At 74.9% G+C, this 57671-nt stretch carries 47 protein-coding genes and 1 pseudogene (1 of these 48 running past the window's edge); 15 read left to right on the top strand and 33 right to left on the bottom strand.

Annotation, left to right across the window (positions count from 1 at the left end; all coding sequences use genetic code 11):
- From ABD223_RS17540 to ABD223_RS17490, 11 genes are all read right to left on the bottom strand, one after another.
- On the bottom strand, positions 1 to 367 hold the start of the coding sequence (locus tag ABD223_RS17540; RefSeq protein ID WP_344037329.1) for a condensation domain-containing protein. Its footprint begins 923 nt before the window's first position; the window shows 367 of its 1290 coding nt (coding positions 1-367); it begins with the start codon at positions 365 to 367; its stop codon lies beyond the left edge, outside the window.
- The gene (locus tag ABD223_RS17535) at positions 364 to 2022 is read right to left on the bottom strand and encodes an acyl-CoA dehydrogenase family protein (RefSeq protein WP_344037328.1); all 1659 of its coding nucleotides are present in this window, start codon (positions 2020 to 2022) and stop codon (positions 364 to 366) included. The genes ABD223_RS17540 and ABD223_RS17535 overlap by 4 nt, the downstream gene beginning before the upstream one ends.
- Positions 2019 to 2705 (bottom strand): helix-turn-helix domain-containing protein, encoded by a 687-nt coding sequence (locus ABD223_RS17530; protein WP_344037327.1) that lies wholly within the window; start codon positions 2703 to 2705, stop codon positions 2019 to 2021. Before ABD223_RS17530 ends, ABD223_RS17535 begins: the two co-directional genes overlap by 4 nt.
- 20 nt (positions 2706 to 2725) lie before the next feature.
- Positions 2726 to 3391: an FMN-binding negative transcriptional regulator gene (locus ABD223_RS17525; protein ID WP_344037326.1), complete on the bottom strand. Its 666-nt coding sequence runs from the start codon at positions 3389 to 3391 to the stop codon at positions 2726 to 2728.
- Complete coding sequence (mce, locus tag ABD223_RS17520; RefSeq protein WP_344037325.1) at positions 3360 to 3827, bottom strand: methylmalonyl-CoA epimerase; 468 nt, start codon at positions 3825 to 3827, stop codon at positions 3360 to 3362. Before mce ends, ABD223_RS17525 begins: the two co-directional genes overlap by 32 nt.
- On the bottom strand, positions 3827 to 5578 hold the full coding sequence (locus ABD223_RS17515; RefSeq protein ID WP_344037324.1) for a fatty acyl-AMP ligase: 1752 nt from the start codon (positions 5576 to 5578) through the stop codon (positions 3827 to 3829). The genes mce and ABD223_RS17515 overlap by 1 nt, the downstream gene beginning before the upstream one ends.
- A gap of 2 nt (positions 5579 to 5580) precedes the next feature.
- The gene (locus ABD223_RS17510) at positions 5581 to 6933 is read right to left on the bottom strand and encodes a lysine N(6)-hydroxylase/L-ornithine N(5)-oxygenase family protein (RefSeq protein ID WP_344037323.1); all 1353 of its coding nucleotides are present in this window, start codon (positions 6931 to 6933) and stop codon (positions 5581 to 5583) included.
- A gap of 11 nt (positions 6934 to 6944) precedes the next feature.
- Positions 6945 to 8798, bottom strand: coding sequence for an asparagine synthase (glutamine-hydrolyzing) (asnB, locus tag ABD223_RS17505; protein WP_344037322.1), 1854 nt, complete (start codon positions 8796 to 8798; stop codon positions 6945 to 6947).
- Between the two features lie 55 nt (positions 8799 to 8853).
- Positions 8854 to 10320: a methylmalonyl-CoA mutase family protein gene (locus ABD223_RS17500; RefSeq protein ID WP_344037321.1), complete on the bottom strand. Its 1467-nt coding sequence runs from the start codon at positions 10318 to 10320 to the stop codon at positions 8854 to 8856.
- Positions 10313 to 11254, bottom strand: a complete 942-nt coding sequence (locus ABD223_RS17495; protein WP_344037320.1) for a diiron oxygenase — start codon at positions 11252 to 11254, stop codon at positions 10313 to 10315. The genes ABD223_RS17500 and ABD223_RS17495 overlap by 8 nt, the downstream gene beginning before the upstream one ends.
- Before the next feature lie 737 nt (positions 11255 to 11991).
- Positions 11992 to 13554, bottom strand: coding sequence for a protein kinase domain-containing protein (locus tag ABD223_RS17490; RefSeq protein WP_344037319.1), 1563 nt, complete (start codon positions 13552 to 13554; stop codon positions 11992 to 11994).
- A 167-nt stretch (positions 13555 to 13721) separates the two neighbouring features.
- On the opposite strand from ABD223_RS17490, the gene ABD223_RS17485 reads away from it, so the two are divergent.
- Both ABD223_RS17485 and ABD223_RS17480 read left to right on the top strand, forming a co-directional pair.
- Positions 13722 to 15356 (top strand): hypothetical protein, encoded by a 1635-nt coding sequence (locus tag ABD223_RS17485; protein ID WP_344037318.1) that lies wholly within the window; start codon positions 13722 to 13724, stop codon positions 15354 to 15356.
- Positions 15357 to 15712: 356 nt separating this feature from the next.
- A pseudogene (locus ABD223_RS17480) lies at positions 15713 to 16792 on the top strand (ABC transporter substrate-binding protein); the annotation flags it as partial.
- Positions 16793 to 17154: 362 nt separating this feature from the next.
- Here the strand turns inward: ABD223_RS17480 and ABD223_RS17475 are convergent.
- Both ABD223_RS17475 and ABD223_RS17470 read right to left on the bottom strand, forming a co-directional pair.
- Positions 17155 to 18717: a flavin-containing monooxygenase gene (locus ABD223_RS17475; RefSeq protein WP_344037317.1), complete on the bottom strand. Its 1563-nt coding sequence runs from the start codon at positions 18715 to 18717 to the stop codon at positions 17155 to 17157.
- 79 nt (positions 18718 to 18796) lie between these two features.
- The gene (locus ABD223_RS17470) at positions 18797 to 19552 is read right to left on the bottom strand and encodes a ZIP family metal transporter (RefSeq protein WP_344037316.1); all 756 of its coding nucleotides are present in this window, start codon (positions 19550 to 19552) and stop codon (positions 18797 to 18799) included.
- A 91-nt stretch (positions 19553 to 19643) separates the two neighbouring features.
- On the opposite strand from ABD223_RS17470, the gene ABD223_RS17465 reads away from it, so the two are divergent.
- Complete coding sequence (locus tag ABD223_RS17465) at positions 19644 to 23555, top strand: hypothetical protein (RefSeq protein ID WP_344037315.1); 3912 nt, start codon at positions 19644 to 19646, stop codon at positions 23553 to 23555.
- Positions 23556 to 23671: 116 nt separating this feature from the next.
- On the opposite strand, the gene argG is transcribed toward ABD223_RS17465, so the two are convergent.
- The 5 genes from argG to ABD223_RS17440 all read right to left on the bottom strand — a co-directional run bounded on the left by argG (position 23672) and on the right by ABD223_RS17440 (position 30343).
- Positions 23672 to 25114, bottom strand: coding sequence for an argininosuccinate synthase (gene argG / locus ABD223_RS17460; protein ID WP_344037314.1), 1443 nt, complete (start codon positions 25112 to 25114; stop codon positions 23672 to 23674).
- Between the two features lie 28 nt (positions 25115 to 25142).
- Positions 25143 to 26369 (bottom strand): MDR family MFS transporter, encoded by a 1227-nt coding sequence (locus ABD223_RS17455; RefSeq protein ID WP_344037313.1) that lies wholly within the window; start codon positions 26367 to 26369, stop codon positions 25143 to 25145.
- The gene (locus ABD223_RS17450; RefSeq protein ID WP_344037312.1) at positions 26366 to 28291 is read right to left on the bottom strand and encodes an ABC transporter permease subunit; all 1926 of its coding nucleotides are present in this window, start codon (positions 28289 to 28291) and stop codon (positions 26366 to 26368) included. The genes ABD223_RS17455 and ABD223_RS17450 overlap by 4 nt, the downstream gene beginning before the upstream one ends.
- Positions 28288 to 29769, bottom strand: a complete 1482-nt coding sequence (locus ABD223_RS17445) for an ABC transporter substrate-binding protein (RefSeq protein ID WP_344037311.1) — start codon at positions 29767 to 29769, stop codon at positions 28288 to 28290. Before ABD223_RS17445 ends, ABD223_RS17450 begins: the two co-directional genes overlap by 4 nt.
- A 175-nt stretch (positions 29770 to 29944) precedes the next feature.
- Positions 29945 to 30343 carry a helix-turn-helix domain-containing protein gene (locus ABD223_RS17440; protein WP_344037310.1) on the bottom strand — a complete coding sequence of 133 codons (399 nt, stop codon included), beginning with the start codon at positions 30341 to 30343 and terminating at the stop codon, positions 29945 to 29947.
- A 145-nt stretch (positions 30344 to 30488) separates the two neighbouring features.
- Between ABD223_RS17440 and ABD223_RS17435 the strand changes: the two genes are divergently transcribed.
- From ABD223_RS17435 to ABD223_RS17425, 3 genes are read left to right on the top strand one after another with little or no spacing between them, the layout of a single operon-like run.
- Positions 30489 to 31874, top strand: coding sequence for a hemolysin family protein (locus ABD223_RS17435; protein WP_344037309.1), 1386 nt, complete (start codon positions 30489 to 30491; stop codon positions 31872 to 31874).
- Entirely contained in the window at positions 31871 to 32917 is a 1047-nt protein-coding gene (locus tag ABD223_RS17430) for a hemolysin family protein (protein WP_344037308.1), read from the top strand. The genes ABD223_RS17435 and ABD223_RS17430 overlap by 4 nt, the downstream gene beginning before the upstream one ends.
- 30 nt (positions 32918 to 32947) lie before the next feature.
- Positions 32948 to 33967 (top strand): sporulation protein, encoded by a 1020-nt coding sequence (locus ABD223_RS17425; RefSeq protein WP_344037307.1) that lies wholly within the window; start codon positions 32948 to 32950, stop codon positions 33965 to 33967.
- Positions 33968 to 34225: 258 nt separating this feature from the next.
- On the opposite strand, the gene ABD223_RS17420 is transcribed toward ABD223_RS17425, so the two are convergent.
- Complete coding sequence (locus ABD223_RS17420; RefSeq protein ID WP_344037306.1) at positions 34226 to 34576, bottom strand: ArsR/SmtB family transcription factor; 351 nt, start codon at positions 34574 to 34576, stop codon at positions 34226 to 34228.
- A 66-nt stretch (positions 34577 to 34642) separates the two neighbouring features.
- Between ABD223_RS17420 and ABD223_RS17415 the strand changes: the two genes are divergently transcribed.
- The gene (locus ABD223_RS17415) at positions 34643 to 36673 is read left to right on the top strand and encodes a heavy metal translocating P-type ATPase (RefSeq protein WP_425563969.1); all 2031 of its coding nucleotides are present in this window, start codon (positions 34643 to 34645) and stop codon (positions 36671 to 36673) included.
- Between the two features lie 36 nt (positions 36674 to 36709).
- A complete protein-coding gene (locus ABD223_RS17410) occupies positions 36710 to 37744 on the top strand; it encodes a methyltransferase (RefSeq protein WP_344037305.1) in 1035 nt (344 codons plus the stop codon).
- Positions 37745 to 37797: 53 nt separating this feature from the next.
- Here ABD223_RS17410 and ABD223_RS17405 read toward each other — a convergent pair whose 3' ends face one another.
- The gene (locus ABD223_RS17405) at positions 37798 to 38193 is read right to left on the bottom strand and encodes an STAS domain-containing protein (protein WP_344037304.1); all 396 of its coding nucleotides are present in this window, start codon (positions 38191 to 38193) and stop codon (positions 37798 to 37800) included.
- Positions 38194 to 38501: 308 nt separating this feature from the next.
- Complete coding sequence (locus ABD223_RS17400; RefSeq protein WP_344037303.1) at positions 38502 to 39023, bottom strand: SAM-dependent methyltransferase; 522 nt, start codon at positions 39021 to 39023, stop codon at positions 38502 to 38504.
- Here ABD223_RS17400 and dacB point away from each other — a divergent pair.
- Positions 39022 to 40572 (top strand): D-alanyl-D-alanine carboxypeptidase/D-alanyl-D-alanine endopeptidase, encoded by a 1551-nt coding sequence (dacB, locus tag ABD223_RS17395; protein ID WP_344037302.1) that lies wholly within the window; start codon positions 39022 to 39024, stop codon positions 40570 to 40572. The two genes, ABD223_RS17400 and dacB, sit on opposite strands and share 2 nt — an antisense overlap.
- A gap of 62 nt (positions 40573 to 40634) precedes the next feature.
- Here the strand turns inward: dacB and ABD223_RS17390 are convergent, their stop codons facing one another.
- The 5 genes from ABD223_RS17390 to ABD223_RS17370 are packed head-to-tail and all read right to left on the bottom strand — an operon-like array spanning position 40635 to position 44795.
- A complete protein-coding gene (locus ABD223_RS17390) occupies positions 40635 to 41882 on the bottom strand; it encodes a styrene monooxygenase/indole monooxygenase family protein (protein ID WP_344037301.1) in 1248 nt (415 codons plus the stop codon).
- Positions 41883 to 41919: 37 nt separating this feature from the next.
- Entirely contained in the window at positions 41920 to 42510 is a 591-nt protein-coding gene (locus tag ABD223_RS17385) for a GTP-binding protein (RefSeq protein WP_344037300.1), read from the bottom strand.
- The gene (locus ABD223_RS17380; protein WP_344037549.1) at positions 42491 to 42826 is read right to left on the bottom strand and encodes a DUF742 domain-containing protein; all 336 of its coding nucleotides are present in this window, start codon (positions 42824 to 42826) and stop codon (positions 42491 to 42493) included. Before ABD223_RS17380 ends, ABD223_RS17385 begins: the two co-directional genes overlap by 20 nt.
- A 41-nt stretch (positions 42827 to 42867) precedes the next feature.
- Entirely contained in the window at positions 42868 to 43314 is a 447-nt protein-coding gene (locus ABD223_RS17375) for a roadblock/LC7 domain-containing protein (RefSeq protein ID WP_344037299.1), read from the bottom strand.
- A gap of 17 nt (positions 43315 to 43331) precedes the next feature.
- A complete protein-coding gene (locus ABD223_RS17370; protein ID WP_344037298.1) occupies positions 43332 to 44795 on the bottom strand; it encodes a sensor histidine kinase in 1464 nt (487 codons plus the stop codon).
- A 253-nt stretch (positions 44796 to 45048) separates the two neighbouring features.
- Between ABD223_RS17370 and ABD223_RS17365 the strand changes: the two genes are divergently transcribed.
- On the top strand, positions 45049 to 47199 hold the full coding sequence (locus ABD223_RS17365; RefSeq protein WP_344037297.1) for an ATP-binding protein: 2151 nt from the start codon (positions 45049 to 45051) through the stop codon (positions 47197 to 47199).
- Between the two features lie 58 nt (positions 47200 to 47257).
- Here ABD223_RS17365 and ABD223_RS17360 read toward each other — a convergent pair whose 3' ends face one another.
- Both ABD223_RS17360 and ABD223_RS17355 read right to left on the bottom strand, forming a co-directional pair.
- Positions 47258 to 47938, bottom strand: coding sequence for an SDR family NAD(P)-dependent oxidoreductase (locus tag ABD223_RS17360; protein ID WP_344037296.1), 681 nt, complete (start codon positions 47936 to 47938; stop codon positions 47258 to 47260).
- Entirely contained in the window at positions 47935 to 48351 is a 417-nt protein-coding gene (locus tag ABD223_RS17355) for a VOC family protein (protein WP_344037295.1), read from the bottom strand. The genes ABD223_RS17360 and ABD223_RS17355 overlap by 4 nt, the downstream gene beginning before the upstream one ends.
- A gap of 30 nt (positions 48352 to 48381) precedes the next feature.
- Between ABD223_RS17355 and ABD223_RS17350 the strand changes: the two genes are divergently transcribed.
- Positions 48382 to 49056 (top strand): GntR family transcriptional regulator, encoded by a 675-nt coding sequence (locus ABD223_RS17350; RefSeq protein ID WP_344037294.1) that lies wholly within the window; start codon positions 48382 to 48384, stop codon positions 49054 to 49056.
- A 724-nt stretch (positions 49057 to 49780) separates the two neighbouring features.
- On the top strand, positions 49781 to 51538 hold the full coding sequence (locus tag ABD223_RS17345; RefSeq protein WP_344037293.1) for an alpha/beta hydrolase: 1758 nt from the start codon (positions 49781 to 49783) through the stop codon (positions 51536 to 51538).
- 10 nt (positions 51539 to 51548) lie between these two features.
- Here ABD223_RS17345 and ABD223_RS17340 read toward each other — a convergent pair whose 3' ends face one another.
- From ABD223_RS17340 to ABD223_RS17325, 4 genes are all read right to left on the bottom strand, one after another.
- Positions 51549 to 51962, bottom strand: coding sequence for a PGPGW domain-containing protein (locus ABD223_RS17340; protein ID WP_344037292.1), 414 nt, complete (start codon positions 51960 to 51962; stop codon positions 51549 to 51551).
- A gap of 146 nt (positions 51963 to 52108) precedes the next feature.
- Positions 52109 to 53203, bottom strand: coding sequence for a GDSL-type esterase/lipase family protein (locus ABD223_RS17335; protein ID WP_344037291.1), 1095 nt, complete (start codon positions 53201 to 53203; stop codon positions 52109 to 52111).
- Between the two features lie 159 nt (positions 53204 to 53362).
- Complete coding sequence (locus ABD223_RS17330; protein WP_344037290.1) at positions 53363 to 54316, bottom strand: universal stress protein; 954 nt, start codon at positions 54314 to 54316, stop codon at positions 53363 to 53365.
- A complete protein-coding gene (locus ABD223_RS17325; RefSeq protein ID WP_344037289.1) occupies positions 54313 to 54513 on the bottom strand; it encodes a hypothetical protein in 201 nt (66 codons plus the stop codon). Before ABD223_RS17325 ends, ABD223_RS17330 begins: the two co-directional genes overlap by 4 nt.
- A 121-nt stretch (positions 54514 to 54634) precedes the next feature.
- Here ABD223_RS17325 and ABD223_RS17320 point away from each other — a divergent pair, with 121 nt between their 5' ends.
- Complete coding sequence (locus tag ABD223_RS17320; RefSeq protein WP_344037288.1) at positions 54635 to 55483, top strand: MerR family transcriptional regulator; 849 nt, start codon at positions 54635 to 54637, stop codon at positions 55481 to 55483.
- Positions 55484 to 55868: 385 nt separating this feature from the next.
- Entirely contained in the window at positions 55869 to 56078 is a 210-nt protein-coding gene (locus ABD223_RS17315) for a DUF5988 family protein (RefSeq protein ID WP_344037287.1), read from the top strand.
- Between the two features lie 54 nt (positions 56079 to 56132).
- Here the strand turns inward: ABD223_RS17315 and ABD223_RS17310 are convergent, their stop codons facing one another.
- Positions 56133 to 57191: a glucose 1-dehydrogenase gene (locus ABD223_RS17310; protein WP_344037286.1), complete on the bottom strand. Its 1059-nt coding sequence runs from the start codon at positions 57189 to 57191 to the stop codon at positions 56133 to 56135.
- Between the two features lie 243 nt (positions 57192 to 57434).
- On the opposite strand from ABD223_RS17310, the gene ABD223_RS17305 reads away from it, so the two are divergent.
- The coding region (locus ABD223_RS17305) for a response regulator transcription factor (RefSeq protein ID WP_344037285.1) at positions 57435 to 57671 on the top strand (237 nt) is incomplete at its 3' end.

Genomic DNA, 57671 nt, shown 5'->3' with positions numbered 1-57671 from the left:
CGTGGTCCTCCGGCCCCACCCGCAGCAGGGTGATCCGCACCGGCGGCTCGGACCGCAGGTCGAACGGCCGCGCGCGCAGCTCGGCCACGCGGGCGTCCACGTCGTCGGCGTCCTCCGCCGAGAGGACGTCGGGCGCCTCGTCGAGCACCACCTGCACCGGCTCGGGCCCGCGGTCGTCGACCACGGTGCGCAGCGCCTCGTGCCGCTCGACGAGGCGGGCTGCGCAGGCGCGCAGCACGTCCTCGCGGAGCGGGCCGGACACCCGGACCGCGGACTGCACCACGTACTCGCCGGGCGTGAGCCGCTCGGCCAGCCACAGGCGCGCCTGGCCGGGCGTCAGCGGCGCGGTGGTCGTCCCGGTGGTCACCACGACCGCTCCAGCAGCGACGCCACGACCGCGGAGTGGTCCGCGCCGGACGGGGACCGGAGCTGCCGGGTGGCCGCGGCGACGCGGTGCCAGGTGGCCTCGCAGAACACGTCGGCGAGGTCCTGCGACTCCGGCTCGCCGGCGGCGCGCGCGAGCACCAGCGCCGCGGTCACCAGCTCCTCGGCCAGCTCGCCGAGCAGGGACAGGGCGTGCCCGTCCGCGGTCGGCCCCGACCTGGGCCCGGCCGCGGCGGCCCGGCACGCCTCGGCGAACGCGCGCGCCTGGCCGGTCAGCTCCACCCAGTGGGCGCGGTTGCGCCCGGACAGGCCGGCGGGCGGCTCGGCCGCGGGCGCGTCGGACAGCGCGTCGGGCGCGCCGAGGTCCGGCGCGAAGTAGGTGAGCGCGAAGTTGGCGGCCAGGCGCATCCGCAGCAGCACCTCCGTGCCGCCCGCGATACGGGTGCCCCTGGCGTCCCGGAACAGCCGCTCGACCGGCGACGGCACGGCGCCGCGCCCGGCCTTCCCGGCGGCGGTCTCGAAGCCCTCGCCGGCCATCAGCGTCAGGGCGCGCTCGGCGACCCGCCAGGCGGCCATCGACGTGATGTCCTTGGCCGCGACCTGCTCGGGCGCGAGGTTGACCCGGCGGTCGGCCGCGTCGCCCAGCATCGCCCAGCGCGCCACGGTCTCCAGCGCGTAGGTGTCGGCCGCGCACTCGGCGAGCATCCCCCGCACCTGCGCGTAGTCGGTGAGCACGGCGCCGTCCACGCGCCGCCGCGACACGTACTCGGTCGCCCACCGCAGGCAGCCGCGGGCGACGGCCAGCGACGGCCCGGCGACCACGTGCACGCGGCCGCGGGCCAGCACGGAGGCCCGCTGCACGGACAGCCACGGGTCGTCGCCCTCGGGCAGCAGCCGCTCGGCGGGCACCGGCGCGGCGGCGAAGGCCAGCTCCCCGTTGGGGAAGCCCTTGAAGCCCATGAACTCCAGCCGGGACAGCACCTCGGTGCCCGCGTCGCGCGCGTCGACGAACAGGATCCGGTTGCGGCCCTCCAGGGTGGCCGTCACCGCGATCACCTCGGCGATCGGGCCGTTGCCGATGTAGAGCTTGTGGCCGTCCAGCACGTAGCCGCGGCCGTCGTAGGAGGGGCTGGCCCTGGTGGTCCGGCCCCGGTTGGACGCGCCGGCGGGCTCGGTGTCGGCCATCGCGGTGACCGCGCCCGCGGCCAGCCGCTCCACCAGGAAGTCGCGCAGCGGGCCCTCGGGCGCGATCCGCAGGTACGCGGGCGCGCCGATGCCGTTGTGGATGGCCAGCAGCAGGCCGGTGGGCACGGACGCCTCGGCCGCCGCGGTCACCAGCCGGAACACGTTGTACTGCGACAGGTCCCGGCCGCCCGCCGCCTGCGGCGCGCCGGGGTGCAGCAGGCCCGCGTCGGCCAGCGGCGCCACCAGGTCGTCGACCGGCTCGCCCTCGGCGGGCGTGCGGCCGTCGAGCACGGAGCGCAGGTCGCTGAGCGCCTTGTCGCCCAGCTCGGCGTCCACCGGGTCCTGCACCGGGAAGGGGCACAGCACGTCGGTGGCCACCCGGCCGTGGACCAGTTCCTCCAGGGCGCTCGGCACGCCGGGCACGGCGAGCGCGTTGCGGGGCCGCGCGGTCACCGGGCACCTCCCGACCACAGCACCAGCCGGCCGTCCAGCTCGCGGGCCGTGGTGGCCAGCTCGCGCAGCGGCGGCGCGCCGACCAGCAGCACCGGCCGCCGCGAGTCCTCCACGAGCCGGACGCAGAAGTCGGAGAACGCGCCGGGGCACGCGCCCCGGTACAGGCCGAACCACGCCGACCGGTTGGTCCACGTCACCGACAGCGCCACGCCGTCGTGGTGCGGCAGGTTGGCGTAGGAGGCGAGCGCGAAGCCCGACCGGGCGGCCTCGCGCAGCGCGCCGGCGTCCGCCGCCACCTGGTCGGCCGGCGGCAGCAGCCGCGCGCCGACCAGGAACCTGGTCGTGGACGCCTGCGACAGCTCGACGCCGAACCGGTCGCGGCACAGCTCGCGGACCATCGCCTTGGTCCACAGCTGCCTGCCGAAGCCCGCCTTGACCGGCTCCAGGCCCAGCAGCAGGTTCCGCACCTCGTGGCGCTGACCGGGTGACAGCAGCGGTCGGCGACCGGGCGCCTTGCGGTCGCACAGCGCGCCCTCGCCGCCCTGCCGGTAGGCGGCGGCCCAGCGGAACACCGCGGCCCGCGAGACCCCGTACCGCAGGGCCACGTCGTCGGGCCGCTCACCGCCCAACACCTGCCGCACGGCCTGGAGGCGCTGGGCCTGCGTCACCGCGCGCCTCGCCACGACTCGTCCACCACTGCCGATCACCGAACGCCCTCCCCCGACTCCGGCAGCCCGCGCATGAGGCGGGCCAGCTCGCGCCGCTGGGTCGTGGGGCCTTGCTCGAAGGCGTCCAGCACCCGTTCCCGCAGCGCGGGCGACTGCTCCTGGCTGAGCTTGAACATGCCGTCGACCGCCTCGACGACCAGCTCGAACGCGCCGACGCCCGGCAGGATCTTGGCGAAGTACTCCACCGAGCCCGCGTCCTGCCAGCCGTTGCCGAAGTGCCGCTCGCAGAAGTCGACCCCGCGGCGCACCACGTCCATCGTCGCGTCGCGGTCCTGGATCAGCCGCACCTCGCCGCGCACGTGCACCGAGACGAAGTCCCAGGTCGGCGCGGCCGGCGTGACGTCGTAGACGGTCGGCGACACGTAGCTGCTCGGCCCGGTGAACACCAGCAGCACCCGGCCGCCGTCGGACAGCGCCGACCAGTGCGGGTTGTCCCGGTTGAGGTGGCAGAGCACGGTGAGGCCCACCGGGGAGCCGTCCGCCGGGTCGTCCTCCCACGCCGGGATCGCCAGCAGGTGGGTGGCGAACGGCACCTCGCCCGCCACGCCCGCCTCGCTGACCAGCGTGGCCAGCGGGTTCGCGCGCATGGCGTCCAGGACCCAGCCGGGCTCAGGCGGTCGGTAGATCGTCGGCACGTACACCGCTGCTCCTGTCCTCGTCGGCCGAGGTCACGACCTCGGTCAGCACGCCGTGGCAGTCCTTGGGGTGCAGGAAGGTGGCCGTGGAGCCCATCGACGCGCGCTGCGGCGGGTCGAACAGGACCCTCGGGCCGTGCCCGCGGAGTCGCTCCACCGCCGCGTGGACGTCGGGTGAGCCGAAGGCGATGTGGTGCACGCCCTCGCCGTGGCGCTCGATCCACCGCGCCACGGTCGAGTCGGGCGAGATCGGCTCCAGCAGCTGGAGGTACGTGGCGCCGCCGTCGTCGGTGCCGTTGACGCGCAGCATCGCCTCGCGCACGCCCTGGCCCTCGTTGACCTCCTCGTGGCACACCTCGAAGCCGAACACCGACCGGTAGTGCTCGACGGTCCGGTCGAGGTCGCGGCACGCGATGCCGATGTGGTCGACCCTGGTGAACATCAGGACCCCGACCCCCGGGTCACCGCGGACAGGCCGCCCTCCAGGTACTGCCGCCGCATCTCGCTGCGCTGCACCTTGCCGCTGGTGGTCTTGGCGAGCGTGCCGCGCTGGATCGGCACGACCTCGTCGAGCACCACGGCCAGGTCGCGCTCGACCGCGGCGGTGACCAGCCCGGCCAGCGCGGCCGGGTCGACCGCGCGCAGCAGCCTGCCGTCCACCTCGACGGCCAGCACGAACAGCTCCCGCCCGTCGCGCTCGACGGCGAACGCGGCGCTGCTGCCGGCGCGCAGGAGCGGGTGCGCGCTCTCCGCGGCCAGTTCGAGGTCGTTCGGGTAGTAGTTGCGGCCGTTGCGGATCAGCACGTCCTTGTGCCTGCCGCACACGTACAGCTCGCCGTCGTGCAGGAAGCCGAGGTCGCCGGTGCGCAGGTGGGTCTCCGCGCCCTCGCCCGCGATCGTGGCGCGGAACGTCGCCGAGGTCTCCGCGGGCCGCTGCCAGTAGCCGCGGGCCACGCCCGGACCGCGCACCCAGATCTCGCCGATGCCCCGCCTGCCGACCGGCGTGCGCGTGACCGGGTCGACGATGCGGACCGTCGTGCCGGGCACGGGCGTGCCGCAGCTGACCACGCGCAGCGAGTTCTCGGTGCCGGCGGGCACGGGCACCGCGACGCCGTCGGCGGCCCGCGCCGCGTCGATGGAGATCGCGTGCTGCGGCATGTCCTGGCGGGTGCCGGTGACGTGCAGGGTGGCCTCGGCGAGCCCGTACGCGGGCGCCGGCGCGGACGCGGGGAACCCGGCCGCGGCGAACACCTCGACGAAGCGGCTCACCGTGCTCCACCGGACCGGCTCGGCGCCGTTGAGCGCCGCGATGCACGAGGACAGGTCGAGCCCGGCGGGCACGCCCCGGTCCGCCACCGCGTCCAGGCACATCTGGAAGGCGAAGTTCGGCGCCGCGACGTGCGTGACCCGGTGCTTGCTGATGACCTCCAGCCACCGCAGCGGCCGGCGCACGAACGCGCCGGGCGACATCAGGTGCACCGGCACGCCCGCGCGCACCGGCAGCACCGCGCCGAACAGCAGCCCCAGGTCGTGGAACAGCGGCAGCCAGGACGCGATGCGGCCGTGCTCGGGGATCGGCCACTGGGTGAGGATGTCGGCGGTGTTGTGCCAGAAGTTGCGGTGCGTCACCTCGACGCCCTTGGGGTGGCCGGTCGAGCCCGAGGTGTACTGGAGCAGCGCCAGGTCGTCCGGCCCCGCCTCGTCACCGGGCAGCCAGGTCGCCGTGCCGCGCAGCCCGGCGGAGTCCACCAGGGTCAGCTCGGCCAGCTCCGGCACGTCGGCGTAGGCGGACAGCCGCTCGACCACGCGGCTCGACGTCAGCAGCACCGTGGTGCCCGCGTCGACCGCGATGCGGTGCATGCGCACCACGCCGTGCCTGCGGTTGGGCACCTGGACCGGCACCGCGGCGACCCCGGCGAGGAAGCAGGCGAACAGGTCCCGGACGAAGTCCAGGCCGGTGTCGTGCGCCAGCACGGCGCGCCCGCCCGCCAGGCCGCGGTCCAGCAGCGCCGCCGCCCGCGCGCGGGCGTCCCGCTCCAGCTCGCCGTAGGTCAGCTGCTCGGTGTGCTCCTCGCCGTCCACGTGGTGCACGTAGGCCACGGTGTCGGGCGAGGTGAGGGCCCGCTCGGCCAGGATCCCGGTCAGGGTCCGCGCCGTGGTCGGGTCGAGGGTGGTGGTCTGCGTCTCCGTCACAACTAGCTCCCCAGGACTTGTCGCGGCTGCCCGGAACCTCGCGGCACGGACCCGGTCGCCATCGGCTCCGTGCGGCGGACCGCCTCGACCACCGACTCGGCGATCTCCCCCGCCCGGACGCACGACGTGGACAACAGGCTCGACGAGATGCCGTGCAGGTGCTCCGTGGCGCCCTGCACGTAGACCCCGGCCGACATGCGGCCGTCGGTGAGCACCCGGTAGTCCCGGCCCACGACCAGCTCGTCGTGCTCGGCGCGGCGCAGCCACGGCTCCAGGGCGTCGAGCAGCCGGTCCGGCCGCGAGGGCCGGTAGCCGGTGGCGAACACCACGTAGTCCACGTCCAGCGCCGTCGTCGTGCGGGTCGGCAGGTGCTCGATGTCGAGGCGCACCCCGTCCGCGGTGGGGGTCACCCGCCGCGGACGGGACACGTTGAGGAACCGCAACCTCCGGCGGCCCGTCACCCGCTCGTGGTACGAGCGGCGGTACAACTCGTTGATCAGATCTCGGTCCACCACCGCGTAGTTCGTGCCGGCGTGGTAGTCCAGCAGCATCTGCCGGACGTCGGTGTCGCTGGTGAAGAACTCGTCCACGGCGGCCGGGTCGAAGATCCGGTTGGCGAACGGGCTGTCGTCGGCGGCGCTGTAGCCGTACCGGCTGAAGACCGAGTACACCTCCGCGTCGGTGAACGTGCGGTGGAGGTACTCGGTCACCTCCGCCGCGCTCTGCCCGGCGCCGACCACCGCGAGCCGCTTGGGCCGCGCGTCGCCCAGCCCCGCGACCCGGCCGAGCAGCTCGCCGCTGTGCCAGATCCGGTCGCCGCGCTCCACGCCGTCGGGCAGGCACGCCGACAGGCCCGTGGCCAGCACGACGTTGCGCGCGCGCCGCACCGTGACGCCGTCCTCGCTGACCGCGTGCACGTCCAGCGCGGTCACCCGGTCGTCGGTCAGCACGGGGTGGATCGCGGTGACCTCGCTGCCGTACTCCACCTGGTCGGCGAACCGCGCCGCCGACCACTCCAGGTAGTCGTGGAACTCCACCCGCGACGGGTAGATGACCTGGTGGTTGATGAAGTCGATCAGGCGGCCCTTCTCGTGCAGGTAGGCCACGAAGGAGAAGGAGCTGGTCGGGTTGCGCAGCGTCACCAGGTCCTTGAGGTAGGAGATCTGCATGGTGCTGTCGTCGATCAGCATGTCCCGGTGCCACCCGAACCGGGGCTGCCGCTCGTGGAAGGCGGCGCGCAGCGGCGCCTCCCCGGACCCGTTGTGCTCGTGCACCGCGATGGCCAGCGCGAGGTTGGAGGGGCCGAAACCGATGCCGAGCAGGTCCACCAGCTCCCCCTTGGACTGTGTCGACACGCGGTACCCCATCAGATCGCGAGCCGGGCGTTGTAGGTGTCGAGCCACTCGTTGAGGTACAGGACCATTTCGAGCGAGAAGCGGTTCACCTTCCCCTTGACCGCGTCGGAGGTCGGGTCCGACAGGTAGGACTTCGCGGTGGACAGGTCGAGGAACGGCTGGATCGGCGCGGAGCCGTCGGCCAGCAGGTCGGTGACCATGGCGCGCAGCGAGCGGTCGTAGGCCGGGTCGTCGATCGGCGGGTAGCCGGCCTTCTTGCGGTACAGCACCGAGGGCGGCAGCAGGTCGCGGACGGCGGCGCGCAGCAGCGACTTCTCCCGGCCGTCGAAGGACTTCATCGCCCACGGCACGTTGTAGACGTACTCGACCAGCCGGTGGTCGAGGAACGGCACGCGGCCCTCCAGCGACACGGCCATGCCGATGCGGTCCTTGCGGTCCAGGATGATCCGCAGGTAGCCGGTCAGGTTCAGGTAGGTCACGATGCGGATCTTGCGGTCCACGTCGGACTCCCCGGGCAGCTTCTCGATCTTGGCGACCTCCGAGGCGTACAGGTCGCGCTCGGCCTCGTCGCTGCCCAGCGACTCGACCAGCTCCGGGTTGATCAGGCCGGTGTTGCGCAGGCCGTTCTTGCCGGCCATCTGGCGGCCGAACTCCAGCCACGGCAGCGCCTGCGCGTCGACGAAGCGGTCCTCCAGGAACCAGTGGTAGCCGCCGAACAGCTCGTCCGCGCCCTCACCGCCCAGGGCCACCGTGCAGTCCTGGCGGAACCGGCGCGCCAGCAGCAGGTACGAGGTGTCGAGGTCGCCCAGCGAGGTCGGGATGTCCCGGGCCAGCAGGACCTCCCGGCGCACCTCGGGGTCCATCAGCTCCTCGGGCGAGACCACGACCCGGGTGTGGTCGGTGCCCAGGTGCCGGACCATGCGTTCCACGAACGGGTAGTCCGGGGTGGAGCGGACCTCGTCGGGGGTGAAGACCTTGTCGTGGCCCGCGAAGTCGATCGAGTAGGTGCGCAGGGTCTCGCCGCCGTTGTGGCGGGCGGCGAGCGCCAGCAGGGCGCTGGAGTCCAGGCCGCCCGACAGGAACACGCCCAGCGGCACGTCGCTGTGCAGCTGCCTGCGGACCGCGTCCTCCAGCAGCTCGCGGACCGTGCCCACGGTGGTGTCGAGGTCGTCCTCGTGCGGCCGGGCGGGCGGGGCCCAGTAGGTGCTGACCGACAGCCCGTTGCGGCCGAAGCGGACGATCGTGCCGCCGCGGACCTCCTTGACGCCGGCGAAGATGCCGTTCTCCGGCGCCTTCACGAAGTCGACGATGGCGCGCAGGCCCTCGGTGTCGACGACCGGCTCGACGGCCGGGTGCTTGAGCAGGGCCATCAGCGCGGAGCCGAACACGAACCCGCCGGGCACCTCGGTGTAGTACATCGGGTAGATGCCGAAGCGGTCGCGGATCAGGTGCACCTCGTCGGTGCGGCCGTCCCACACCGCGAAGGCGAACATGCCGAGCAGGCGCTCCGCGCACGCCGCGCCCCACTGGAGGTAGGACGCCAGCACGACCTCGGTGTCGCTGCTGGTCTTGAAGGTGTGGCCGTGCGACCGCAGTTCGGCGCGCAGCTCGTCGCAGTTGAAGACCTCGCCGGTGTAGGCCAGGGTGACCGGGGGTTCACCCGGCTTCTGGGCGACCATCGGCTGCACACCGCCGGCGAGGTCCACCACCGACAACCGGCGCACGCCGAGCGCGACGTGGCGGTCCAGCCACGTGCGCTGGTCGTCCGGACCGCGGCGGTGCATCGTGGCGGTCATGGTGTCGATCAGCACCTCCCGCTCCTCCGAGGCAGGGGTGAAGTCGACGAAGCCGGTGATCCCGCACATGGGTGCTCCTGTGGGTTGAACGACGATCGCTGTGGGACGGGGGACCGCTGTGGTCTCAGGCGTGGGCCGGGGACGCCAGGCCGGCGGGGTGGCCGATGCCGCGGGCCACCGCCGTGCACATCTGCTGGATGCTCGCCCGTGCCCGTGCGGCCTCCACCAGGGCGGGCAGCACGTTCTGCCCGGCCTCGGCGGCCGCGGTCACGGCGGCGAGCTGGTCCGGGCACTCGGCCCGGGAGAAGGGCCTCCGCCTGCCGGCGGCGACACCGGACTTGCGCTGCTCGCGCAGGAGGGCGCGCTCGTGCTCCGACTCGTCCGCGTCCGCGACGCCGACGACGGGACCGCGGTCGCGGAACGCCATGTCGTCGATCTCGCCGGAGAGCCAGCCGCTGCGCAGCGCGGCGAGCAGGCCGCCCCGCTGCTCGATGCGGTCCAACCAGGACAGCGCCTCCGCCTCGACCTCGTCGACGAGCCCTTCCAGCACCGCGGAGCCGCCGAGCGGGTCGACGTGGCGCGCCAGGTCGGTCTCGTGCAGCAGGATCTGCTGGATGCGGAGCGCGACCCGCGCCGCCAGCTCGCCGGGCGTCTGCACCGCCTCGTCGAACGAGCACACGTGCAGCGACTGGACGCCGCCGAGCACCGCCGAGATGGCCTGCACGGTCGTGCGGGCGATGTTGTTCAGCGGCTCCTGCACGGCCAGGGCCGAGCCGAAGGTGTTGACCTGGGCGCGCAGCTTCATCGACTTCGCGTCGCGCGCGCCGTAGCGGTCGCGCATGCGGGTGGCGTAGATCCGCCGGGCGGCGCGGAACTTCGCCGCCTCGGCCAGGATCTCCAGGTGCGAGCCGAAGATGAAGCTGAACTGCGCGGCCACCTCGTCCACGGCGAACCCGCGGGCGATCATGCCGTCGAGGTACTGCTCCGCGTCGGCGATGGCGAGCGCCACCTCCAGGGGCCGCGTCGCGCCCGCCTCCCGCGCGTGGCCGCCGGAGATCGAGATCGGGTTGACCTTCGGCAGGTGCCGGACGCAGTGCTCGATGACGTCGAGGGAGAACCGGAAGCTGTGGTCGAGGTCGAACACGACCGCGTGCCGCGCCAGGTGCTCCTTGAGCATCTCGTTCTGGAGGGTGCCGCGCAGCGCGGCCGGGTCGACGCCGCTCTCCTCCGCGGCCACGATCCACATCGCGAGGATCATCGGCGCGGTCGCGTTGATGGTGAAGGACACGGAGATGCGGTCGAGCGGGATGCCGTCGAACACCGCGGCGAAGTCGTCGACCGTCGCGATCGACGCGCCCGCGCGGCCGACCTCGCCGACCGTCGCCGGGTCGTCGGGGTCGAGGCCCATCTGCGTCGGCAGGTCGAACGCCAGGGACAGTCCGGTCTCGCCGCGGTCGAGCAGGTAGCGGAACCGGGCGTTGGTGTCGGTGGCGTCGCCGAGGCCGGCGAGCTGCCGGATCGTCCAGTGCCTGGTGGTGTACCCGCCGGGGTGCAGGCCCGCGTCGTAGGGGAACTGGCCGGGCTCACCCATGGTGGCCACCCGCCTCGGGCAGGAGCAGGCCCGCCTTCGCGAAGTCCTCGCGGGCGCCGGGCACTTCCAGGACGTCGTGGTCGTAGAACATCTTCAGGGTGTGCCTCGCGGACGCGCGGAGGTCGGCCTGGACCGAGGCGGTGGTGTAGGTCTCGCCGATCACCTGGTCCACCTCGCCGGGCGTGAGGGAGGTGGCGAGCAGGGAGTTGCGGATGGCGGGGACGTCGGGTGAGAGGCAGGCGGTGATGATGCCGGGCAGGCAGCGCGCGGAGCGGGCCCGCGTGTCCTCGTCCATGACGCCCCAGAGGAAGTCGAAGAACCGGGTGTAGAAGGCGTGGTGCCGCCGCTCGTCGCGGGCGTGGTCGCCGACGACCTCGCGGATCGTGCCCGCGACCGTCTCGTCGTTGGGGATGTCCTCCAGCAGGGAGGTCACCACCGTCTCGAACACGACGACCTGGAGCAGCTGCGCGGTCTGCGGGTGCAGCGCCCGACCGCTGCCGTCGAGCCGGTCGAGGGTGTGGTCGAAGGAGTAGGGCAGGCCGGCCACGCCGGTCGCCCGCTCCACCTGGTCCACCATGTCGAAGCTGGTGTGGGCGTGGTGCGCCTCGTCGCAGTAGATCTTCCACGCGTCGAGCCGCAGCTGCCGGTCGATGTCCAGGCCCGCCTGGTCGAACGCCACGACCAGCGTGCCCCGGTTGACGACCTTGGCCTCCAGGTTCGCCACGAAGTTCATGTAGTCGTAGAAGCGGCGGGTGACCACCGCGTCGCGCTCCTCCTCCGGGAGCTTCTCCGTCAGCGGGTGCGCCAGGTGCGGGATGAGCTTCAGCGGGAACGCCTTCAGGCCGGACTCCACCTCCGCGCAGAAGGTGCGGTGGGGATCGGTGCGCACACCGGCGCGCTCGTACCACTTGCCGAAGATCAATGACGAGTTCACGGCGTTTCACCCCGAGGTGGTCCACCGACGAACAGCGGGCACACGTAACTGATCACTCCACTCTCCCCCCAGCAGGAAGCGGAATCGAAAAAGCATCTCGACGAAGGCGTGAACCGCTATTCGCCAAACCCCAGAACGAGTTCGTACGGTACTCAAGGGCAACATGCCAGTCAAGGCGGAATCAGCTGGTCAGGAAATAGCCTCCATTGATCGTGAGACCGAAGCGGAGACGATGTAACCAGTCTGTTACATGACTTTGATCATCCACAAAGGATGGCCTTTGAGCTGCGACAGGCGAATCAGTTCACCCATTTGTCGCCTATATTGAACAGTCAACCAACCGGAGCTCGCCGACCAGGTAAAACAGGCCGGACTGAGCCGTTCGGAGTAGCGCTGTGCACCGCTCACCCGTCCCCGCGTTCACCCTGGTGGCTCATCCGGTAAATTGATCGGCCAGGTTGCCACCGGACAAAACCCGACATTCCCGGAATGCGAGACCCCGAAGCTCGGGAAGTCGACCGCCGAGGCTTTTAACCGCCCTCACACACCGCTCGGCCTATTGCAAGGAAAGTGGCGCAGCGCACAGGCGGGGTGTTCCCGTGCGAGGTGCAGGACACATGGCCGCCGTCGTCGGTGGGGCGTAGGCTGCCGCAGCCGCCGGCCGCCCGCCGGGCCGGGTCGCCGGACAGCGGCGGCGCACTCACCCGGACGTGGGAGGCCGTGCGCCGACCGGACGATCAGTCGCCGGACGCGCAGGTGACGTCCGGACGCGGCGCCTCGGGGCCGTTGGCCGTGAAACCGAAGGTCGTCGAGCCGCCCACGGGGAGTTCGGCGTTGTAGTCGGCATTGCCGACCCGCACCGAACCGCCCTCCGCGGCGAGGGTGCCGTCCCACAGGTTGCCGATGGCGTGGCCCGGCGGCAGGGGCCAGGACACCGTCCAGGCGGTGAGCGCGCGACCGCCGTCGTTGCGCACGGTCACCTCGGCCTGGTAGCCGCCCGGCCAGGAGTTGGTGATCCGGAAGCGGGCGGTGCAGTCGGCGGGCGCGGCCGGGGCTGCGGTGGTCCCGGTGGCGGTTCCAGCAGTGGTGTCCGCGGTGGTGACCGCGGTGGACGCCGTGCCCCGGGCCGGCAGGGCGGCGCCGTCGACCGGGTCGTCGCCCCGGAGGGAGACGCCCAGCACGACACCCGCCGCGACCAGCACCGCGGCGCCGGTCACCAGCGCGACCTTCCGCCACCGCGGGCGGCGCGGCGCGGGGAGCAGTCGCGTGCCGCCCGCGGGCGGGTCGTCGACGGCGGACCCGGTTCCGCCGATCGAGCGGGTCAGGTCGACAGGTCGGGTCTCGTCGACCGAAGCGGTCTGATCGGCAGAACGGGTTTCGCCACAAAACCGAGTCCCGTTGATCGGCGTCGTGCCACCGGTCAATTCCCCGTCACCGCTCGACTCGATTTCGTCGAACCCCCGGACTTCGCCGAACGGCCCCGCGCCGGGCAACGGCCGGCCTTCCACGACCGCGCCCAACAACCCGTGCACCTCGGCCATGGTCGGCCGCTCGCCGGGGTCGCGGCGCAGCACGCGCGACAGCACGTCGCCCAGCGGCCCGGGTGACCGGAGCGGCTCCACCCGCCCCTCCGACACCCGGCGCAGCAGCGCGTAGGGGTTGTCGGTCGCCCCGAACGGCGGGTGGCCCTCCAGCGCCGCGTACAGCGTCGCGCCGAGGGAGTACACGTCGGAGGCGAACACCGCCTGCTCACCCGCCGCCACCTCCGGCGCGAGGAACGCGGGCGTGCCCACGACGACCCGGGGATCGGTCACCGTGCCCTCGCCGATGGCGCGGGAGATGCCGAAGTCGGTGATCTTCGCGGTGCCGTCGTCGCCCAGCAGGACGTTGAAGGTGGTGACGTCCCGGTGCACGACGCCGACCGCGTGCGCCGACGCCAGCGCCGACGCCACCTGCCACCCGACCCCCGCCACCAGCACCTCGGGCAGCGGCCCGCGCTCGTCGACCAGCTCGGCCAGCGTCCGCGAGGGCAGGTACTCCATGACCAGGCACGGCTTGCCGCCGTGCTCGACGACGTCGTGCACGCTGATCGCGTGCGGGTGCCGCACCTTGGCGGCGACCCGCCCCTCGCGCACGATCCGCTCCACGGCGTCCGGCGAGTCGCCCGCACCGAGGAACTTGACCGCGACGTCCCGTCCCAGCCGCTCGTCCCGCGCCCGCCACACGACACCGGCGGCCCCTCGACCGAGCAGCGACACGAGCCGGTAGCGCCCGGCGATGACCTCGTCCCGTTCCGACACAACCAGACGCTACTGCCCCACCCAGCCCACCGGCTACCTCCGTTCGCCACGGGTTCGGGCCGGGTCGGGCGGCGACCCGGCCGGCGGGTCGTCCACAGTGGAGCGGGCGGGTCCCCGGCCGGGCCGCCGCCTTGACAGCGCCCGCTCGCGGCTGTTCCGCTCGGCGCATGGGTTCCCGCGCTCCGAACGCCGAGACCGCCTACCGACGCGCGCTGCGCCTGGACGACCGGGGCCGGGCGCTGACCGACGCGTTCGGGTGGAGCGCGCTGCTGCTCGGCGACGGCTCGGCGGTGGCCCGCGAGTTCGCGGAGGGGCGCCGCACCGGCGTCGCGGACCCGGTGCGGTTCGCGTCCTTCCCCGGCGCGGGCGGGTCGGGGTTCGCGCGGCGGCTGGGCGTCGAGGCGCACGTGCCGTGCCTGGTGGTGTGCACCGACGTGGAGGACCGCCGCGTGCACGTGCTGCCGCTCGCCGACCGCGAGGCCGACGAGGCGCACCGGCGCGTCCAGGGCTGGGTCGACGAGTTCCACGCGGCGAACCGCGAGCGGCTGGAGCGGTGGACCGGCGTGGAACGGGAGCTGCGCCGGCTGGCCGACGCGGTGTCCGGCCCACTGTGGGCGGCGCGGATCCGGTTGCTCGAACGGCGCCGGGACCAGCGGGTGCTGGACCGGCTGGCGGCGCTGCTCGCGTCGCCGCCGGACGACCTCGCCGCGCTGGACGCGGTCCTCGCCGACACCGCCGACCTGCCGTGGCCGCTGGTCGACGCGCTGCGGGACCACCGGCGGCGGATCGCCGAGCTGGAGGGCGAACTGGCGGCGCGGCGGCGGATGGCCGCGACCGCCGCGGAGCTGCGGTGCGCGGACGACCGGGGCGACGTGCGGCGGCTCCTCGCGAGCCTCACCGCGGACGCCGCCGCGCGCCGCGCGCTCAGCCCCGGCGCCGCGTCCGCCCTGGCCGCCGCGCGCACCGCGTTCACCCGCGACGTCGCCGAGGGCGCGCGGCGGTGGCGCGAGGAGAACGGGCCGCTGTTCGCGCTGCCGGTGTTCACCGCCGCCCGCCACTCGTGGCACTGGATCGCCGAGCAGGGTCGCGCGTGGCGGGAAACCCCGCAGCGGCACCGGCAGCGGGACTTCGCCGTGTTCAACCGGGTGCTGGCGGCGCGGCCGCTCGCCGACCCCGGGGCCGCGGCCGACGCGGTGCTCGCCGCGCTGGCGGCGCACCACGGCGTCACCGACGAGGAGGAGTGGACCACCGCCACCGCCGGGTTCCGCACCTACCTGGTCGACTCCGTCGGCGGGTTGGCGGGGTCCGCGCCGCCGGGCTTCACCCTGGTCGGCCACTGCCTGCCGAACCACCCGCCCCCGGTCCGCCCGCTCGACGACGGTGAACGCGACCTGCGGGACGAGCTGGCGCGCGGGCTGGCGCGGGACGCGACCGCGCGGAACGCCGCGGCAGGCGACCTCCGGGCCGCGCTGGCGGCGGTGCCCGCGCTCGCCGAGCGGTACCGCGCCGAGCCGGCGGCCCGCCTGGAGGCCACCGCGACCCCGCCGGAGCTGGGCGGCCGGGCCGAGGCGGAGGAGCTGGCGCGCCTGGCCGCGGTGCTCGACGAGTACGACGACGCGGTGCGGTCCGCGACCCGCCCGCACGAGTCCGACCCCGCGGTGATCCCGGTGGAGTGCCCGGTGAGCCCGGCCGAGGCGGCGGGCGCGCGCGGCGGGCGGCGCGCGGTCGACGGCCTGCGCGAGCAGGTCGCCCGGACGCTCGCGGAGCACCGCGAGGCGGCCTCCGCGCCGGCGGAGCCCTGAGCGGCGCCGCGCCCCCAGCGGTGGTGGAAAGGCGTTCCGCGCTCCCAGCGGCAACGGGGAGGCGTCCCGCGCGGGGGCCGTGACGAGGTGGCCCCGACGACCTCGGTCCGCCTCCTCGCACCGAAGGGTGAAACCGGCGTGCCGACGGTGTGACAGGCGCGGCGACGGCCGTCGCGTCCCGGAGGGTTCGGTTGTACTCGGGGACGCCAGGGGTGAGCGGTGGATCCCCCGTGGCGCGGTGTCGTCGAGGGAGGATCGGCGTGACCGGCGGCTGCTGAAGGCGTTGCGCGGTGTCGAGGCGGCGCCCCCGGCGGAAGTGGAGTGGCTGACCGAACCGCCCGCGCCGCCGCTCGCTCCTGGCCAAGCCACCCCCGACCCAGCAACCGCAGGCCCCGCGAAACCTGGCCAGGCAACCTCCAGCCCGACCACCCGCGGCCTCGCGACCCCCACCCCGGCAACCGCCAGTCCCACCACCTCCAACCCCGCGACCCCCACCCCCGCCGGTCCAGCCCCGCGCTCACGGCGCCGGTGGGTCGTCCCCGCAGCCGTCCTGGCGGTGGCCGCCCTGGTCGCGGGCGTGGTGTGGGCCGGGTGGTGGTCCGCGACGGCCGGGCGCTGGCCGTCATCGGGCACGGGCGCGGCGAGACCTCCCGGGCCACCGCACCGGTCTACGCCGCCGCCGGGCTGCCCGCGATCACCCCGACGGGCTCACCGCGGACAACCCGTGGTACTTCCGCACCGTCTTCACCGACCGGGACCAGGGCGAGTTCCTCGCCGCCTACCTGGCCCACGTGACCGGGACCCGCCGCGCCTCGGTCGTCAGCGACGGCAGCGGGTACGGGCGCGGCGTCGGCGACGACTTCGCCGACGCGTTCACCCGGCACGGGACCGTCGGGCACCGCCTCGTCGTGACCGGGTCGGAGGAGTCGGTGCGCGAGGCCGTCGCCGCCCTGGGCCCCGATCCCGGCCCGATCGTGCTCGCGGCGCACGTGGAGGTCGGCGTGCGCGCCATCACCGCCCTGCGCGCCGCCGGCGTCGCGGCCCCGGTGTTCGTCACCGACGCGCTGACCGCGGACGCCGCGCACGACGCGCTGCTGCGCTCGTTGTCGGAGCACCGGCCGGGGCTGGGGCCGGGTGAGCTGCGCGGGGTCACGCCCATGGCCGTCGACGCGCTCGCCGGTCGCGCGCTGGGGTGGGCGGACGGGTTCGAGCTGGCCCACGGCCACGCCCCCACCCGGCAGGCCGCCACCGCCCACGACGCCGCCACCGCGCTGCTGCACGCGCTCCGCGAGGCGCGCCCCCGGTTCGGGGACGCCGACCGGGCCGGTGACCGGCGTTCGCCGCGGGACGCCCTGACCGCCCTGGACGTGCCCGAGGGGCTGCTCGGCCCGATCAGGTTCGACGCGGACCGGACCACCGACCGGGAGATCGCGGTGGTCGAGAGCAACGGTTCCCGGTTCGTCTCCGCGCCCGTCCAGCTCGTGCCGCACGTGCCGCGCCCCGGCGAGGCGACCGCCGCGGAGGTCGCGGCCGGGCAGGTGGTCGACCTCGACGGCCGGCTGCTCGCCCGGCGGCAGGTCGTCGGCGCCGGCGTCCGGGTCAACCACGTCGACGATCGTCCTGGCCGCCGCCGTGCTGCTCACCACCGTGGTCTCCTCGCTCCCCCAGGTCACCTGCACCGTCGCGATCGAGTGGGCCTGCTACGCCTTCCTCACGCTCTCGACGATCTGCCTGCCGGCCACCATGCTCCGGATGCGGTTCACCGCCGCCGGCCGGGACCGGGCGGCCCGGCGCGTGATCACCGCGGTGCGGATCGCGTACCCGGCGCCGACCGCGGTGGTGGTGCCGGCGTACCTGGTCGCCCGCGGCTGAACCGAAGGTGCTCGTCCTCCACCGGCCGGTCGCGCAGCAGCCCCACGTCGCCGTGGTAGCTCATCGACATCAGCCACGGGTACCGCTCGCCCTGGCGCGGCAGCCGGTCCAGGGAGCGCCGGACGTAGCCGGCGCCGAAGTCCAGCAGCGGCCGCGTGGTCATCGGGCCGTCACCGGGGTCGGGGCGGCAGGTGTCGTGCCCGTGGGCGTCCATGTGCGCCAGCAGCCGGCAGAAGTGCTCGCACAGCAGGCCGACCTTCAGCGTCCAGGAGGCGTTGGTGTAGCCGATCGCGAAGGAGAAGTTCGGCACGCCGCTGAGCATCATGCCGCGGAAGGCCACGGTGTCGGACAGGGTCACGGGCCGCCCGTCCACGGTGAGCGCGATGCCGCCCATGGGCAGCAGCTTCAGCCCGGTGGCGGTGACGACGGCGTCGGCCTCCAGCTCCCGTCCCGAGACCAGCCGCACGCCCCGCTCGGTGAAGGTCTCGACGTGGTCGGTCACCACGGAGGCGCGCCCGCCGCGGATGGCCCGGAACAGGTCGCCGTCCGGGACGGCGCACAGCCGCTGGTCCCACGGGTCGTAGGTGGGGCGGAAGTGCTCGTCGACCGGGTAGCCCTCGGGCAGCTGCTTGGCGTTGACGCGGCGGATCAGGCGCCGCGCGGCCCCGGGGAAGCGCCGGCAGAACAACCAGATCGCGCGTTGCTGGGCGATGTTCTTGCGCCTGATGAGCGGGTAGGCGCGGTGGACGCCGAGCACCTTGCGCAGCAGCGCGCCGACGGGGTCCACCGTCGGCACGGGCATGACGTAGGTGGGCGAGCGCTGGAGCATCGTCACGTGGGCCGCGGCGCCGGCCAGGGCCGGGACGAGGGTCATCGCGGTGGCGCCGCTGCCGATGACCAGCACGCGCTTGCCGGCGTGGTCGAAGTCCCCGGGCCAGTGCTGCGGGTGGATGACCGGGCCGCGGAACCGCTCGCGGCCCTCGAACCGAGGCGTGAACCCCTCTTCGTAGTCGTAGTAGCCACTGGCGCAGAACAGCCAGCCGCAGGTCATCCGCAGCCGCTGCCCGGTGTCGGAGCGCTCGACCTCCACCAGCCAGCGCGCGTCCGCGGAGGACCAGGAGGCGGCGAGCACCCGGTGGTGCGTGCGGACCCGCCGGTCGATGCCGTTCTCGACCGCGGTCTCGCGCAGGTAGTCGAGGATCGTGGCCGCGTCGGCGATGGACTTCTCGCTGGTCCACGGCTTGAACTCGTAGCCGAGGGTGTAGAGGTCCGAGTCGGAGCGGACGCCCGGGTAGCGGAACAGGTCCCAGGTGCCGCCGATCGCGCCGCGCGCCTCCAGCACGACGTGCGACTTGCCCGGCAGCCGCGTGCGGAGGTAGTGGGCGGCGCCGATGCCGGAGATGCCCGCGCCGACGATGAGCACGTCGACGTGCTCGACTCCCCCGGCGTGCTCGGTGTCGCCGGGTCCGGGTTCCTCGGGGTGGGCCATGGCGCTCCAGGGATGGGCCGCGGGTGTCGACGACCATCATCGCCGCGGCGCGCCCCGGGGCAAAGCGCGGGTGGCGGGGTCAGCCTTCGAGCTGGGACAGGCCGAAGGCGGTGAGGAAGCCCGCGACCGTGATCAGGCCGATCCACAGGTGGGCGTTCTCGAACGCCTCGGGGATCATCGTGTCGGCGACCATGGTCAGGATCGCGCCGCCCGCCAGCGCGGTGATCGCGGCCAGCACCGCGCCCGACGCGCCGCCCAGCACGCCGTAGCCGAGCATCGCCGCCAGCCCGCTGATCACCGCGATCCCGATCCACAGCCCGAACACGTACCCGCGACCGCGACCGGCCTGCCGCATCCCCGAGGCGCTGGACAGGCCCTCGGGCACGTTGCTGATGAACACCGCCGCCACCGTGACGGCGCTGACCGAGCCGCCGCCGAGCAGGCTGGTGCCGATCACGATCGACTCGGGCACCCCGTCCAGCAGCGCGCCCAGCGCGATGGCGGTGCCGGAGCCGGACCGCTCCTCCTCGGAGGGCTGCTGCCCGCCGGAGCGCTTGCGGTGCCGCGCGCCCCGCTTGGCCAGGGCGACGTTGGCCAGCGTGTAGATCAGCGCGCCGGTCACCGCGCCCACCGCCGTCGGCAGCAGGCCGCCGCGCTCGTGCGCCTCGGCGATCAGCTCGAACGACACCGCGGAGAGCAGCACGCCGCTGCCGAAGGCCATCACACCGGCCACCGCGCCCGCCGGGATCCGGACCAGGTACCCGACCAGGGCCCCCACCACCAGGGCCGAACCGGCCAGCAACCCCCAGCCGCCCGCCACCAGCACACCCGGCACCGCGTCCCCCTCGCAGGTCGTCCGGCGCGGGACCGCCCCGATCGCCGTGCGGCGGCTACCCGGAACACCCGCCCGGAAACGCCACCACGGGGTGGACCCGGCCGGGTGGGGCGTCAGCGGCTACCGGGCCGCCGACCGGGTGCGCGAGCACCAGCGGGTCGCCCTCGGCCTGTCCGACCACCGCCGCGTCGCCGCCCGGCTCACCCACACCGACGACCGCGGTCGGGCGGTTGGGCCGGCCACGGCGCCCCCGGGTCCCACCGGCGGCGCGCGGAGCTGGACCGGCCGCCGGCCGATCGACGACAATGTCGGCGTGCCCGACGACAGCGGGGTGCCCGAGCACCACAACCGGGTGACCGGTCCCGCGTTCCAGCCGGTCGTGCAGGCCCGCGACATCAGCGGCGGGGTGCACCTCGGCGCCGGGTCGCCCGCAGCGCGGTCGCGCTACCGGGAGCAGGTGCGCCAGATCGCGCCGCCCGAGCTGGTCGGCCGGGAGGCGGAGCTGGCCGAGCTGGCGGAGTTCTGCCTGGGCGCCGACGCCGCGGGTGGCTACCGCTGGTGGCGTGCGCCGAAGTGGGCGGGCAAGTCCGCGCTCCTGTCCTGGTTCGTCCTGCACCCGCCGCCCGGGGTGCGGGTCGTGTCGTTCTTCGTCACCGGCCGCCTGGCGGGCCAGGACCACCGCGGCGCGTTCGTCGACGTCGTGCTCGAACAGCTCGCCGAGCTGCTGGCGGAGCCGCTGCCCGCGCTGCTGCCCGAGGCGACCAGGGAGGCGCACCTGGTCGGGATGCTGGCCGAGGCCGCCGAGCTGTGCCGGTCGCGCGGCGAGCGGCTGGTGCTGGTCGTCGACGGCCTGGACGAGGACCGGGGCGCGGCCGCGCCCACCGGGGCGCACAGCATCGCGGCGCTGCTGCCCGCCAACCCGGCCGCCGGGATGCGGGTCGTCGTCTCGGGGCGGCCCAACCCGCCCGCGCCCGCCGACCTCAGCCCGCACCACCCGCTGCGCGACCCGGCGATCACCCGGGACCTGGCGGTGTCCGCGCGGGCCCGCGTCCTGCGCGACGACATGGAGCTGGAGCTGGACCGGTTGCTGCGGGGCGGCCCCGCCGAGCGGGACCTGCTGGGCCTGGTCGTCGCGGCGGCCGGCGGTCTCGGCGGGCGCGACCTGGCCGAGCTGACCGGCCGCGGCGAGCACGAGGTGCGCCGGCAGCTGCGCACGGTGGCGGGCCGCAGCTTCGACGTGCGCCCCGGTCGCTGGCGGCCGGGCACGATCTACCTCCTCGGCCACGAGGAGCTCCAGGCCTCGGCCGAGGAGCGCCTGGGCGACGCCGCGCTCGCCGGGTGCCGCGAGCGCCTGCACCGCTGGGCCGACCGGTACCGCGACCTCGGCTGGCCCGAGGACACCCCCGAGTACCTGCTGCGCGGCTACCACCGGCTGCTCCTGGCCACCGGCGACACCGCCCGGCTGGTCGCCGCCGCGACCGACCCCGCCCGGCACGACCGGGTGCTGGACCTGTCCGGCGGCGACGTGGAAGCGCTCGGCGAGATCGGCGCGACCCAGGACGCGCTGCTCGCCGCCGAACGCCCCGACCTGCCCTCCCTGGCACGGCTGGCCGTGCACCGCGACCGCCTGGTCGAGCGCGGTTCGACCATCCCCGAGCGGTTGCCCGCGCTGTGGGCGAGCCTGGGCAACGTGGCCCGCGCCGAGGCGTTGACCGACCCGGTCCGCGGGCCCGTCGCGGCGGTGCACGTGGCCGGCGCGCTCGCGGCGGCCGGCCACCTCGACCGCGCCGAGGAGCTGGCCGCGGCGATCACCGACCCGGACCACCGGACGGAGGCGCAGCTCGCCCTGGTCGAGTCGATGGTCGCGGCCGGCCACGTGGAGCGGGCGGTGTCGGTGGTCCGCGCCCTGCTGTCGGCGCAGGCCCGGGTCGCCGCGGCGCTGCTGCTCGCGCGCGCGGCGGCGGAGGCCGGTGACGGGGCCGAGGCGCTGCGGCTGGCCGGGTCCGCGCGGACGACGGCGGAGTCCCTGTCCGGCAGCGAGGCGAGGGAGCACGCGATCGTCACGGCGGCGGAGGCCGCCGTGGTGGCCGGTGACCTGGACGGCGCGGAAGAGCTGTGCGACGCGATCACCAACCAGGCGCTCGCCTTCCCGGTGATGGCGCGGCTCGCGGTCGAGGCGGCGCGGGTCGGCGACCACGAGCGGGCGCGGCGGCTGGCGGGGTCGGTGGAGCGCCGCGCACCCACCGGCTCCCGGCCCGCCGTCATCGCGATGATCGCCACGCGGGACGCCGCCGAGGTCGACGAGCGCGTCTCGTCGATCAAGCCGCCCGGCGAACGGGTCAAAGCCCTCGTGGCCCTGGCCGCGGAAACCGGGGACCCCGGTCCGCTCGACCGCGCGGTCGAACTGCTGCCGGAGCTGGGCGGCTCCGCGGCCGAGAGCGTCGTCGAGGCCTTCTCCGCACTGGGCGACGTGCGCCGCGCCGAGGAGGTGGCCACCGCGCACGGCGTCCGGTGGCCCTCGGTGCTGGTGTCCCTCGGTCAGGCCGCCGTGGCCCACGGGCAGCCGGAGGCGGCCCGGCGGGACCCCGCCGAGGCGGAGGTGGCCGCGCGGTCGACCTCCGCCTCGGCGAACCGGCAAGCGGCCCTCCGGTCGCTCGTGCTCGCCCACGCCGCCCGGGGCGACACCGCCGAGGCGCGTCGCCTGGCCGCCGCCTTGAGCGACGCGACGGGGAACGGCAGGCTCGACCTCGTCCGCGCCGAGATCGCGCTGGGCGAGCCGGGGCGCGCGGAGCAACTGGCGCTCGGCATCGAGGACGACCGCGACCGGATGCGGGCGATCCGCCTGCTCGTGGAGGCGACCCGCGACCACGACGAGGCCGAACGGCTCGTGCGGCTGGCGCCGGACGCCCGGGAACGGGTGGAGCTGCTGGTGCGCCTGGCCCGCGACCTCGCCGCCGCCGGGTCGCCCGACCGGGCCGAGGACATCGCCCGGTCGATGCCCGACGGGCACTGGCGCGTCGAGGCGCTGGTGGCCGCCCTGTCCGGTGCGCCGGAGTTCTCGACCCGCGCCGCCGGGCACGCGGACGCGCTACCCCACCTGCCGTGGCGGGCCAGGCTGCTGACGGCCGCCGCCCGCGCGGGTCGCGACGACGCCCTGTTCGCCCGCGCCGACGCCGTCGTGCGGCGGATGGGGAACCCCTTGGCGAAGGTGCGCGCGCTGCTCGACCTCGCGGACGGCGGACGTGCGACCGGCAGGCGTGGTCTCGCCCGCTCGGCGCTCGCACGGGCCGGGGTGGCGCTGCCGGGCATCGCCCGGCCGGGTCACCGGGCGCGGGCCGCCCTGGCCCTGGTCGCCGCCCACGCCGCGCTCGGGGACCACGACCGGGCCGCGGAACTCGCCCGGTCGTTCGACGGCGGCCCTTGCCGCGCCAAGGCGGAAACGCTGGTCGTGCGGGCCTTGGCGGTCGTCGAGGACTTCGACCGCGCGGAAGCCGCCGCGTCGGCCATCCCGGTCACCCGGTACCGCGTGGAGGCCTTCCAGTTCCTGGTGAAGGCGCTGGCCACCGCGGGCTTGGCGGACCGCGCGCTCGACCTGGTCGAGGAGATCGCACCGGGGCGCCCGCGCTCCCGCGCGCTCGTCTCGGTGATCGGCGCGCTGGCGGCGAACCCCGCCCACCTGCCGCTCGACCGCGTCGAAGCCCTGGTGGACGCGCTGCCCGACCAGGAGCACCGGTCGGACGCGTTGGAGGCGCTGGCCCGCGACGCGCTGCGGCGCGGCGACCACGTGAGGGCCGAGGCCGTCGTCGCGGGGATCCAGCCGGCCGAGCGCCGGGCCGAGCTGTGGCGGCTCCTGCTGGACGACCCGGGGCACCGCGCCACCGGCCGCCCGGCCGCCTTCCTGCTGAGCACCGTGAAGTGGTCCGACGCGCTGGGGGCGGTGGCCGGGGCGCACCCCGAGGTGCTCGACGTGGTGACCGCCGAGTTCGACCTGGTCGACCGGTGAGCGACCGATCGGCGGCCCCGCTACCGCTCCCCGCGCGGGTCGACCCGGCCAACCGGTGAACCCCGCTCGACCGGTGAGCCCCGCGCGGACCGAGCGGTCCGAGCGGGGCCGCCCGGTCAGTCGTTGCCCGCCTCCAGGGCGGCGTGGTCGAGCAGCTCGTCGTCCGCGGTCCTGCCTCGGGAGGCGATGACCTCCGCCCCGCCCTCGGGCATCTCGCCGATCAGCTCGGTCGGCGCGGTCGGCGCGGCGTTGATCAGCGTCGACTGGCTGCCGATCATGCCGAGGCCCGCGTACTGCTCCAGCTTGGCGCGGGAGTCGGCGATGTCGAGGTTGCGCATGGTCAGCTGGCCGATGCGGTCGACCGGGCCGAACGCGGAGTCCTCGGTCCGCTCCATGGACAGCTTGTCCGGGTGGTAGCTGAACGAGGGGCCGGTGGTGTCCAGGACCGAGTAGTCCTCGCCGCGGCGCAGGCGCAGGGTGACCTCGCCGGTGACCGCCGTGCCGACCCAGCGCTGGAGCGACTCGCGCACCATCAGCGCCTGCGGGTCCAGCCAGCGGCCCTCGTAGAGGAGCCTGCCCAGCTTGCGGCCCTCGCTGTGGTAGGCGGCGAGGGTGTCCTCGTTGTGGATGGCGTTGACCAGCCGCTCGTAGGCGGCGTGCAGCAGCGCCATGCCCGGGGCCTCGTAGATGCCGCGGCTCTTGGCCTCGATGACCCGGTTCTCGATCTGGTCGGACATGCCCAGGCCGTGCCGGCCGCCGATGGCGTTGGCCTCCAGCACCAGGTCGACGGCGTTGGCGAACTCCTTGCCGTTGATCGTCACCGGCCGGCCCTGCTCGAAGCCGACGGTGACGTCCTCGGCGTGGATCTCGACCTCGGGGTCCCAGAACCGCACGCCCATGATCGGCTCGACGAGCTCGATGCCCGCGCCGAGGTGTTCGAGCGCCTTGGCCTCGTGCGTCGCGCCCCAGATGTTGGCGTCGGTGGAGTAGGCCTTCTCGGTGCTGGCCCGGTACGGCAGGTCGCGGGCGAGCAGCCACTCGGACATCTCCGTGCGGCCGCCGAGCTCGCGGACGAAGTCGGCGTCCAGCCACGGCTTGTAGATCCGCAGGGAGGGGTTGGCGAGCAGGCCGTAGCGGTAGAACCGCTCGATGTCGTTGCCCTTGTAGGTGGAGCCGTCGCCCCAGATCTGCACGTCGTCGTCGAGCATCGCGCGCACCAGCATGGTGCCCGTGACGGCCCGGCCGAGCGGGGTGGTGTTGAAGTACGCGCGGCCGCCGGACCGGATGTGGAACGCCCCGCAGGCCAGGGCCGCGAGCCCTTCCTCGACGAGGGCGGCCCGGCAGTCGACCAGGCGGGCGAGCTCCGCGCCGTAGGTCGAGGCCCGGCCCGGGACGGAGGCGATGTCGGGTTCGTCGTACTGGCCGATGTCGGCGGTGTACGTGCACGGCACCGCCCCCTTCTCACGCATCCACGCGACCGCCACCGAGGTGTCGAGGCCGCCGGAGAAAGCGATGCCGACGCGTTCGCCGGCGGGGAGGGAAGTGAGCACCTTGGACACGAACAGAAGTATGCACGACGATGAATGATCATTCATAGCCGGGGTGGTCGAGGCCCTGCCCGGACCTCTCGGCGCCCTTCGGCCGGGGTGGCACGCACAGCGCGCCCGCGAGCGGGACGAGGGCGAGGACCAGCCACGACGTCGCGCCCTCGACGTCGACCAGCGCGCCGAGCGGCCCGGACGCCGCCAGGACCAACAGGCCCGCCAGCGACGACATCGCACCCAGGTGCAGGCCCAGTTCCCGCTCGTCGACGAGGTCGGGCACCAGCGCCCGCGCCGCCGGGACGGCGAGCACCTGGCCCGCGGTGAGCAGCACGACGAACGCCAGCGCGGGCCACAGGCCGCCCACCGGCAGCAGCAACGCGGTCGCACCACAGCCCGCCGCGATGAGCAGCAGCCCCGCGCGCAGCGCGGCCCGGGGCGTCAGCGCGCGGGCCGACCAGCGCGACACCGGGACCTGGCACAGGACGACCAGGCCGGACGACAGCGCGAACAGCCAACCCAGGGCGGCCTGGTCGCCGGTCGCGCGCCCGACCTCGGCGGGCAGCGCCAGGTACAGCTGGTTGTAGAGCACGAGGTAGCTGCTGTAGGCGAGGCAGAGCAGCAGGAACGCGCGGTGGCGCGCGATGCCGGCGAGCCCGGCGGTGAACGACCGGGGCGCCGCGGTCGCGGGCCGGTGCGGCATCAGGCGCCAGTGGCCGAGCAGGACCAGCGTGAAGACGCCCGCGCCGGCCAGGCAGGCGGTGGGGAAGCCGGAACCGAGGAACAGCACGCCGAGCACCGGCCCCAGCAGCGCGCCCGCCTGCCCGGCGGCGTTGAACAGGCCGAGCAGCCGGGTGCGCCGCTCCCCGGTGCGGCGCTCCCGCTCGACCGCCAGCCGGGCGACCTCGGTCTCCACCGCGGGCGAGAACAGGGCGGCGGCGAACCCGACCAGCACCACCGCCGCGATCACCGACCAGGTGTCGCGGGCCACCGCGAGCCAGGCGAACCCGGCGACGCGCAGCGCGCAACCCACCAGGACGGCGGGACGCGGGCCGAAGCGGTCGGCGAGCGCGCCGCCCACCACGAAGAGGCCCTGCTGGCTGAACGTCCGCAGGCCCAGCACGAACCCGACCAGCCAGCCGGCCAGGCCGAGGTCCTCGCCCAGGTGGGTGGCCAGGTACGGCAGCACGGCGTAGAAGCCGAGGTTGAAGGCGAACTGGGTGCCGACGAGGAGCCGGACGAGGCCGTCCGCCCGCGCGGTGGTCGTGGTCATCGGGCCCTTCCGGGCGCGGCGCGCCCGCCCGCGAGGGTCGCGGCCGAGACCGCGAACACCGCGAGCAGCACCAGCGCGCCCGCGGGGGCCAGGGTCGCCCACGGCGCGCGTTCGACGTACGGCAGGGATTCGGCGAGCAGCAGGCCCCACTCGGGCGCGGGCGGCGACGCGCCGAGGCCGAGGAAGCCCAGCGAGGCCAGGGCGAGCGCGATGCCGGGCAGGCGCAGCACGGCGTGCCGGGCGACCGGTCCGGCCACGGCCGGCAGCACGTGGCGGGTCAGCGTCCACAGCGGCGACGCGCCGAGCGCCCGCTGGGCGGCGACGTGCGTGGCGGCGCGGTTCTCCTCGACCAGCGCGGCCGCGTGGGAGGCCAGCGCGGGCCAGGACACCAGGCCGACGGCCAGGGACGCGCCGGCCGCGCCGGGTCCGGCCGCGGCGGCGACCAGCAGGCCGGCGATGACCGGCGGCACGGCGTTGGCGGTCTCGGCGGCGGCGCGGGCCACGCCGGGCAGGAAACCCAGCGCCAGCGCGACCGCGCACGAGCACAGGCAGACCAGGACGGCGACGCCGAGCGTGGCGAGCGCGCCGTGCCCGACGCGGGCGAGCACGTCCCGGCCGAGGGCGTCCGTGCCCAGCGGGTGCGCCCAGCCCGGCGGTGAGAGGCGGGCGGTGGTGTCCAGGCGCAGCGGTTCGCGCAGCAGGCCCCGGCCGACGACGAGCGCGAGCACCGTCGCGGACGCGGCGACCAGGACGTGGTGCGCCCGGCCCGCACGCGTCGCGACCGGCGGCGGAGCGGGCAGGGCGGCCGCGCGCAGCGCCGGACCGAGGACCCGGCGGCGCACCACCGACGTGACCGCGCCGCCCGCCGTGCCGAGGAGGACCAGGGCGATGACGGACGCCTGGAGCAGCGGGAGGTCCTGCGCCTCGGCCGCGCCGAGCGCGGTGCGGCCCAGTCCGGGCACGGCGAACACCACCTCCACCGCGACCGCTCCCCCGGTCAGCCCGACGGCGACGAGCCCGAGCTGCGGCAGCACGGACGGCAGGGCGCGGCGCACGGCGGCCCGCGCGATGACGGCGGGCGCGCAGCCCCACGACCGCCACAGCACGACCCAGCGCTCACCGAAGACCGGCGGCAGGGCGTCGTCCGCGAGGCGGCCGAGGACCGCGCCGGCCGGGACGCCGAGCGCGAGCGCGGGCAGCACCAGGTGCCGGGGCGACTGCCAGCCGTAGGGCGGGAACCAGTCCAGCCACACCGCGCCCACCACCAGCAGCACGGCCGCGAGCAGGAACTCGGGTGCGGCGGCGAGGACCGCCGCGGTGGCGCCGCTGCCGCGGTGCGGCAGACCGCGTGCGCCGCGCACGAGGGTCCGCGCGCACAACGCGGCGGCGACGGGCAACGCGACGGCGAGCGCCGCGGCCATGAGCGTCACCGAGACGCCGAGACCGGTCAGCACCGAGGGCAGCACCGCGTCGCCGGTCACCCACGACCGGCCGAGGTCGCCGCGCGCCGCGCCGGCGAGCCAGTCGCCGAACAACGCCAACGGGTTCACCGCGGAACCCGGTTCGCCGAGCCCCAGGTCCCGGCGGACGGCGTCCAGCGCCTCGTCGGTCGGGTCCTGCTCCCCGGCTCGGGCGCGCAGCACCGACAGCGCCGGGTCACGGCCCGCCAGCCACGGCACCAGGCCTACCGCGGCGACGACGGCGGTGATCGCGACGAGGCGGGTCGCGGTCGGACCGATGTGGACCATCGCGGTGGCTGCCCCGGTGACTGCCGCGGTGACTGCGGTGGCGGCCTTGCCCACCGGACCGGACCCGGCCCCGACCGGAGCGGTGGCCGCAACCCGGTCGGCGGCGGTCAGGTCGGCGGCAGCCCGGCCACCGGCAGCCCCGCCGGTGTCCGACCCGGGCCGTCGGGCGCTCACCTCAGGTGGGTCGCCGCGGTGACCAGGACTCGTTCGCGCGGGTCCTTGGCCGAGTCCACCACGGACGTCGCGTCGCCCTGGATGACGCGCTCGTGCAGCATCGGCACGGCGGCGTCGGTGCGCAGCACGGCGGCCTCGGCGGCGAGGATCGCGGCCCTCCTGGCCTCACCGGCCTCGGCCCTGCCCGCCGCGCCGACCAACTCGTCCACCGCCGGGTCGCACAGCCCGGACAGGTTGAAGGAGCCGTCGCAGGTGAAGTCGGACCTCAGGTAGGCGACGGGGTCACCGGAGTCGAGCACGGTCGCCCGGGACAGGATGAACGCGTCGAACCGCCCGGCCAGCGCGTCCTGCTCGATGTGGGCGTACTCGCGCACCACCTGGGTCACGGTGAACCCGGCGTCCTCCAGGCGCTGCTGCACGACCGAGGCCACCTCGGGCAGCTCGGCCCGGTCGGAGAAGGTGGCGAGGGTGATCGCGGCCCCGTTCGGCGGCGCCGGCGCGGTGCGGTCGGCGAGCGGCGCGCGGCCCTCGGCGGCCCACGGCAGGGCGGGCCCGAGCAGCCCCTCGGCGACGTCGGCGCGGCCCTCGTAGACGCCGCGCACGATCTCGTCGGCGTCGATCGCCTCGCGCGCCGCCGCGCGCAGGCCGGCGTCGAGGAACGGGCCGGACCTCGTGTTGAGGTACAGGGTGTTGGTGCGCGGCATGGGCACCTCGGTGAGGGTGGCCGGGTCGAGGAGCGCGGCCTGGGAGACCGGGACGGCCTCGGCGATGTGCGCCTCGCCGCTGCGGACGGCGGCGGCGCGGGCGGTGCCGTCGGGCACGAACGACACGTCGATGCCCGCGGCGCGGGCCTCCTCGCCCCAGTAGCCGTCGAACCGGTCGAGGGTGGCGGTGGTGGTGCCGTTGACCGCGACGAGCCGGAACGGGCCGGTGCCCGTGCCGACCGGGTCGACCCGGCCGTCGTCGGCGTAGGCGCGCTCGGCCAGGATCGCCAGCTGCGGCGAGGAGAGCCGGTGCGGCACCAGCGGGTCCTGCTCGCCGGTGGTGACCACGACCGAGTTCTCCCGGGCCTCGGCGGTGAGGTCGACGCCGTCGAGGATGCGCGGCTTGGGCGACGCGGCGGTGGCGCGGCGGAGGGTGTTGACCACCGCGGCCGGGGTCAGGGCGGTGCCGTCGTGGAAGGTCACCCCGCCGCGGATGGTGAACTCCCAGGACCGGTCGGAGGTCCGCTGCCAGTCGGTGGCCAGGCCGGGCCGCGCGTTGCCGTCCGCGTCGAGGGTGACCAGGGTCTCCGCGGTGGACCAGCGGGAGAGCTTGAACGCGTCGTCGCTGAACGGCGAGAGGCCGGAGCGCGGCGGTTGCAGCATCGCCAGCTTGATTCGGCCGTCGCCGGGACCGGCGTCGGCGGCGGGGTCGCCGGCGAAGCAGCCGGACGCGAGCAGCGCCGGGACCAGGACGAACGGGAGGAGAGCGCGCACGGGAGCACCTGAGGGGTTGGCAACGGGAGTGGCCTCACCCTAAGCACATGACAACCGTTTTCATACTCAACTGTGGCTCGTCCCACGCCGACCGCGGCCGTGCGCGCGGAACGAGCGGAACCGCGTGGAACCGTTGCGACGCCCGGTCCCCACCGTCCTCTCCGGACGGAGCCGGTCAGGGCGCGAGCATGTCCGGCGGGATCTGGAGCGCGACGGTGATCAGCGAGTGGACCCGGGTGGCGATGGCCGCCAGCAGCCCGTGCACCTCCGGTGACGCGCTCTCGGTCGCCGCCTGGAGGACGCGCAGGTCCTCGTTGATGCGGTCGAGGATGGCGCTGACGTCGACGTGCGAGGTGCCGAGCGCGCCGGCGATCTGCTCCAGCGGCAGGCCCTCCACCTCCAGCCGCTGGACGAGGTGGATGCGGTCGACGTCGGACGGGTGGTAGAGCCGGAAGTTGCCCGCGGTGCGCTTGGTCGGGGACAGCAGCCCCAGGCTGGTGTAGTAGTCGACGGTGCGCGAGCTCACACCGGCCCTGGCGGCCAGTTCACCGATCTTGAGCAGGACTTCCGTCACCACCGGCTCCCCTCCGCCGCGTCACGCCAACCGTACAGTGCGACGTGTTAGTGTTGAGTATGCCTGATGAAGCAGACGTTGACGGCTGTAGTACTCGGCCGGGCAGGACCCGGCTGAACTGCACGACCACCCCGACGAGCACGCCGTGTTGATCTTCACCGGCCTGCTCGCGATCGTGGCCCTCACCGCGGCCACCGGGTACTTCGTGGCCCAGGAGTTCGCCTACATGGCGGTCGACCGGGGCAAGCTCCAGCACTTGGCCGAGGGCGGCGACAAGGCCGCGGGCCGCGCGTACGCGGTCACGCAGCGCCTGTCGTTCATGCTCTCCGGCGCCCAGTTCGGCATCACCGTCACCGCGCTGCTGGTCGGCTACGTGGCCGAGCCGCTGCTCGGCACGGGCCTGACCGGCCTGGTGGGCCTGACCGGCCTGCCCGAGACGGCGACCACGCCGCTCTCCATGGCCATCGCCCTGGTGTTCGCCACCGCGGTGCAGATGGTGCTCGGTGAGCTGTTCCCGAAGAACCTGGCCATCGCCGAGCCCGAAGCCCTGGCCAAGGCGCTGAGCGGCTCGACGATGGTGTACCTGAAGATCGCCGGCCCGGTGATCCGGCTGTTCGACGCGGCGGCGAACAAGCTGCTGCGCGCGGTCGGCATCGAGCCGGTGGAGGAGCTGCCGCAGGGCGCCACCCCCGAGGACCTCAAGCAGATCATCGGCGACGCGGGCGCCGAGGGGCACCTCGACCCCGAGCTGTCCCGGTTGCTCGACCGCGGCCTGGACTTCCGCGGGCTGGTGGCCGAGCAGGCCATGACGCCCCGCGTGACGGTGCACACCATCGGCGCGGCCGAACCGGCGGCGCGCGTGGTCGAGCTGCTGGACACGGGCCGCTCCCGCTTCCCCGTGGTCGGCGACGGCCTGGACGACCTGCGCGGCGTGGTCGGGTTGGCCGAGGTGCTGACCGTCGAGCCCGAGGCGCGTGCCACCACCCCGGTCGGCGACGTGGCCGTGCCCGCGCTGGTGGTGCCCTCGACGCTGCCGCTGCCCGCCGTGCTGGAGCGGTTGCGCGCCGAGCACCGCCAGCTGGCGTGCGTGGTGGACGAGTTCGGCGGGTTCGCCGGCGTGGTGTCGCTGGAGGACCTGGCCGAGGAGCTGGTCGGCGAGATCCACGACGAGGACGACATCGTCGAGCAGGCCATCGAGCCGATCGACCCTGGCGTGTGGCGGGTGCCCGGCCGGATGCGCGTGGACGAGATCGCCGACGCCACCGGGGTCGAGCTGCCCGAGCACGACAGCTACGACACCGTCTCCGGCCTGCTGCTGCACCTGCTGGGTCGCACGGCGCGGGTCGACGACCGGGTGGAGTTCGACGGCATCTCGCTCCGGGTGACCGAGGTGACCCGCAACGTGCCCAGCTGCGTCGTGCTGAGCAGCACCGACCACGGCAGTCCCGACCACAGCGGCACCGATCGGAACGGCGCCGATCGGAACGGCGCCGCGCGCGACACCGCCGGGCACCGCGAGGGGGTCCGATGAGCACCACCTGGGCCCTGTTGGTCTCGCTGGTCCTGCTGGTGGCCAACGCGTTCTTCGTCGCCGCGGAGTTCGCCCTGATCGCCGCCAAGCGGCACCGGCTGGAGCAGGCCGCCGAGACCAGCCGCGCGGCGCGCGCCGCCGTGGCCGGTGTCCGCGAGCTGTCGCTGATGCTGGCGGGCGCGCAGCTGGGCATCACGCTGTGCACGCTGGGGTTGGGCGCGCTGGCCAAGCCCGCCGTCGCCGACCTGCTCGACCCCCTGCTGGTCGGCGTGGGCCTGCCGGACGCGGTGGCGTACGCGATCGCGTTCACGCTGTCGCTGGTCCTGGTGGTGTTCCTGCACATGGTCCTGGGTGAGATGGCGCCGAAGTCGTGGGCGATCACCCACCCCGAGCGCTCCGCGACGCTGCTGGCCATCCCGTTCCGGGCGTTCGCCCACTCCGTCCGCCTGCTGCTCAGCGGCCTCAACAAGACCACGAACGCGCTGCTGCGCGCGTTCAAGGTCGAGCCGCAGGACGAGCTGGCGCAGGCGCACCGGCCGGAGGAGCTGCGGCTGCTGGTGCGGCAGTCCGGCGAGCACGGCCTGATCCCGGAGGGTCAGCAGCGCCTGCTCACCCGGATGCTCCAGCTCCAGAAGACGACCGTCTCGCAGATCATGGTGCCGATCGACCAGGCGGTCAGCGTCACCGAGGACACCGGCGCGCGGGCGATCGAGCACCGCAGCCGCGAGTCCGGGCGCTCCCGCTTCCCGGTCGTGGACGCGCGCGGCGGTTTCGTCGGCCTGGTGCACATCCGCGAGGCGGTGCGCGCCACCGCCGCGGGCGCGGACGTGCCGGCCCGCGAGCTGATGTCCCGGCCGCTGACGCTGTCCGCCGGGATGCCGGTGGCGGGTGCGGTGACCGCGATGCGCGAGGACCGGGCGCAGTTGGCGCTGGTGGCCGACGCGGACGACCGCGTGGTCGGCATCGCCGCCCTGGAGGACCTCCTCGAAGAGCTGATCGGCGACTTCGAGGACGAGACAGACACCCCGCTCCGCAAGAGCTGAACGCCCACCACTCCCGGAGGAAGAAACCCGATGTTCAAACGGATGCTCAGCGCCTTCGGCGTCGGCGGACCGTCCGTCGACACCGTCCTGGACACCCCGCACGCGCAGCCCGGCCAGGTGATCACCGGCCAGGTGCGCATCCAGGGCGGCAGCAACGAGGCCAAGATCGACCAGATCGTGCTGTCCCTGGTCACGCGCGTCGAGGTGGAGCACGGCGACCACGAGTTCAACGGGGTGTCGGAGTTCCTGCGCACGTCGGTCGCCCAGGGCGTCCGCGTGGCGGCGGGCCAGCCGGTGACGGTGCCGTTCCAGCTGCCGATCCCGTGGGAGACGCCGATCACCGCGGTCGGCGGGCAGCCGCTGCCCGGCATGACCGTGGGCGTGCGCACGGAGCTGGTGATCTCCGGCGCGCCCGACAAGGGCGACCTGGACCCGGTGCTGGTGGGCCCGCTGCCCTCGCAGGACCGCGTGCTGGAGGCGTTCGGGCAGCTGGGCTTCCAGTTCCGCAGCGCCGACGTGGAGGCCGGGCGCATCCACGGGGTCAAGCAGGAGCTGGGCTTCTACCAGGAGATCGAGTTCTTCCCGCCGGCCCAGTTCGCCGGGAGGATCAACCAGGTCGAGCTGACCTTCGTGACCAACCCGCACGAGCTGGTCGTGGTGCTGGAAGCCGACAAGCGCGGCGGCCTGTTCTCCTCCGGCGGCGACTCCTTCGGCCGCTTCCACGTGTCCCACCAGGACGCGATGAGCACCGACTGGGCCGGCGCGCTCAACCAGTGGCTGGTCCAGATCTCCGAGCGCGGCGGGCACGGCGCGTTCGGGCAGCCGGGCTACGGTCGGCAGGGTCACGGGCAGCCGGGCTATGGACAGCCGGGGTACGGTCAGCCGGGTTACGGTCACCACGGGCACCACGGCGGCCACCACCGCGGACCGGGCATGGGCGGTGTGGTCGCGGGCGCGGCGGCGGGCGTGGTCGGTGGCATGATCATCGGCGAGGCCCTGGACGACGCGTTCGAGGACGACGGCGGCGGGGACTTCGCCTTCGAGGAGTGATCCAGCGGGTGCTCCGGGCCTCCACCGGCCGGAACGCACCCGCGAACCCCCTGGTCCGGTGCGGCGAGCGGCCCACCCCCCGGTCACCGCCGCACCACCACCGGCTCCCGCGCCCCTCCCCCCTGGCGCGGGAGCCGGCCTCGTTCCGGGGCACGGCCCTCGGGCTGCCTCCGCGACCAGCCGCGCCAGACCCGGCCCGCGCCGCGCGCCCGGCCGCCGGCGCGGCTCGACCACCCCGGAGCCACCCCGGGCCCGGTCTCAGCCGGCGGCCACGGGGTCCTCCGAGGTGTCCCGATCCACGTGGTCGGCGTGGAACAGGGCCTGCTTGAGCAGCCCGTGCACGTGGTCGTTCGCCGCGGAGTAGTAGACGAACGTCCCCTCCCGACGCCCCTTGACCAGCCCGGCGAGCCGGAGCTTGGCCAGGTGCTGGCTGACCGCGGTCGGCGCGGCGCCGGCGAGTTCGGCGAGGCACGCGACCGACGACTCCCCCTGGAGCAGCGCCCACAGCACCTTGATGCGGGTCGGGTCCGCGAGCAGCCGGAACGACTCGGCGGCCAGGTGCACCTGCTCCTCGTTGGGCATGTCGAAGTCGGACAGCGACGTGTGCATGGCCTCAGGGTACCCAGCGGTCCTTCTACTTGCGTATCTGCGTGACTGCGAATATACGTTATTGCTGTGACAGCAGAACTCGGGGCGCCCGCGCCGGCCGAACCCCGCCTGGCCAGGACTCGCCGCCTGGCCAGGACTCGCCACTGGGCCGGGGCGTGGTCGCTCCCGGAGGTGCGGTGGGCGGTCGCGGCGACCGCCCTGTTCCTCCTGGGCCTGGCGGCCCAGCTGACCGGCGCGCCGGAACCGCTGTGGTGGGCGCTGTACCTGGCCTGCTACGCCGCCGGGGGGTGGGAGCCGGGGCTGTCCGGGCTGCGCGCGCTGCGCGACAAGACACTGGACGTGGACCTGCTGATGGTCGTGGCGGCGATCGGCGCGGCGTCGATCGGCCAGGTCCTCGACGGCGCGCTGCTGATCGTCATCTTCGCGACGTCCGGGGCGCTGGAGGCCGTCGCGACCAAGCGCACCGAGGACTCGGTGCGCGGCCTGCTCGACCTCGCGCCCGAGCTGGCCACGCGCATCACCGCGACCGGCGAGGAGACCGTCGAGGCCGCCGGGCTGCGGATCGGCGACCTCGTCCTGGTGCGGCCCGGCGAGCGCGTCGGCGGTGACGGCGAGGTCGTCGACGGGGCGAGCGAGGTCGACCAGGCCACCATCACCGGCGAGCCGCTGCCGGTGGACAAGCGGGTCGGGGACGAGGTGTTCGCCGGCACCCTGAACGGCACCGGGGCCCTGCGGGTGCGGATCACCCGCTCCCCCGCCGACACGGCGATCGCGCGCATCGTCGCGATGGTCACCGAGGCGAGCGCGACCAAGTCCCGCGCCCACCTGTTCATCGAGAAGGTCGAGCAGCGCTACTCGATCGGCATGGTCGCCGCGACGCTGGCGCTGTTCGCGGTGCCGCTGCTGTTCGGCGCCGAACTCCGACCGACGCTGCTGCGCGCCATGACGTTCATGATCGTGGCCTCGCCGTGCGCGGTGGTGCTGGCGACGATGCCGCCGCTGCTGTCCGCCATCGCCAACGCGGGCCGCCACGGCGTGCTGGTCAAGTCCGCCGTGGTGCTCGAACGGCTCGGCTCGGTCACGCGGGTGGCGTTCGACAAGACGGGCACGCTCACGGAGGGCGCGCCCCGGCTCGCGGCGGTCCGCCACCTCCCCGGCGGCCGGCTGGGCGACGACGAGCTGCTGGCCCTGGCCGCCGCCGCCGAGGGCCCCTCGGAGCACCCGCTCGCCCGCGCCGTGGTCGGGGCCGCCCGTGACGCCGGGCTCGACGTCCGCCGGGCCGCCGAGTTCGGCTCCGCGCCCGGCCGCGGCGTCACCGCGCGGGTCGACGGGCGGCTGGTCGAGGTCGGCAGCCCCACCGCGCTGCTCGCCGACGACGAGCCCGGCGCCGTCGACGCGGTCGCCGGGCTGGAGCGGACCGGGCACACCGCGGTCGTCGTCCGCGTCGACGGCCGCGCGGCCGGGGTGCTGGGCCTCACCGACCGGCTCCGCCCCGACGCCGCCGACACCGTCGCCCGGATCACCGCCCTCACCGGCGCGCCGCCGGTCCTGCTCACCGGCGACAACCCCCGCGCCGCCGAGCGCCTGGCCGCCGAGGTCGGCATCACCGACGTCCGCGCCGGGCTGCGACCGGAGGACAAGGTCTCGGCGGTGCGCGAGCTGGAGGCGGGCGGCGGCAAGGTGGCCCTGGTCGGCGACGGCGTCAACGACGCGCCCGCGCTCGCCACCGCCCACGTCGGCATCGCCCTGGGGCGCGCGGGTTCCGACCTCGCCCTGGACACCGCGGACGCGGTGATCACCCGCGACGAGCTGGCGACCCTCCCCGCGGTGCTCGCCCTGGCCCGGCGCGCCCGGCGGCTGGTCGTGGCCAACCTCGTCATCGCCGGGACCACCATCGCGGTGCTGGTCGCGTGGGACCTCTTCGGCGACCTGCCGCTGCCGCTCGGCGTGGCCGGGCACGAGGGCTCGACCGTCGTCGTCGGCCTCAACGGGTTGCGCCTGATCGGCAACGCGGCCTGGCGGCGGGCGCACCGCGGCGAGGGGCGGCCGGCCGGTGACCGGAACGGTGTGCACGGCGACCGGGGATCGCTACAGTGATCTTGACAATCATTGTCGCATCCGCAGGGGGATCCCATGGCCGCGTCACCGGACACGCCCGCCGCCACGCGCCACGCGCTGGTGAACATGATCTTCGGCTCGATGGCCGCCCAGGTCGTCGCGGCGTGCGTCAGGCTCGGCGTCCCGGACGTCCTGGGCGACGGCGAGCGCTCCGCCGACGAGGTGGCCGCCGCGTGCGGGGCGTCGCCGCGCACCACGCTCCGGCTGCTGCGCGCGGCGACGGCGTTGAAGCTCCTGGAGGAGCGCGGCGACCGGTTCGCGGCCACCGGGCTCGGCGCCCTGCTGCGGTCGGACGCGCCGGGCTCGATGCACGCCTTCGCCAGGGTGTTCACCGACCCGGTCCTGCTGCGCGCCTGGCACCGGCTCGACGACGGCGTCCGCACCGGCGCCACCACGTTCGACGAGGAGTTCGGGACCTCGTTCTTCGACCACCTCGGGTCGCGGCCGGAACTCGCCACGGCGTTCAACGCCGCCATGAGCCAGGGCACGCACGTGGTCGCCGGCGTGCTGCCCGACGCCCACGACTTCGGCCGCTACGACGTGGTGATGGACGTCGGCGGCGGCGACGGCACGCTGCTCGCGGCGGTCCTCTCCCGGCACACCGGCCCGCGGGGCGTGCTGTTCGACACCGCCACCGGCTCGTCCGAGGCCGAGGGGGTGCTGGCGGCGGCCGGTGTCGCGTCCCGGTGCGAGGTCGTCACCGGCGACTTCTTCGCCTCCGTCCCGGACGGCTCCGACGCGGTGCTGCTCAAGAGCGTCCTGCACGACTGGGACGACGACCGCGCGGGCAAGGTCCTCCGGCACTGCCGCGCGGCCCTTCCGGAGCACGGCCGCCTGCTCGTGGTCGAACCGGTCCTGCCGGACTCGGTTCCCGACGACGTCTCGCCGGTGATCTACCTCAGCGACCTCAACATGCTCGTCAACCTCGGCGGCCAGGAGCGCACGCGCGCCGAGTACGCGGACCTGTTGGCGGGCAACGGGTTCACCGTCACGGACGTCACGCCGCTGCCGCCGTCGGGGTTCTGCCTCGTCGAGGCCGAGGCGGGCTGACCGGGCGACGACCCGGTTCACCGTCCGCTGTGGACGGTGCGGCGCGGGGAACCTCAGGCCCCGTCGACGTGCCCGCCCACCGCCTGGTCGCGCAGCGCGGCGACGGCCTGCTCCAGGTCCGGGTAGACGGCGAACACCTCGTCCATCCGGGCGGCCCGGAACGGCCGCAGCACCGCGCGGTGCCCGGCGACGATGGCGAACGCGACGCCGCGCCGGTCGGCGTGCCGCGCGCCCTCGACCAGCACCGCCAGTCCGCTGGAGGGCAGGAAGGTCACCCCGCTCAGGTCGACCGCCGACGTCGAGGTGACGGTGTCCAGCCAGGCGAGCAGCTCGCGGCGCATCGCCTCGCCGGCGCGCGTGTCGACCTCACCGGCCAGCCGCAGCACCGGCACGCCCCCGACCACGAGGGACTTCACCGTCACCCCTTCGACCACGCTCTCGTCGCTCAACGGTGCACCACCTCCGCAAGCTCCTCGGCGCCGATGGGCTCACGACAACGGTAACCTCGCCCAGCCGTCGCCACAGATCAGCGGAAACCCGGCACGGCGCCGCAACAGCCGGTCACCTGATGAGGTGAGGGCCGTCGGGGGCGGGTAACGCGTTGCGGCGTTCGGACGAGACCCAGTTGTCCGACGTGGCGGTTCCCGGGCAGTTGCCCCCGGGGGCAGCCGCCGCGGAGGTCCTGCGAATCGTGCGGCCCGGGTGCCGGCGCGGGCGCGCAACCGCGCCGGCACCCGGCCGCGCCCACGGGTGCGGCCTACCCCACCTCCGCGACGCCGCCGTACCCGAGCGGACGCGCCGCGCTCTCGCGCTCCGCCGGGCTGTCCGGGCGCCAGTCGGGCAGGAACACCAGGCCCGGTTCGACCAGGCGCGTGCCCTCGAACCGGGCGAGGACCTCCTCGTGCGTGCGGACGTGGACGTACTCGTCGGCCGCGGCGCAGGCGTCCACCAGGCGGGCCACTTCGGCGCGCACGCCCGGCGCCGCGTGCTCGTCGGCGATGTGCGAGATCGCCAGGAGGCTGCCCGGCGCCAACCGCTCCCGGTAGGTCGCGACCAGCTCGCCGGGGCGGTCCTCGTCGGAGACGAGCAGCAGCACCCCGACCACCAGCAGCGCCACCGGCTCGGTGAAGTCGACGAGCCGCCGGGTCTCCGGGTGGCCGAGGACCCTGCCGGGCTCCCGGACGTCGGCCTGGACGATCCAATCATCCTGTCGTGTGATGCCGCCGGTCTGGCGAAGCCCGTCGACCCCGTCCCGCGCCACCGGCAGAATCCAGGGCATGACCAGTCGGCCACGATCGACCGCCCTGCTCGCCTCCCTGGCACTCGTCCTCGGCCTCACCGCCGCGGCCGCCGCCGACGTCGCCGACCCGCTCGCGGCGGACCTCGACGGCATCCTCGGCGACCCCAGGCTCGCCTCGTCCGCGGTGGGCCTCGTGGTGCGCGACGCCGGCACCGGCGACCTGCTCTACAGCCGCTCGGGCCACACCCGCTTCCAGCCCGCCTCGACCGCGAAGCTCGTCACCGGCGCGGTCGCGCTCGACGGCCTCGGACCCGACCACCGCTGGACGACCGACCTGGCCACCACCGCGGCCGCGCAGGGCGACGAACTGGCCGGCGACCTCTACCTGCGCGGCACCGGCGACCCGACGATGTTGGCCCAGGACTACGACGACCTGGCCGCGCAGCTGGCCGCCACCGGCGTGCGGACCGTCCAGGGCGCGCTCGTCGCGGACGACACCTGGTTCGACTCCGTGCCGCTGGGCACCGGCTGGGCGTGGGACGACGAGCCGTACTACTACAGCGCCCAGACCTCGGCGCTGACCTTCGCGCCGGACACCGACTACGACTCCGGCGCCGTCGCGGTCCGGGTCTCCCCCGGCGCCGCGGGCGGTCCCGCGCAGGTGAGCGTGACCCCGCCGGTCGACCTCGACATCCGCAACACCGCCACCACGGCCGCCGGCGGCAGCGGCGTCCGGGTCAGCCGCGCGCACGGCACGAACGTCGTGCACGTCAGCGGCTCGATCGCGCCGGGCGCGGCGGCCCACGCCGCCTACATCTCGGTCGACGGCCCGACCGCGCTGGTGGCCGGGCTGTTCCGGAAGTCCCTGGCGGCCAAGGGCATCACCGTCACCGGCGGGACCGAGTTCCGCGCCACCCCGGCCTCGGCCCGGGTGCTGGCCACCCACCGGTCGATGCCGCTGAGCGAGCTGCTGGTGCCGTTCCTGAAGCTGAGCAACAACATGCACGCCGAGGCGATCATCAAGTCGCTGGGGCGGGAGTTCCACGGCCAGGGCACGTGGGCCGCGGGCATCCGGGCGCTGGAGTCCCTGCTCCCGGGCTTGGGCGCGAACCCGCTGACCATGAACTTGTTCGACGGCTCGGGCCTGTCCAGGATGAACGTCCTCTCACCGGACCTGCTGGTGAACGTCCTGCGGTCGGCGCGGACCAAGCCGTGGTTCCCGAGCTGGTACGCCGCGCTGCCCGTGGCGGGCCGGTCGGAGCGGCTGGAGGGCGGCACCCTGCGCAGCCGGATGGCGGGCACCGCCGCGGCGGGCAACGTGCGCGCCAAGACCGGCTCGCTGACCGGGGTGACCGGCCTGGCCGGCTACGTGACCAACGCCGACGGCCGCGAGCTGGTGTTCTCCATGGTGTTCAACAACTTCGTGTCGGGCGTGCCCCGCGACGTCGAGGACGCCATCGCCGTGCGCCTGGCCTCCGACCGGGCCGGCCAGTCCCAGCCGGGGGTCGGGGCGGGGCGCCGGGCCGCGCCGGGCGCGGAGGCGGACCCGGTGCGGGACCTGGAGTGCTCCTGGACCAAGTCCTGCTGAGAACGCGGGTGAGGTCGGCGCGCCGACCTCACCCGCACCGGCGGGGGCTCGGGCCGCTCCGCTCAGCCGCGCGCGACCGAGGCCAGGTAGCGGTCGGCCAGTTCGGGGTCGAAGAACCACTCCTCCAGGTCCGAGGGGTCGGCGAAGCAGTTGGCGAACCGGTGGGCCACGGCCGGGTGCTCCAGCGCCGCGCCGAAGATGCGCATGACGTGCTCGGGCGGCGGCTGGAGCATGGCGTTGGTCCAGGACGTGACGTGCCGCGCGTGCTCCCAGTACGCCTCGAACGCCCCGCGCATCCACTCCTCGTCGAACGGCCGGTCCCCGTGCGCCACGATGCTGTCCAAGTAGGACGCCGCGCACCTGGCCGCGTTGTTGGAGCCCTGCCCGGTGATCGGGTCGTTGGCCACCACCACGTCCGCCATGCCCAGCACCCGGCCGCCGGAGGGCAGGACGGCCACCGGTTCGCGCACCACCGGGGCGTACGCGCCGGTCAGGGTGGCGTGCCCGTCGGTCAGCTCGACCTCGCGGCAGCGCTCGTGCTCCCACGGCACGAACCGGCGCACCAGCGCCAGGGTCCGGTCCAGGTGCTCGGCGGGTCCCGGCCGGTCGGCCCAGCAGTCCAGGGGGCCGCCGGGCAGGCCCTCGAAGAACAGGATGTCGCACGGCCCGCTGAGGGTGAACCCGGGGATGACGAACAGCTCCCCGACGCCCGGCACGGCGTTGAACCGCACCGCGGGCAGGTCCGGGTGCTCGGGCCGCGGCGCCATGCCGTGCACGTAGGCCACGGACAGGACGCGCTGCGGCGTCCGGTACGGGGACCGCCGGGGGTCGCGGGTGAACGCCTCCACCAGCTCGCCCTTGCCCGCCGCGACGACGACGAGGTCGAACAGGGCGGTCAGCGCGTCCAGGTCGGAGGTCGTCACGCCGTGGTAGACGACGTTGCCGCCGCGGTCCTCCAGCAGCTCCAGCCAACCCGCCATCTTCACCCGCTGGTCGACCGACTGCGCGTGCTCGTCCAGCAGGCCCAGCCAGTTCAGCGCCCGCTGCCAACCGCCGTCGCCGGTGGGCGCGCCCACCGACAGGCCGAGGCCGCCGATGCGGGGCGTCCGGTCCGCCCAGAGGTCCAGCCCCAGGTCGCGCTCGCACCGGAGCGCCGGGCCGAACATGCACTGGGTGGACATCACCCGCCCGGCGCGGATCTCCTCCGGTGTGCGCGCCGACATGATCGTGACGTCATAACCCCGGCCGAGCAGGCCTAAAGCGAGTTGTAACCCGGCCTGGCCGGCCCCGACGACGAGCACCTTCCGCATTGCCGCCAACCTCTCCGCTCGCAGGGTGGTTCGCCGATCAGGCCGGGCCGTGCGACGGGACGAGCTGCATCGCGTACGACACCAGCTCGCGCAGGGCGCCGACCACCGAGGCCCGGTCGCGGGCGTCGCACGTGATCAGCGGGACGTCCGGTGAGATCGCCAGCGCGTCGCGGACCTCGGCCAGGTCGTGCGTCAGCAGGCCGTCGAACATGTTCACCGCGACCACGAACGGGATCTCGGAGTCGTTCTCGAAGTAGTTGATGGCCGCGAACGACTCCTCGACGCGGCGGGTGTCCACCAGCACGACCGCGCCCAGCGCGCCGCGCGACAGGTCGTCCCACAGGAACCAGAACCGCGGCTGGCCGGGGGTGCCGAACAGGTAGAGCACCAGGTCGTGGGTCAGCGTGAGCCTGCCGAAGTCCATCGCCACCGTGGTCGTGGTCTTGTCGCCGCCGGGGTCGACCGGGTCCACGCCCTCGGCCGCCTCGGTCATCCACGCCTCGGTGTTGAGGGGTGGCACCTCGGACACCGAGCCCACGAACGTCGTCTTGCCGACGCCGAAGCCGCCGGCGACCACGACCTTCGCCGAGATCGTCAGCGGCTCGGGGTCACACGTTCTTGAGCCCATTCAGGATCCTCTCCAGCAGGGGCAGGTCGTACCGGTACTCGTGACCCGTGGGGTGGACGTAGACGAGGTCTTGCGCGATCAGGTCGCTGAGCAGCACCCGGATCACGGCGAGCGGGATGTCCAGGTGCGCCGACAGCTCGGCCACCGAGGTGCGCTGCCGGGCGCGCTCGTAGAGCGCCCGGGACTCGGGCATCATCCGCGCGGCGGCCTGCGGGTCGTAGTTCGGCACGGACACCAGGGTCTCCACCAGCAGCAGGTGCCGGGGCCTGGTGCGGCCGCGGGTGATGGCGTACGCGCGAACCCTGGTGCTGCGCATCGCGCCGGGTGCGGTGCCGGTGGCCACGACGATCGCCCTCCTCACGCGCCGGGGCGCCGTGCGGTCACCGTGCGCCGCATGTCGGCCCTCAGCTGCGGGGTCAGCGCGTGCCCGGTGTTGTCGACGAACTTGGTCATCTCGTAGCCGATGACCTTCATGTCGCACGAGGGCGAGGTCAGCACGCCGAGGCCGGCGCCCTCGCCGATGTCCATGAACAGGAAGTAGCCGCCGGTGAGCCGGACGAGGATCTGCTCGCAGCCGCCCTTGTCGAACACCGCCGCCGCGTTGCGGGCCAGGCTGAGCATGCCGCTGGAGATGGCCGCCAGCTGCTCGGCCGCGTCCACGCCCACGGTGTCGGAGGCGGTGAGCGGCAGGCCGTCGGAGGACAGGATCAACGCGTGCGTCACGCCGTGCACCCGGCGGACGAAGTCGTTGATCAGCCAGCTGAAGTCCGGCGCCGGGTCGGCGGCTCGGTGGTCAGTCGTCACTCGGGTGGTCCTCGTGGTCAGTCATCGCTCGGTCGATCCCCGCTCGGGCGGTCCTCGCGGGTGGTGCCGAGGTGGTCGCCGCGGGGGTCGTGGGGCTCGGGGGCGTCGAGTTCGGGGGCGTCGGGTTCGGGGAGGGTGCCGCGGGCCGCCCGCTCGCCGGCGTCGAAGTCCGCCAGGTCGGCGAAGAAGCCGTCACCGGGGTTGGCGCCGGGCACGGCGGGCGGGGGCGGCGCGACGGGCGGCGTGACCGGCGGCGCGGTGAAGCCGGCCGGGCTGTCGGGCACGCGCAGGCTGGCCGGCACCCGCCGGGGCAGTCCGCCGGGGGTCGTCCCGCCCGTGCGCGGTCTGTCCGGGACCAGGTTGCCCGCGCGAGATCTGTCGGGGGTCGGGTTGCCCGTGCGGAACCCCTCGGAGGTCGGGCTGCCCGCGCGAGGCCCGCCGGAAGGCGGGCTGCCCGCGCGGAACCCGTCGGGAGCGGGACCGCCCGCGCGCGGCCCATCGGGGATCAAGTTGCCCGCGCGCGGCTCGTCGGGTCGGGTCCGGGACCTGGCGGGCGCGCGTTCCGGCGGCGCGCCCTGGGCGGGCACGTCGGGGTCCGGCAGCCGCGCGAACGACACCGGGGGCGCTTCGCGCACCAGCTCGGCCGGCAGCAGGACCGACGCGGTGGTGCCGTGCGGCGCGCGGCGTCCCAGCCACACGCGCACGCCGTGCTTGTCGGCCAGCCGCCGCACCACGGCCAGGCCCATGTGCTCGATGGCCGCGCCGTCCAGCGCGGGCGCGGTGGACAGCCGCTCGTTCAGCTCGGCCATCCGCTCCGGCGGCAGGCCGATGCCCATGTCCTCCACGCGCAGCAGGATGCTGCCGTTCTCGGTGACGTGGGCGCTCACCGTCACCGGTGAGCTGGGCGGGGACTGGGTGGTGGCGTTGTCGAGCAGCTCGGTGAGCAGCCGGCTGACGTCGTCGGCCGCGAAGCCGACCACCGCGAGCGGCACCACGCGACCGATGTCCACCCTCGGGTAGCGCTCGATCGCCGAGATCGCGGCGCGGATGACGTCGACCAGCGAGGCGGTGTCCTCGGGGGCGGCGCCCGCCTCCTCGCCGGCGAGCACGCGCAGGTTCTCGGCGTTGCGGCGCAGCCGGGTGGCGAGGTGGTCGAGCCGGTAGAGCCGGGAGAGGGCGTCGGGGTCCTGCTCCTCGGACTCCATGCGCTCCAGCTCGGCCAGCAGGGAGTCCAGCAGGTTCAGGTCGCGCAACGCGATGCCGGCGCAGACGCCGGCCAGCACGTCGTCGCGGGGGGTGGGTTCGGTGGGCGGCGGTGGGGGGTTGGCTTGCCGGTGCGCCGGTGGCGGGGGTGAGGTCAGCCGGTGGCGTGGGCGCCGGGGTTCGAGCAGCCCGGCCACGGTGCCCCGAGCCTGCTCCAGCAAGGACTTCGCGCCTCGCCTGCGGTACTGGTTCAGCAGCGACCGCACTCGACTCACCACGCGCGCTCCGCACGGACGTCTTCGGTCAACACCGCGTCAACCGTAGTCGCGCACCCCTGATAGTCAAGACGGAGGGTAACCAAATCCACCCGTTCGAGTGCAGACAGTGATCACGGCGAGGGCATTGACCGCTGGTCACCGTGCGGCGCGTGGTGCGCCGCGCCGATTCGACGGACGTCGAACGCGATCGCGGTTCCCCCCGGGGTGCGGGAGCGGTTTGGCCGGGACCGGGTCCCTCCGGTCTCATGGTGCGGTGTCGAAGCGCGAAGACGGTTCGGGGTTAACCGGCGGGGAGCCGCCGACGGGGCGGAACGAGGTCGGCGGCGTGGTCGCCGGGCCGGTGGTGCAGGCCGGCTCGATCGGCGGCGACGTCCACATCCACCAGGCCGCCCGCGAGCAGCCGCCCCCGCGCCAGCTGCCGCCCGTGCCCGCGCGCTTCGTCGGTCGCGCCGCCGAGCAGGGGCGCCTGACCGCCGCCCTGGACGCGGCGGCGCGGCGGGGCGGCGCCGCGCCGATCCTGGCCCTGAGCGGGGCCGGCGGCATCGGCAAGACCTGGCTCGTGGTGCGCTGGGCCTACCGGCACCTGGACCGGTTCCCGGACGGCCAGCTGTTCGTCGACCTGCGCGGCTTCAGCCCGGACAGCGACCCGATGGAGATGGGCGTCGCGGTGCGCGGGTTCCTCGACGCGCTCGGGGTGGAACCCGGGCGGATACCGACCGACCTGCACGCCCAGGCCGCGCTGTACCGCAGCCTGGTCGCCGACCGGCGGATGCTGATCGTGCTGGACAACGCCGCGAGCGCCGAGCAGGCCGCGCCGCTGCTGCCGGGCGGGCAGTCGTGCGTGGTGGTGGTGACCAGTCGCCGCACGCCCAACACCCTGGTCAGCAGGCACGGCGCGCACCACCTGAGGTTGGACCCGCTGACCGCGGGCGAGGCGCACGAGCTGCTGACCGACTGGCTCGGCGCGGACCGGGTCGCCGCCGAGCCGGACGCGGTGGCGGAGCTGGTGGGGTTCTGCCGGGGGTTCGCGCTGGCGTTGGGCCTGATCGCCGGGCACGCCCACACGCACCCCGGCGCGCCCCTGTCCCGGCTGGCCGGCGAGCTGCGGGAGTTCGGCCTGGACGTGCTGGACGACGACGACCCCGCCGCCAGCCTGCCCAAGGTCCTGTCCTGGTCCCACCGGGCGCTGTCGGCCGAGCAGCGGGAGGTCTTCGCGCTGGTGGGCGTCGCGCCCGGCCCCGACCTGGCGCTGCCGGCGGCGGCCGACCTGACCGGGTTGCCACCGGTGCGGGCGAAGCGGGCGCTGCGCGGGCTGGAGGAGGCGTCGCTGCTCGACCAGGACCCGCGCGGCCGTTACGCGATGCACGACCTGGTCCGCAGCTGGGCGGTCACCGTGGCGCGCTCGGACCTGGCCGACGAGGTGCGGGACGCGGCGCTGGGGCGGGTGCTGGACTCGTACGCGCACGTCGCGTGCGCGGCCGACCGGCTCTTGGCGCCGCACCGGCTGCCCGTGCTGCTCGACCCGCCCGCGCCGGGGGCCCGGCCCGAGCCGCCGGCGGACGCCGCGGCGGCGATGGCGTGGCTCGACGCCGAGCACCCCAACCTGCTGGCGGCCCAGCAGGTCGCGGTCGCCACCGGGCGGCACCGGGTCGGGTGGTTGCTGGCGTGGGCCCTGGACTCGTTCCACGGGCGGCGCGGGCACCTGCGGGACCGGGTGACCACGTGGCAGGTGGCGGTGGGCGCCGCGGAGGAGCTGCCGGAGCACGCGCCGCGGGTGCGCGCCTCGCGGTTCCTGGGACGGGCCCTCGCGCACCTGGGGCGGCACGACGAGGCGGTCGCGCGCCTGCGCCGGGCGCTGTCGCTGGCCGAGGAGCACCACGACAACTCCGAGCTGGCGCAGGGCCACCGGATGCTGGCCTGGGCCTACGGCCAGCAGCGCGAGGACCGGTTGGCGGTGGACCACGCCGCGCGGGCGCTGGAGCTGTTCCGCGCCCTCGACCAGCCGGTGTGGGAAGCCGACGCGCTCAACCAGTTCGGCAGGCACGCGGCGCGTTCGGGCGGGCACGAGGACGGCCGCGCGCACTGCCTGGCCGCGCTGGACCTGTACCAGCGGCACCACAACCCGGACGGCGAGGCGGCCACGTCGGTCAGCCTCGGGTACATCGAGCACCGGGCCGGGCGCCACGAGCGGGCCGCCGGGCACTACGAGCACGCGCTCCTGCTGTACCGGGCGCTGGGGAACACGTACACGTCCGCCGACGTCCTCCGCGACCTCGGCACGTCGTACGCGGCTTCGGGGAGGGGCGAGGAGGCCCGGCGGGTGTGGCTGGAGGCGTTGGAGCTGTACCGGCAGCTGGGGCGCGAGGAGGACGCCGGGCTGGTGCGGGGGCGCCTCGACGCGTGACGCGAAGCCGGGCGCCCCTCGGCCCCCCGGGGCTGCCTTCGGGTCCCCGGGGCTGCCCTCAGGTCCTCAGGTACGAGGCCCCGTTCAGGTCGAGCACCGCTCCCGAAGCCCACTCGGCCTCGGCCGACGCGAGGTAGACGACCGCCGCCGCCACCTCCTCCGGCTTCGCCACCCGCCCGAACGGGCTCTGCCGGCGGACCTCGTCCGTCACCATCGAGGCCACCCGGTCGGTCCCGACGAAACCGGGCGCGACCGACGCCACGGCGATGCCGTGCGGCGCGAGGGCGACCGCCAGCGACTGCCCCATCGAGTGCAGCGCCGCCTTGCTCGCGCCGTAGGCGGGCATGTCGGGCTCGCCGCGGAACGCGCCGCGCGAACCGACGTTCACGATCCGGCCGCGCACCCCGTTGTCGATCATGTGCCGGGCGACGCAGTAGGACATGTCGGCCGCGCCGAAGACGTTCACGGCGAAGGCGCGGCGCCACAGCGACTGCCACTCCTCGTACGAGCTGTCGGCCAGCGACCCCAGCTCCACCAGCCCGGCGTTGTTCACCAGGACGTCGATCGTGCCGAGCCGGTCGACCGCGGACCCGACCACCCGGGCGATCGCGCCCGGGTCCGCCAGGTCGGCGTCGGCGGAGGACAGCGCGACGACCTCGTCGCCGCGCTCGCGGAACGCGTCGGCGACGACCGCGCCGATGCCCCGGCCGCCACCGGTCACCAGGACACCGCGGCTCACTTGGCGAACACCTGCGACTCGTCCTTGAACGCCTTGAACTCCAGCGCGTTGCCCGCCGGGTCGCGGAAGAACATCGTCCACTGCTCCCCCGGCTCGCCCGCGAACCTCAGGTAGGGCTCGATCACGAACTCCGTGCCCGCCGCGCGCAGCCGGTCGGCCAGGGCGTGGAACTCGGGGATCGGCAGGATCAGGCCGAAGTGCGGCACCGGCACGTCGTGGCCGTCGACCGGGTTGCGGCCGGAGTCGCCGCGCGCGCCGGGCACGACGTGGGTCACGACCTGGTGGCCGTAGCAGTTCCAGTCGACCCACGCGTCGGCCGAGCGGCCCTCCTCCAGGGCCAGCACGCCGCCGTAGAACTCGCGGGCCCTGGCCAGGTCGTCGACGGGGATGGCGAGGTGGAAGGCGGGTCTCATGGCCACCACCATTGACCAGCTCCTGTCCGGATGTCAACATTCGACATCGTGGAGCTGCGCAAGGCCGACCGGCGGGGTCTGGCGGACGAGGCCGCCGACCGGATCCGGGAGGCGATCCTCGCGGGCGTGTTCCCGCCGGGCTCCCCGGTGCGCGAGGTGGAGCTGGCCGCGTCGCTCGACGTCAGCCGCGGTTCGGTCCGGGAAGGGCTGGCCGTGCTGGAGCGCGAGGGGCTGGTGCGCAGCGCCTGGCACCGCGGGACCAGGGTGATCGACCTGACGGTGCGGGACGCCGAGGAGGTGTACTCGGTGCGGGCCGCGCTGGAGGGGCTGGCGAGCCGGAGCGCGATCGGCCGCGTCGACCTCGACGCCCTGGACCGGCGCGTCGACGCCATGGCCGAACGGCTGGCGGCGGGCGCGCCCAACGAGGAGCTGCTCGCCCTGGACCTGGAGTTCCACGACGCGGTCTACCTGGCGGCGGGCAACCGGCGGCTGCTGGAGGCGTGGCGGGCCGTGCGCTCCCAGGTGCACCTGTTCCAGCTCACCCGGATCCGCCTCGGCCACCAGGGGTACCGGGCGGTGGTGGTCGACGAGCACCGGCGGATCGCCCGGCTGCTCGGTGACGGTGACGCGGGCGAGGTCGCCCGCTTCGCCGAGGAGCACGTCCACTCGGCGTTGCGGGCGCTGGTCGACCAGCTCGACCGCTGACCGGCTCGGCCGGCGCCGCCTCGGCGGGGAAGGCGTTCGACGCGCCCGACTTCCTCCGCGCGCTGTCGGGGCGCCGCTCGATCGACCTCGCGCACCCGGTCGGGGACGGCTCCTGAGCGGGGTCCTCCCGGCAGATCTTTCTTTTTTCCGGTCGGGCGTATCCGGCGCCGTGGGCAGCGCTCTTGTGAGGTGTCGGGGATCCCGGTTGGGGAGCCGGGCCCGCGACGCAGGGGGATCGCGCGCCACCCGCCCTCCGGGGCGGGTGAGCCGCGCGAGGCGTCCTCTCGCACCTTCGGCGGCCTGCCACCCACCTCCGCCGGTCGCAGGGCTTCGGCCGGACCGCGTTCCCGAGGGACGCGGTGACCGGCCGCGTCGTCGGTGCCCAACCCCCTGTTGTGCCCGGTCCTGAGCGGGCCCGCGTGGGCGCTGCGTGAGCACTGGGCTGCCGTGCCCGGCCCCGGTCGGACGCGGTCACGGGCACAGCGCCGCCTGACCCCGGACCCCCACCCGGGGCCGCCCCGGGACCCCTACCGGTCCCGGGGCGGTCGCGCCGGCCCTCGGTCGCCGCTTCCCGATCACCGGTCGCCGCACCCTCCGTCGCGCGCCTCCGCCACCGGCTCGGCCACCACCGCCCGGCCGCCCGGCTGCGGTTGTCCGCAAGTCGCCGGCGGCGCCCCGCCGCCCTGCCCTAGGCTGCGACCACCACCGGTCGGCATCGCCGCCGGTGCGGCCCACGCCAGGCGGTTGCCGAAGTCCGCGCGCACCCCGGGAGGTCGTCACGACAACCGTCGAGGCGCCGGACGCACCGCGCCGCAGCCCGGTCCGCGATGCCCTGATCCGCTACCTCCGGTCGCTGAGCTGCGTCGGCCTGGTGTTCGCGCTGCTGTTCTTCGCGTGGTCGATGACGCCCTCGCTGCTGCCCCGCCCGTGGTACCTCCAGGGCGTGGCCGCGGGCATCTGCTCGGCCACGGGCTACCTGATCGGGCTGGGCCTGGCGCGGTTGACCCGGTGGCTCGGCTTCCGCCCGGTGTGGTCGGAGCGGGCCCGGTGGCGCGGGAACGTCCTGTTCGCGGTCGTCACCGGGATCTGGGTCCCGGTGTCGCTGCTCATGGGGGCGCACTGGCAGGAGCAGGTGCGGGAGCTGGTCGGCGTGCGGACCGACGAGCAGACCTACTACGGGCTGGTGCTGGGCGTCGCGGCCGTGGTGGCGGCCGGGCTCCGGGCGGTCGGGCTGCTGTTACGCGCGGCGTCCCGGCGGGTGGCGGCCGCGGGCGCCCGGTTCGTGCCGCCGCGGGTCGCCCGGCTCACCGGCGCGGTGGTGGTGGCCGTGCTCGCGGTGCTGGTCGTGGACGGCGCGCTGGTCAACGGTCTGCTCGCGGTGGTCAACCGGCTCGCGGCGACGGCCGACCGCGGCGACCACCCCGGTGTGGTGCGGCCGACCGCGCCGGAGCGCTCGGGGTCGCCCGACTCGCGGGTGCCGTGGGAGTCGCTGGGCAAGGAGGGTCGCGCCTTCGTCTCCGGCGGCCCCACGGCGGCCGAGCTGAGCGCGTTCACCGGGCGCCCGGCCCGGACGCCCATCCGCGTGTACGGCGGCCTGTCGTCGGCGGGCTCGCTGCCCGAGGTGGCCGCGCTGGTGGTCGCCGAGCTGGAGCGCACGGGCGCGTTCGACCGGGCCGTCCTCGCCGTCGTCACCACCACCGGCACCGGCTGGGTCGACCCGGGGGCCACCGAGGCGTTGGAGCACGTCTACGGCGGCGACACCGCGATCGCCGCCCTCCAGTACTCGTACCTGCCCAGCTGGGCCGCGTTCGTCGCCGACCGGGAGAGCCCGCAGGCCGCGGGCTCGGAGCTGTTCGACCAGGTCTACGCCACCTGGGAACAGCGGCCCCCGGACCGCAGGCCCGAACTCGTCGTCTACGGCGAGAGCCTCGGCGCCTACGGCGGCCAGGCGGCGTTCAGCGGTCTCCAGGACATGACCACCCGCACCTCCGGCGCGCTGTGGACGGGCACCCCGAACTCGACGCGGGTGTGGGAGGAGCTGACCGCCGACCGCGACCAGGGCACCCCGCAGCGGTTGCCCGTCGTGGACTCCGGGGCGGCGGTGCGGTTCGCCGACCACCCGGCCGACCTGGACCTGGCCGCGCCGTGGGGCGGCCGCCGCGTGGTGTACCTCCAGCACTCGACGGACCCCGTCGTCTGGTGGTCGCCGCAGCTGCTCACCCGCCGCCCCGACTGGCTCGGCGAGGCCCGCGCGCCCGACGTCAGCCCGCAGATGACGTGGCTGCCCGCGATCACCTTCTGGCAGCTGACCATGGACCTGGTGTTCTCCACGGACGTCCCGCCGGGGCAGGGCCACCACTACGGCCCGGCCGAGACCGCCGAGGCCTGGGCGCACATCCTCGAACCGCCCGGCTGGACCGGGGCGGACACCGAGCGGTACCGGGAGCTGGTCGAGGCGAGGGAGGGCGGGGAGGAGCGGTGAGCCCGCGCGGCTACCGACCGCCCGCCGCGCGCTTGGCCCGCACCCGGCGACAGCTCCAGCCCAGCAGCGCCAGCAGGACCAGCCCGGACAGGATCAGGCTCGACCCGGCGCCCCAGCCGCCGAACGGCAGGGACCGCACCAGGCCCCAGGTGACGCCGGCCGCGATCAGCAGCAGCCCGGCGGTCACCGAGCCCGCGACGCGCAGCGGCGAGGACGCGCTGTCCTCCGCCGCCTTCATCGCCCGGTCCCGCACCGGGTCCACGTAGCGCTCCAGGGCGGGGAACTCCCCGGCCAGCACGACCAGCCCGGCGAGCACCAGCAGCAGCCCGGGTCCTGGCAGCACCAGCAGCAGCACGCCGACGACGAGCAGCGCCGCACCCGCCGCGACGACGGCCACCCGCTTCACCGGCCTGCCGAGTCCCACGCCCCACCCCTCCCGCGTCCGTCACCCAGTCTGCCGAGTCCGGCGCGCGCACGCCCGGCCGACCGGGTTCCGGCCGCCTCGCCGCGCCGCGTCACTTCCGCAGCCTCACCGCGCTGCCTCACCCCGGGCGTCCCACCCCGGCCGCCTCACCTCGGGTGCCCCGCCTCAGCCGCGCGCCGCGCCCCGCCGTCGACGTCCGTGGTCAGGTGGAGGGAGCCGTCCTCACCCGGGACGCACGCCGCCTCCCGTTCGACCGTGCCGAGGAACAGCCCGACGCAGCCGGCGACCTGCCGGTGCCCCTCGGCGTTGGGGTGGAAGGACTCCACACTGGCGTGCTCGGCCCGTTCGGCGTCGCTGAAGCCGTCCCAGTCCAGGGTCAGCCTGGTGAACCACTCGTCCTCCTGGCCGGCGCCTCCCGTGCACGCCTCGTGCCCGTGCCCGGAGCGGGACAGGTCCAGGAAGCGGGCGCCGGCGCGGTCGGCGGCCTCGCGCAGCGCGGCGGCCAGGTCGGGCACGGCGTGGTCCCGGATCCAGGCGAGGTCCTCGGTGAGGAACGGGCAGCCGCTGAGGTTGCGCAGCTCCTCGGGGATGCCGGGCGCGAGCGGCGAGGCGTAGGAGAACTGGACCAGCTGGTAGTCGCTGTCGTGGTAACCGGCGTCGGTCAGGACTCGCCTGATGTCGTCAAGGACGCGCTCGACCTTCGGCACCACGGCGTCCAGGCGTTGCCGCCAGTCCCGCGCGACCGCGTCGTGGCACGGCGTGCCGAGCCGCATCCTGGCGTTCAGGCAGTCGGTCATGAGCCGGGAGAAGCGCGGGTCGTCGTTGGCGCCGACCGCCACCAGCACGGCCGCGACGCGGTGCGTCCTGGCCAGGTCGGCGAGCCGCCGGGCCTGGCTGGACTCGGTCCACTGCATGGTCCCGCCCAGGACGACGTCCTCGGTGGACGCCCCGGAGCAGGCGAGGTTGACCTTGGCCTCCACGCCGGGCACGTCGATCCGGTTGACCGCGGCGTTCACGGAGCGGTGGCACCAGTTGCCCCGCGTGCCGTCGGTCTCGGGGACGTAGTCGCCGGCGCCCTCGCCGGACAGGGTGCTGTCGCCCAGGGACACCACGGTCAGCGGGCCGGCGCCGGGCGGTCCCAGCCGGCCCGGCGCGCCGATGACCTCCAGGAACACCGCCGCGCCGACCACGGACGCCACCCCGGCCAGTGCGCCGAGCAGCCAGTACCTCGCTCGTGCCACCGTCGACCGCCCTCCAGCCGGCCACCGCGGACCTCGGTCGCCTCCGGTCCAGTCCGCGACCGGGCGGGTGACGTGAACCTGATATCCGGGTTCCCACTGGTCAGGCCCCATTTCCAGACGACGGGGAAAGTCACCCGATGGTGTGACCGGCAGCGTGCCTCAGCGAACGGTTCCCGGTGGCAGCACGGCCACCGGGCACGGCGCGCCCTCGACCACCTCGTGGCTGACCGAGCCGAGCAGCGCCCGGCGGACCGCGCCCCGACCGCGGCTGCCGACGACCAGGAGGGACGCCTCGGCGGACGCCGCGAGCAGCGCGTCGGCGGGCGGACCCGCGGCGACCACCAGCCGGCGCGCCGCCCCGGGGTACTGCCGCGCGCACTCGGCGAGCGCCGCTCCCCACCTGTCGCGCAGCGCGCTCTCCCCCGCCACGTCCACCCCGTCGCGCAGCGCGCCCTCCCCGACCGCATCGCGCGGCGGGCGTCCCTCGACCACCCCCACCGCGTCGACCGCGTCGACCGAGGCGTGCACGACCACCACCTCGGAGCCGTGCCCGGCCGCGAACCGGAACGCGAACCGGACCGCCTGGTCGCCGACCGCGGACCCGTCCACGCCGACCACCACCGGCCCGCGGTCGCGCCGCTCGTCGGCGGAGGCCTCCTCGCGGACCACCACGACCGGCCACGGGCAGGACCTGGTGAGCCGCTCCGCGGTGGACCCGAGCAGGAACCGGGCGACCCCGCCGTGCCGGGCGTGACCGACCGCCACCAGGGCCGCCCGGTCCGCGGCCAGGACCACGGCGTTCGCCGGATCGCCCGTCAGGACCTCGGTGCGCACCTCGACGCCCGTCGCCTCGCCGCAACGCCGGGCGAGCCCGTCGAGCACTTCCCGCGCCCACTGCCGCGCGGGTTCCTCGACCGCGACGGGATCGACGGCGCCGATGTCCAGGGGCATGTTCGGGTAGGCCTGCGGTTGGACGGGCCACCGCAGGCCGTGCACCAGCACCAGGGGCAGGTCGAACGCCGCCGCCTGCCGGGCGGCCCACAGCGCGGCGCGCTCCGAGACCGCGGTCCCGTCGACACCGGCCACCACCGCTTCGCCGGCCAACCCGGTCACGACCCCCCTCCCCCGCTCGCCCGGCCGGGTCGCCCGTGCCGGTGGGTGGCCACCGCGCTGACGGCACCCGCCACGACCACCACGGCGCCGACCGCGGCGCTCGCCACCACGGGTTCGCGCGCCCCGCTGCCGGCCGTCAGGCCGTGGGGGTCGGCGGGCCGCGGTCCGGGCCACGGGTCCTGGCTGCGTGCGGTCATGCCGCGCCTCCGTCGCTGTCGGCGGACCTGTCGACGGTGGGCTTCCCCGCGTGCCCCGGTCGAACCCGCCGCGACCTCGGGCGCTTGACCTTGCAGCAACCACAAGGACGACCATGGTCGCGTGTTGTCCATCGGCGAGTTCAGCGAGATGTGCCACCTGTCACCGCAGGCCCTGCGGTTCTACCACGCCAAGGAGCTACTGGTGCCGGCCGAGGTCGACGAGCGGACCGGCTACCGCGGGTACGCGTTCGACCAGGTCGAGCAGGCCGTCCTGATCGCCGCCCTGCGCGGCGCGGGGATGAGCGTCGACCTGGTCCGCCGCGCGCTCGACGAGCCGGACGCCGCGCTCGACCTGCTGCGGCGGCACGAGGAGGAGGTGCGGCGCCGGCGGCGGGCGCAGGACGAGGCGATCAGCGACGCGCACCGGCTGTTCGGCGCGCGGCCGGAGGTGCGGCGTCGCCACGTGCCCGCGACGACCGTGGCGTCGAAGCAGGTGCCCGGCCCGGCGGCCACCTGGGACCGGTACGACTGGGCCGAGGTGGAGGCCGCCACCGCCGAGACCGTCCGGCACGTGGTCGAGGCCGTGGAGCCGTGCGGCGCCGTGGTGGCGGGTGCGCCCTGGCTGACCTGGGCGATCGAGACGCCCGAGCAGAAGCGGCGGGGCCTGACCTCGGAGGGGCCGCACTGGCTGGTGAAGGTCCCCGTCGAGGTGGGCGGGGCGGAGTTCGCGGCCCTGCCCGACGACGTCGAGGTGCAGCCCTTCGCGGCCCGGGAGGAGCTGTCGATCCTCATGCCGGGCCGGAATTCGATGGCCAAGTTCGGCACCGCGCTCTCGCGCCTGGTCTCGCACCCTCTCGAAGACGCGTACGTCGACCTGTCCTGCCTGCGGCACGTGCTGCACGACGACGGCGTCGAGACCGCCGTGGCGATCCGCGAGCTGGACGACGAGGACGACCTGCCGACGACCTGACCGCGACGTGACGGCGTCGGGTATATCGCCCTTTCAGGCAAAGACGTCAACACCCCGTGCGCGCCGGACCGGAATGGAGTTCCCCCGTCAACAATATCCGGTGAGAATCGAATTTCGGTCAAGGCGCGGAGCGGGAAGTGGATCACCCTCCGGCCTGCGGCCGTTCGGCGGAGGCGGCGCGCTCGTCCGGACGGGTGCACGCGGCGGCGCGCAACCCCTTTTTCGAAGAATGTGCCCCCTAATTCACGGCGGGCACCACAGAAGTATCGGGCAGTGGCACCGATATTGCTTGACACACCCCCGCGCCGTCCCCAGCATGAGATGCGGAACACACCGGAAGACCGGTTTCGAAGAATCGTTCTTGCGAGTACTTGGGGGTCTGCACGTGAACTTCCAGCGAGCCACGTTGATCGGCGGTCCGAACGAGCTGCCCGAGGTGGAGCGGGTGTGCGAGGTGTCGAACCTCGACGACAAGGTGAAGATCAGCTACGGCGCCGGTTACGAGCACTTCAGCCACACCGGCGAGTTCCACAGGCAGGACGGTGAGACGCTCGCCGTGTTCGCCTGGTCCGGGCGGACGCGCATCGCCGAGTGACCGCGGTGGGTGGTCGACCGGAGTGGACCGGTCGACCACCCACCGCGCGCCCGATCAGTGCCCGTCGTCCAGGGTGATGACCACCTTGACGTCCTCGGGCTCGGGCTCGAAGGCCTCGGCGAAGGACCCCAGCGGCACCCGCCGGGTGATCAGGCCGTCCAGCCAGTCCGGGTCCGCGCCGGCCAGCGCCTCCGCCGCCTGCCGGTAGTGGCGCGGGTTGGCGTTGACCGAGCCGACCACCACGTCGTTCTCCAGCACCATGTCCCGGTTGACCCGCCCGGCGTCCACCTCCGTCCGGCGGCCGGTCTGCGAGACGCCGGTCAGGCAGACCACGCCGTAGGGCGCGGTGTGGCGCATCACGGCGAAGACCAGGTCGCCCACGCCGGTCGCCTCGATCACCACGTCCGGCAGCAGGCGGGACGCGACCTCGTCCACGTCCGCGTGGTGGTAGGTCGCGCCCAGCTGCTCGACCAGGCGCGGCTTCGGGCCGGTCCCCACCCGGTCGAGCACGTGCACCTCCAGCCCCGCCCGCACGCCGATCATGGCGGCCAGCAGGCCGATCGGGCCCGCGCCGGTGACCAGCGCCCGCCGCGGTTCGAACCAGGCGCGCCCGCCGACCCGCCACACCTGCTCCCACGCCTTGGCGACGACCGACGTGGGCTCCACCAGCACCCCGAGGTGCGCCAGGCCGGGGTCCAGCGCCACGGCGAACTCCGGCTCGACGCACCACAGCTCGGCCCCGTAGCCGTCCAGCTCCTTGATGCCGCGTTCGGTGTAGCGGCCGTTGCGGCAGTTGTCGAACTCGCCCCGCGCGCACGCGCCGCACGGCTCGGGGTCGGGTCGCCGGACCACGCCGACCACCAGGTCGCCCGGCGCGAAGCCGCTGCCCTCGGGCGCGGTCCTCACCCGACCGAGTGATTCGTGGCCGAGGACCAGCCGGTCCCGGCCCGGTGGCGCCCACCCGTACTCGGCCTGCGCGATCTCCCGGTCGGTGCCGCAGACGCCCACGGCCAGCCCCTCCACCAGCAGCTCACCGGGGCCGGGGGTCGGGTCGGGCAGGTCGGTGAGCCGGAGCGACCCGGCGGTGCCGGGTTCCAGGGTGAGCGCGCGCATGGACCAGGGCTACCCGAAGCGGCGGTCGACATGCGCGGCCCGCAGAGTGGTCCGCAGGGGGCTCGCGCAGCGGCCCCCGGGGGGTTCCGCAGGAAGGTCCACAGAGGAGGGTCGCGGTCGCACCGCCCCGCTCCCCCGTCAACCGGGGAGAACCTGACGAACACCTTGCGATCGCCGGACGGCCGCAGCGGGACCCGTCGGCGTCGGCGAAGCTGGGACCACCCGGACGCGAGGATCGGTGCCATGGACATCTCCGTTCTGCTCGTCGAGGACGACGAGCACATCAGGCAGGCGCTCGGCCTGGCGATGGCCGACGAGGGTTTCGCCGTCACCGATGCCGTGTCGGGTGAGGACGCCCTCGCACTGCTGGGGACCACGGCGTTCGACGTGGTGCTGCTGGACCTGATGCTGCCCGGCGTGGACGGCCTGGAGGTCTGCCGCACCCTGCGCGCCCGCGGCGACCTGCCCATCATCATCGTC

The sequence above is a fragment of the Saccharothrix xinjiangensis genome (genome assembly GCF_039527585.1).
GTDB classification, from domain to species: domain Bacteria; phylum Actinomycetota; class Actinomycetes; order Mycobacteriales; family Pseudonocardiaceae; genus Actinosynnema; species Actinosynnema xinjiangensis.
Note: the sequence above shows the minus strand (reverse complement) of the source record. Positions and strands in the feature narration are given on the sequence as shown.

Bases quoted from the DNA above. Each gene is read 5' to 3' on its own strand.
- ABD223_RS17420 (WP_344037306.1), bottom strand. From the start codon at position 34,576: ATGCACACGTCGCTGTCCGACTTCGACATGCCCAACGAGGAGCAGGTG.
- ABD223_RS17380 (WP_344037549.1), bottom strand. From the start codon at position 42,826: ATGCGCAGCACCAGGGTTCGCGCGTACGCCATCACCCGCGGCCGCACC.
- ABD223_RS17410 (WP_344037305.1), top strand. From the start codon at position 36,710: ATGGCCGCGTCACCGGACACGCCCGCCGCCACGCGCCACGCGCTGGTG.
- ABD223_RS17500 (WP_344037321.1), bottom strand. From the start codon at position 10,320: ATGGGTGAGCCCGGCCAGTTCCCCTACGACGCGGGCCTGCACCCCGGC.
- mce (WP_344037325.1), bottom strand. From the start codon at position 3,827: ATGTTCACCAGGGTCGACCACATCGGCATCGCGTGCCGCGACCTCGAC.
- dacB (WP_344037302.1), top strand. From the start codon at position 39,022: ATGACCAGTCGGCCACGATCGACCGCCCTGCTCGCCTCCCTGGCACTC.
- ABD223_RS17350 (WP_344037294.1), top strand. From the start codon at position 48,382: ATGTCAACATTCGACATCGTGGAGCTGCGCAAGGCCGACCGGCGGGGT.
- asnB (WP_344037322.1), bottom strand. From the start codon at position 8,798: ATGTGCGGGATCACCGGCTTCGTCGACTTCACCCCTGCCTCGGAGGAG.
- ABD223_RS17455 (WP_344037313.1), bottom strand. From the start codon at position 26,369: ATGACCACGACCACCGCGCGGGCGGACGGCCTCGTCCGGCTCCTCGTC.
- ABD223_RS17400 (WP_344037303.1), bottom strand. From the start codon at position 39,023: ATGCCCTGGATTCTGCCGGTGGCGCGGGACGGGGTCGACGGGCTTCGC.
- ABD223_RS17430 (WP_344037308.1), top strand. From the start codon at position 31,871: ATGAGCACCACCTGGGCCCTGTTGGTCTCGCTGGTCCTGCTGGTGGCC.
- ABD223_RS17310 (WP_344037286.1), bottom strand. From the start codon at position 57,191: ATGCGCGCGCTCACCCTGGAACCCGGCACCGCCGGGTCGCTCCGGCTC.
- ABD223_RS17385 (WP_344037300.1), bottom strand. From the start codon at position 42,510: ATGGGCTCAAGAACGTGTGACCCCGAGCCGCTGACGATCTCGGCGAAG.
- ABD223_RS17475 (WP_344037317.1), bottom strand. From the start codon at position 18,717: ATGGCCCACCCCGAGGAACCCGGACCCGGCGACACCGAGCACGCCGGG.
- ABD223_RS17485 (WP_344037318.1), top strand. From the start codon at position 13,722: ATGGGTTCCCGCGCTCCGAACGCCGAGACCGCCTACCGACGCGCGCTG.
- ABD223_RS17425 (WP_344037307.1), top strand. From the start codon at position 32,948: ATGTTCAAACGGATGCTCAGCGCCTTCGGCGTCGGCGGACCGTCCGTC.
- ABD223_RS17325 (WP_344037289.1), bottom strand. From the start codon at position 54,513: ATGACCGCACGCAGCCAGGACCCGTGGCCCGGACCGCGGCCCGCCGAC.
- ABD223_RS17390 (WP_344037301.1), bottom strand. From the start codon at position 41,882: ATGCGGAAGGTGCTCGTCGTCGGGGCCGGCCAGGCCGGGTTACAACTC.
- ABD223_RS17355 (WP_344037295.1), bottom strand. From the start codon at position 48,351: ATGAGACCCGCCTTCCACCTCGCCATCCCCGTCGACGACCTGGCCAGG.